Origin of the sequence: Bradyrhizobium ottawaense (assembly GCF_900099825.1) — a bacterium.
Taxonomy (GTDB): Bacteria; Pseudomonadota; Alphaproteobacteria; order Rhizobiales; family Xanthobacteraceae; genus Bradyrhizobium; species Bradyrhizobium ottawaense_A.
Genome location: NZ_LT629693.1, coordinates 844,215 through 901,885 on the forward strand (window position 1 = coordinate 844,215; position 57,671 = coordinate 901,885).

Below are 57,671 nucleotides of genomic sequence, written 5' to 3' on the forward strand. Positions count from 1 at the left end.
TCGCGGCCGCCGATCCGGATCGAACCGCGGTCCGGCATCTCCAGTCCGGCGATCAGGCGCAAGGTTGACGTCTTGCCGGCACCCGTCGGCCCGAGCAGTGCGACGAACTCGCCGTCTGCGACGGTCAGCGACAGATCGCTGACGGCCTGCGTCTTCTTGAACGCCTTGGAGACCGCCCTGATCTCGACCTCAGCCATGCGCGCCTCCCTCATGCAACGCGGTTCGGACCGCCCGGCCTGACGCCTTGTCGAAGATCGACAGCGTATCGGGGCGGAAATCGAGCCCGACATGCTCTCCGGTCCGGAACGACACGCTGGCCGGCGACCGAGCCTTGAGTGCCCCATAGCGCGTCGTCACCGTCACGATCTGCGTCGTGCCGAGATACTCCGACCCATAGACCTCACCCCGCACGACGCCGAGATCGGAGAAGCGCACGTGCTCGGGCCTGACCCCGAGGACGAGATCGCTTTCCGGCAGCGCCTGGCGTGCAGCCGGAATGGCGACGTCACGCTCGCCGAGCCGGATTGCCTGCGCGCCGGCCTGTAGGCCACCGCGGAATGGCAGGAAGTTCATCGGCGGCGAACCGATGAAGTCGGCAACGAACAGCGACGCCGGCCGGTCATAGATGTCGCGCGGGCTCGCAACCTGTTCGACGACGCCGTTGTTCATCACGGCGATCATGTCGGCCATCGCCATGGCCTCGAGCTGATCGTGGGTGACGTAGACCGTGGTCGCGCCGAGCCGGTCATGCAGCGCGCGCAACTCATGGATCATCGCTTCGCGCATTTCGGTATCGAGCGCGCCGAGCGGCTCGTCCATCAGAAAACATTTCGGCTTGCGCACGATCGCCCGCCCGAGCGCGACGCGCTGCCGGTCGCCGCCGGCAAGGCCCGAAACTGGCCGATCGAGAAGATGCGAAATGCGCAGGATGCGCGCGGCCTCCACCACCCGCCGGTCGGACTCAGCTGCGCCGACGCCCTCGCATTTCAGGGGGAACCCAATATTTCGCCGGACGTTCATGTGCGGATAGAGGGCGAACAGCTGGAACACGAAAGCGATGTCGCGTGCCGAGGCGCGGTTCATCGTGACGTCTTCGCCATCGAGCCGGATGGTGCCGGCGGTCGGCAATTCAAGTCCCGCAATCATGCGCAGCGTCGTCGTCTTGCCGCAGCCCGAGGGTCCCAGTAGGCAGAGGAATTCGCCGTCCTCCACCGTGAAGCTGGCAGCCTTGACGGCATGGAAATCCCCGAAGGATTTTTCAAGCGCTTCGACCCTGATCTGTGCCATCCGCCCTACTCTCTGACCTTCGAGACAATGGTGAACATCACCGTGCCGAACAGCGTGGTCGCGAATGACCAGGAATACAGCGTCAGGGAAAACGGCTGCATCAGCATGACGACGCCCGCGGCGATGATCGTCGTAGCGACGGCTTCCAATGGTCCGCGTCGCAGAATTCTATCCGCGAAGCTGCCAGCCGGCATGGAGGAGTTTGCATCGAGGCTCATTTGCGAACGGCTCCAAAGGTGATCCCGCGCAGCAAATGCTTGCGCAACAGCACCGTGAAAACAACGATCGGCACCAAGAACAGCGTCGTGCCGGCGGCGACTGCGGGCCAGTCCTGCCCGCCCTCACCGATGATGATCGGGATAAAAGGCGGCGCCGTCTGCGCGTTGCCGGAGGTTAGAAGCACCGCGAAGGCGTATTCGTTCCAGGCGAAGATCAGGCAGAAGATCGCGGTGGCCGCGATTCCGGTGGTTGCCTGCGGCAGTACCACCTTCACGAAGGCCTGGAAGCGCGTATAGCCGTCGATCATGGCTGCTTCCTCGTACTCGCGCGGGATCTCGTCGATGAAGCCCTTGAGAAGCCAGACGGCGAGCGAGACGTTGACCGAGGTGTAGAGCAGGATCATGCCGAGCCTTGTGTCCGACAGCCCGATGGTGCGGTACATCAGGTAGATCGGGATCGCGACCGCGATCGGCGGCATCATCCGCGTCGACAGGATAAAGAACAGCAAATCGTCCTTCAGCGGCACCCGGAACCGCGAGAAGCCGTAGGCCGCCAACGTGCCGAGGGTAACCGCGAGCACGGTCGAGCCGAAGGCGATGATCAGCGAATTGATGAAACGCGGCACATAGTTCGAAGGTCCGGCGATCACCATGTTGCGGCCGCGCGCGATTCCATCGCAAAGTCCCTGAGACGGTCCGAGCGTGCGGATGAATTCCGGCGTCTGGCGCGAGCGGGTGGTGAAGAGATTGCAGAAACCTTCCAGCGACGGCGTGAAGACGAGTTTGGGCGGATAGGAGATCGCATCGTCCGGCGACTTGAACGAAGTCAGAACGATCCAGACCAGCGGAATCATCGTAATCACGGCATAGAGAACCACTAGCGAACCCGCCAGTCGCTTGGTGCCGGGCGATGGTTCGACTACGGAATGGGCTGTGTTCGCGATGCTCATCGGCTTTTCACCCGGTTCAATGCCTTCACATAGATGTTGGCGAGGCCAAACACCGTTACGAACAGGATGATCGCGAAGGCTGAGGAATAGCCGGTCCGCCAGCTCTCGAATGCCGCGCGCTTGAGCGTGATCGAGGCGACCTCGGTGGTGGACCCCGGCCCGCCCCCGGTGAGCAGGTTGACCATGTCGAACATCTTGAAGTTCTCGATGCCCCGGAACAACACCGCAAGCATGATGAACGGCAACGCCATCGGCAGCGTGATCGACCAGAACTGCCGCCACTTCGAGGCGCGGTCGACCTCCGCCGCCTCATAGATGTAGTCCGGGATCGACCGCAGGCCGGCAAGGCAAATCAGCATCACATAGGGCGTCCACATCCAGGCGTCGACAATGACGATCGCCCAAGGGCTGAGCGTCACGTCGCCCAGCATCTGGAACGACGATGCGGAGCGGCCGGTGAGGAAGGCGAACACATAGTTGAAGAGGCCGATCTGCGGCTGGTAGAGGAACGTCCAGAAATTGCCGACGACGGCCGGCGAAAGCATCATCGGCAGCAGGATGATCGTGGTCCACATGCCGTGGCCGCGGAATTTCTTGTCGATCAGGAAGGCAAGGCCAAATCCAAGCACGGTCTCGATGGCGACGGTCCAGAACACGAAATGCGCCGTCACCTGCATCGCCGCCCAGATGTCCGGATCGGTCAGGATGGTCTGGTACCAATCGATGCCCAGCCACTTTACCGGTGCATTTGCCCGGTTGGCCCGGTAGTTGGTGAACGAAAGATAGATGGTCCAGACCAGCGGAAAGATGTTGATCGCCAGCAGCAGCAGCATCGTCGGGGTGATGAAGAGCCACGCCAGCGCCGTATCGGACAGGCCCCGGATTCGGCGCGCCACGGCGGGCTGTACGGGCACGGCGCCGTAGGTTATCCGCGATGAGGCACTCAAATCGTTCATGGTGTCAGCTGGTCCTGATGTACTGCGATTGCCGACTTCAAAAAAGATATGGGTATTGGCGGAGAGAATGGCCTGGAGCGCTGACGAACCCGCGCTCCAGGCCGCTATCCTAGAACTTCTTGCCCTCTTCCTTGAATATGGCTTTCCAATCTTTCACCAGCCCGTCGAGCGCCTCCTGCGCGGTGCCCTTGTCAGCGACCACATAGTCATGCACGCGCTTCTGCTCGGCTTGCAGGAGCTGGGCGTAGGAGGGCTCGGCCCAGAAGTCGACCACCATGCCCATCGATTTCAGGAACTCCTTGGCGAACGGGGCGCTATCCGGGAAGCTCGGGTCGTTCAGCACCGACTTGGCGCAAGAATAGCCGCCCAGCGCCCACCATTTCTTTTGCACATCGCCGCCGGAGAACCATTTGATGTACTGCAGCGCCTCGCCCTGGTTCTTGGAATAGGAAACCACGGAGATGCCCTGTCCGCCGAGCTGGGTGGCCTGGATGGTGGCGGCCGGATTGGAGAAGAATCCGATCTTGTCACCGCCGACATTCGGATCCTTGTAGAGGCCGGGGAAGAAGGCGAAGAAGTTCATCTGCAACGCCACCTGGCCGGACTTGAAGGCGTCAAGACCTTCCGACATGTAGGAGTTGGAAGCACCGGGAGGCGTGCAGCACTTGTAGAGCTCCTTGTAGGCTTCGAGCCCCTTGACGGCGCCGGGCGAGTTGACGAACCCGTCCATCGCATAGGGCTTGTTGGGATCCTGGTATTTGAAGCCGTAGTCGTAGAGATAGTTCGAGACGCCCATGGTGATGCCTTCCGAGCCGCGCTCGGTATAGATCGAAGCGCCATAGACCTTCTTGCCGTCAATTTCGCGGCCCTGGAAGAACTGTGCGATGTCGCGGAGCTCTTCGAGCGTCTTCGGCACGGCGATATCGCGGCCATATTTGGCCTTGAAGTCCTTCTGCACATCTGGCCGCGCAAACCAGTCCTTGCGATAGGTCCAGCCCACCGCGTCGCCCATGGCGGGCAGCGCCCAATAGTTCGGCGTATTCTTCGGCCACTGTGAATAACCGACGACGGTCGCCGGCATATAGTCGTCCATGCTGATTCCTTCCTTCTTGAAGAAATCGTTGAGCTTGACGTACTGACCGTTCTCCGCCGCGCCGCCGATCCACTGTGAATCGCCGATGATGAGATCGCACAGCGATCCGCGTGAATTGAGTTCATTCAGGAAACGGTCGGCGTAATTGGGCCATGGCACGAATTCGAACTTCATGCCGATGCCGGTCTTGGCGGTGAAGTCCTTCGAGAGTTCGACCAGTGCATTGGCCGGATCCCACGCCGCCCAGCACAGCGTGATCGTCTTGCCTTGCGCTTGCGCCGGCGTCGTTGCTCCGATGCCGAGCGCGGCGACACCGCCCGCAGCAAGGAGCACCTTCAATGTATTCTTCATGCGCATTTCCCTCCCTGTTTGGCCGGCCATCGACATGGCACGGCGTTCCTGCCCGCTCGAAGGCTTCGAGCAGAGCGACACAGTCCTTGACGAGTTGAATGACTTGAACCGACGTTCCCTCGCGCTCGCGGATTCTTGGGATCCGTAGAGCTCGATTTGTTTAGTAAATCACGATTTACTAAACATTGCAAGAGGACTGTCGGCAGGATCGGAAAACGTCGCGCTCCTGCCCCGAAAATTCAGAAACCGCACGCAGGATCATCAATGCCGTGTTCGACCATCGGCCTAGGTGAGCCGGTAGATTTGTCCTCGATCACGTACAGCATTGCTGTACCGGATGAGCGCGTTGATGTGCATGGCCATCGTCCCCTTGGGAACGCCGGTTGTGCCTGACGTGAAGGAGATCGCACATAGATCCCATCCATCGACCGCCTCGTGTTCGACCGGCTTTGTCCCCGGGGAGCTTAGTTCGGAAAACGCACGCGTCCCCTGCGGCGCCTCGCCACCGATGACGAACACCGCTTCTACGCTGCCGAGGCCACCGCGCACCGAATCGAGCTTGTCGCTCCAGACTTCCGACGAGACCACCAGCCCCTTGGCACCGACCTTGTTGATCTGCGCCGCCAATCCTTCCGCGGTCAGCCCGAGATTGACCGGCACAGCGACGCCACCGAGCTCGATGATGGCGGACTGCTTGTAACCGCCGAATGGAAGCGCCGGGTCGATCAAGTTGTGGCAGTTGACCCATCTGTCACGGCTGATCGGCCCAGCAGCGACTGAAGCGCCCCGAATTCTACCGCATCCTCTACGAGTCCGAGCTGTTCTCGCCGGAAGCATTTCAGCAGCACATCGACGTTATCGCGCGCGGCTACCAACGCGTACTGCAACGCGCCGCTAACGCCGGCGATGCGCGCGCGGTCGACCCTCGCGAATACGAAGTTCTCGCCTTTATGTTGATGGGAGCTCGAAAGTATCTCTCGAGCCGCTTCGCGCGATCGAACGGCTCCATCCGGGAACTGCCGGATTTCGTCACGAAGGCCTACATGCGCTTCGTTTGCAACGGCTTCCGGGACGAGCACGCGAGCATCGCGAGCCCTTCGCCCGCAAAGCAGACCAAGAAGGCGATGTTGGTCGCCGATCGCTCGCTGCGAAGCGAGAAAGCCTGATTGATCGCCTTCGAACCGCGAATCAGCGACGGCCGCTCGCGTGGGGGAATCTGCTCGAACGTCACCGTTGGCTGCCCCGTAAGCCCAGGCCGTTTAGGCGGCGGTTCCGGTTGCTACGCCGGCGGTCCCTCGTCACCCATGCATGGTCAACCCACCCGACACGCTGATCGTCTGTCCCGTGATATAAGCGGCATCGTCACTAAGCAGGAATGCGATCATGCCCGGATAGTCATCCGGCTGTCCAAGACGCCGTAACGGGATCGCCCGGGCAAGGCCTTCGGCGATCTTGCCGCCGGACGGCGAACTCTTCGTAAAGGCCTCGAACAGAGGCGTATCCGTTGGGCCCGGGCATACCACATTCAGAATGATGTTCTTTCGCGCCAGTTCGCGGGCTACTGTCTTGGTGAACGAAATCAGGCCGCCCTTGCACGCTGAATAGACCGCCTCTCCGGAGGAACCGACCCGGCCCGCATCCGATGCCACGTTCACCACGCGCCCAAAGCTGCGTTCGACCATACGCCTGACCACGACGTGATGCAGATTGAGCGGACCGTAAAGATTGATCCCGATAACCTTGTCCCAGAAGGCGCGATCGGTGTCCAGAAATGCAATCGGGATGTCCCATCCGGCCACATTGGCAAGCAGTTCAACCGGCCCGGCAGCAGCTTCAAACTTGTCCGCGGCGGCACCGACCGCATCGCGGTCGGTGATATCGACCTGAAAGGCCAGCACGCGGCCGGGCCTGCCGGCGCAAAGATGCACCGTCTCCTCCGCCCCTGCCAGATTCTTGTCGAACACGCCGACGACGCAGCCCTCTTCCGCCAGCCGAAGCGTCGTTGCCCGCCCGATCCCGCTGGCTCCGCCAGTCAAAATCGCCCGTCGGCCATTGAGTCCGCGCATGTCAACCTCCCTGTCTTCTTGTTCTATTGTTGTGCCTGAACCCGATCGTCGGTCGATTGTTTCGGTTCACCGAGACGACGTCAACATTGGCCTTGTCGCGATCGAGCCTGCCTCTATCGTTCGCGCAGCGGTTGACGAAGCCTCTTGGCTGCGCCAATAATCGCGCGCAGAAGGCGCTTTGAACATGCATCCGACACGGCGGTCTTTGTTGGTTTCCAAAGCTCAGAATCGTCTCTCCAGGCCAAAGCGCAGCGCCAACCCCCGTTCATCGACGATATCGAAGCGCAAGGCGACCGCACCGGAGAAAGTGGTGACCGGCATCGTCCAGACTTCGAAGTCGGAAAAGTCGCGCGATTCGATTCTGGAAGCCGCGGCCAAGCTGTTTCGCCGCCAGGGCTACTCCGCCACCACGCTACGTCAGATCGCGGCAATGGCCGAAATCAAGGCGGGCAGCATCTATTACTATTTCGATTCCAAGGAGCAAATCCTCGACGAGGTTCTGCATCTTGGGCTGCTGGGCGTATTCGAAGCGGTCAAGAAGGCCGTGAAGGATGCAGGCAACGTCTCGCACCGCCGCCGCATCGGACTCGCAATCGAGGCGCATCTGGCGGCGTTGCTCGAAGCCAGCGACTTCACGTCCGCCAATATTCGCATCTACGGCCAGTTGCCCGAAACGCTCAAGAAGCGGCATCGCCCTTTGCGCAGGGCTTACGCGAAATACTGGGATCAGCTCTTTCTCGATGCCCGCCGCGCCGGAGAAATTCGTGCCGATATCGAGATCGTTCCGTTGCGGATCTTCGTGCTGGGCGCGCTGAACTGGACCATCGAATGGTTCAGCCTCGACAGCAAGAACGCGGTCTTGAAACTGGCCCGGCGAACCGAGTTGCTGATTTTCGACGGGGTCAAGAAAGCATGATCCCCTGCCGGAAATCGTCTCAGCGCATCCGCTTGGCGACCTCCTCCAGCATGACCTCCGTGGTGCCGCCGCCGATCGATTGCACCCGGGCATCGCGTGCCATTCGTTCGATCGCGCTCTCGCGCATATAACCCATGCCTCCGTGAAACTGCAGGCAGTCATACATCACCTCGTTGACGAGTTCGCCGCAATAGGCCTTGACCATCGACACTTCCTTGGTCGCATCGATCCCCTGGGTGACCAGCCACGCCGAATGGTAGACCAGTTGCCGGCCTGCCTCGACCTTGGCCGCCAGCATCGCCAATCGGTGCCGAATCGCCTGTTTCGACCATAGCGGTGCACCGAAGGCCTGCCGCTGCGTCACCCAGTCCAGCGTGATTTCGATTGCGGCCTGGGCCTCGCCCATCGCCATCGCGCCGATCACGATCCGCTCGTTCTGGAAATTGCGCATGATCGCGTAAAAGCCCTGCCCTTCCTCGCCCAGCAAGTTCTCGGCCGGCACGCGGCAATCCTCGAACAGCAGTTCCGCCGTATCGGAAGAGCGCCAGCCATGCTTGTCGAGCGCTCGGCTGACGCGAAAGCCTGACGTCTCCTTCTCGACCAGCAGCATCGACAGCCGCTGCGACGGCCGCGCCTCCGGATTGGTGACGGCCGCGATGCAGTAAAGATTGGCGTGGACACCGTTGGTGATGAACATCTTGGCGCCGTTGAGCACATAGCTGTCGCCGTCCCGGCGCGCGGTGGTCCGGATGCCCTTCACGTCCGAGCCCGCGCCGGGCTCGGTGACGCCGACCGCGACGATCTTCTCGCCGGCGACGACATCAGGCATGAAACGATCCTTCAGCGCCTGCGAACCGCCGTTGAACAGATGCACCGACGCCATGTCGGTATGCACCAACGCCGTGATAGCCACGCCCGAGAAGGTGGATCGACCCAGTTCTTCGGCGAACACCACGGTCGCCAGCGTGTTCAGATCGGAACCGCCATATTCCGCCGGATAACGGATGCCGAAAAAGCCGAGTTCCCCCATCCGGCGCAGCACGTCGCGCGGCACCATGCCTTCCTGCTCCCAGGCCGCCGCGTGCGGCTTGATCTCCTCATCGACGAAACGCCGGATCTGGGCTCGCAGAAGTTCATGTTCCTCGCCAAGGTAGACCGAGGCCGCATGGCCATGGGAAGCAAGAGCATTCATTCCGACGCGCCTTCTCTGCCTGATTATCTATTTGCCCTGCCAGACCGGATTGCGCCGTTCGGCAAATGCTTTAGGGCCTTCGATAGCGTCGAGACTAGCATAGGTTTCGACATGCAGCCGGTTGGCCTCGACCAGTCCATCGGCACAACCCAGGTCCATCGCCGCCAGTACGCTGGCCTTCGCCGCTTTCACCGACAGCGGCGCACCTTCGACGATCTTGCGCGCCAGTTGCAGGGCCCGCGCACGGACCGCATCGGGCGTATCTTCCAGATAATTCAGGAAACCGTAGCCGGCGAGCTGTTCGATCGGCACCGTCTCCCCGGTGAGGACCAGTTCCATCAGCAACGGCTGCGGCAGCATCCACAGCATCGGCACCGCCCACGGCGAACCGCGCCCCATCTTAACCTCGGTGATCCCTGCACGTGTCCCGCGAAGGCCGACCCTCAGATCGGACTGGATCGCCAGCAACATGCCGCCCGCCATCAGCGATCCCGTCATCGCCGCAATGACCGGCTTTGAAACCCTGCGCATCGCGGTCTGCATCGGATCGCGCATCAGCGTCAGAATGTCGATGCCATCACGCGCCCGGATCTCGGCGGCCTGCTTGAGATCGAGCCCGGCGGAAAATACACCACAATCGGTCGAAGTGAGGATCACAGCCCTCGCCTGCGGCTCCCTCTCGACACGCTCCCACGCGTCGGTCAAGGCATTCATCGCCTCCACCGACAGGGCGTTCTTGCGTTCCGGCCGGTCGATCGTCACGGTCGCGACGCCATCGTCCAGCGAATAACGCACCGGTTCACGTTCTGACATCGTCTTTCTCTTCCGAAGATTTCTAACATCTGTTAGAATACTGCCGAACCGCGCTCGAATACAACCGGTATTCAACCATCGGGACCACCATGCAGCCACTACCTAACATGCGTTTCGCGCCGGACCTCTTGACCAGCCAGGTCGCGCTCGTGACCGGGGGCGGAACCGGAATGGGCCGCGCCACAGCGATCGAGATGGCGCGCTGCGGCGCCGACGTCGTAGTGCTGGGCCGCCGCGCCGAACCGATCGAGGACTGCGCCAAAATTATCCGCGAACTCGGCCGCAAAGCCGTCGCGATCTCCACCGACATTCGCCTGCCCGACCAGATCGACAGCGCCATGCTGCGCATCAAGGACGAATTCGGCCGGCTGGACATCCTCGTCAACAACGCCGGCGGCCAGTTCGTGACGCCGGCTCGCGAGCTCAACAACAAGGGTTTTGAGACCGTGATTCGCAACAATTTGATCGGCTCCTGGCAGATGACCAAGGCCGTGGCCGATCATTTTATGCTGGAACATGGCGGCTCGATCGTGTTTGTGACCGCCTGCGTCCGTTCCGGCTTAAGCGGCTTTGTGCATACGGCGGCGGCGCGCGGCGGCGTCCTGGCGATGATGAAAACGCTGGCGTTCGAGTGGGCCGAATTCGGCATCCGCCTCAATTGCGTCGCTCCCGGAACCATCAAAACCGAAGGCATGGATCATTACCCGATCGATCCCGAGCAATGGCTGAAGCTGAACCGCAATGTGATGGGCCACATGGGCGACGTCGGGGATATTTCGGCAGCCATCATTTTCCTCAGTTCTTCGCTTGGAAAATTCGTCACCGGCGAGGAATGGTACATCGACGGCGGCGAAACGCTGCATCTGGCTCACGACGCGCGCCAGATGATCGACGCGGTCAAGTTCTCCAGGCGCGAGCCTGCCGTCCTTAAAAAGTAGAGTATCGGCCAGCGCGGCTCGCCAGACCGGCCGACGCACCCAAGAAACGGAGAACCGTCATGGACTTCGCGCTCAGCGAGCAGCAGCAGGCGTTTCGCGAGACCGCACAACGATTTGCCCGGCAGAAGCTCGCCCCTCATTACCAGAAGCGCGCCAAACAGGACCGCATCGACCGCGACATGCTGAAGGAGATGGGCGAGCTCGGCCTGATCGGCGTCGATCTGCCGGAGAAATATGGCGGCCTTGGCGAGAGCAGCGCCACCGCCGGGATCGTCATCGAGCAAATCGCCTATGGCGATTTCAATGCCAGTTATGTTCAGTTGCTGGCGTCCTTGATGGGCGGCATGATCGCGCAGCACGCTTCGCCCGAGATCGCCGAGCAATGGCTGCCGCGCGTCACGGGCGGCAACGCCATCATCGGCCTCGGCCTGACCGAGCCACGCGGCGGTTCGGACGCCGCCAACCTGATCTTGCGGGCCGAAAAGTCCGGCAACGGTTACCGGCTGAACGGCGAAAAAACCTCGATGAGCTTTTCGGATCAGTGCGACGCCGCCGTTATTTTCGCGCGCACCGGCAACATCGAGGACGGCGCCCACGGCGTCAGCGCCTTCTTTGTCGATCTCAATCAGCCCGGCATCACCCGCACCCATTTCGACGACATCGGCACCAAGCCGGTCGGCCGCGGTTCGGTCTTCTTCGACGACGTCTTCATCCCCGCCGAATGCCTGATGGCCGAGGAGAACAAGGGCTTTTCCAAGATCATGTCCGGTTTCGACTATAGCCGCGCCCTGATCGGACTCGAATGCATCGGCCCGGCGCAGGCGTCGGTCGACGAAGCCTGGCAGTACAGCACCGAGCGCGTCGCCTTCGAGCGGCCGATCGCGCAGTATCAGGGCGTGAGCTTCCCGCTCGCGGAAGCCGAAACCCAGCTCACCATGATGCGGCAGCTCTGCTTCTACACGCTATCGCTGCGCGACCAGCGGCTGGCCCACACCGCAGAGGCCGCGATGTGCAAATGGTACGTGCCGAAGGTGACCTGCGAGATCATCCACCAGTGCCTGCTCACCCACGGCCACTACGGCTACACGACGGATCTGCCGTTCCATCAGCGCTACATCGACGTCATGGGTCTTCAGATTGGCGACGGCACCGCGCAGATCCAGAAGCTGGTCATTGCCCGCGAGAAGGTCGGACGGGTCGCGGTGCAGTATGCCAAGCAGCCCGAGGGGGCCAAGACGACCTCCAACAAGTCGAACTCGAAATAGACGCTCAGTCACCGCCCGCCGTCAAAGGCGTCGTCGTGGACCGCCACCCGATCGATACTGGTCTGCCACAGTTTCGGATAGGTGGCGCGAAACTCCTGCAGCAATTGCTCGATCGGAGGATCGGCGAACCAGCCCCGATCATTCACGTACTCCATATGCCGATGGCTGTTGGTGTCGAATTCATGAAACAGTGCGTCGCTTTTCCCGTCGAAGATCAGCTGCCGGACGCCAAACCGTTCACACATTTCGGTGTTGAACGCGGGCGTCACCTTGAACTGCCGGCCGTCGAGCCAAAGCGCGACATAGCCATGGTAAATAAAGAGGTCGGTTCCCATCAGCTCCGCCAGCTTTGGCGAATTCAGGTGGTTGCGGACATCGGCAAATCCGACGGCGGCGGGAATGCCGGCTGCGCGCAGAGCGGCAGTCAGCAGAATCGCCTTCGGCACGCAATAGTTGGACGCTTTTCCGGCGATCTGGCTGGCGCGGTAATCATTCGCGGCGGTGCCGATGTCGAACGGATTGTACCTGATCCCGTCGCGCACGGCATCGAACAGCCGGATCGCCCTGCCGGTCTCCGACAGGCCGCGCGCACCATCCAGACTGTGCGAAACAAATTCGCGAATCTCCGGCGAGTCACAATCGACAAATTCCGTCGGCGCGAGAAACCCGGCAGCGGTGAAATCCATGTCTTGCGGCCTTTCCCGTTTCGTCAATGTTTCTAACAAACGTTAGAATCAAAGGAAAGTGGCCATTGACGCAAAACGTGAGGAAGCGTTAGCTTCCGCGCCTCCGCCGGCAAACGCACAAGATCGTTCATGAACGACACAACACCATATATCTGGACGCCGCCATCGGAACTGGTGGCGGCGAGCAATCTGACGGCATTTCTGCGCGTCACCGGTCAAAAGGATTACGACGATCTGGCGTCAAAAGCCGAAGCCGATCCGGCCTGGCTGATGCAGGAAGTGTTCAAGTTCTGCGATATCAGGTTTTACCGCGACTACGACCAGATGCTGGATGTTTCGGGCGGTCAGGCGTGGGCACGCTGGTGCGTCGGCGGCACCACCAACATCGTGCTGAATTGCCTCGACAAGCATCGCGGCACGGCGGTGTGGGACCAGACCTTCCTGGTCTGGGAAGGCGAAGACAAGCATGAACGCCGCTCGCTGAGTTACCGCGAATTCGACCGCGACGTCGCGCGACTGGCGCAGGGACTGCACGACATCGGGATCGGGCGGGGCGACGTGGTCGCGATCTACATGCCGAACCTGCCGGAGACGTTCGTCGCGTTCTTTGCCATCCTGAAGCTCGGCGCGATCGTGATGCCGCTGTTCTCGGGTTTCGGCCACGCGCCGATTCAGACCCGTCTGAACCATGGTGGGGCAAAGGCCGTTATCACCGCTAACGGTACGTGGCGGCGCGGCGCGCCGGCGCCGCTCAAATCGGTGCTCGACATCGCCCTGGAGGCCTCGCCGACCGTGAAACATGTGATCGTCACCCGTCGCGACGGTCTTGCGATCGATACGCCGATGCAGAAGGGCCGCGACCTCTGGTGGGACGATGCCATCGCCGGCAAGGACGCCACGATCGCAACCGCCGAGATGCAGGCCGAAGATCCGGCGATCCTGCTCTACACATCAGGCACGACGGGCGAGCCGAAGGGATGCGTCTGGACCCATATCGGCTTCATCGGCTCGATGGTGACCCGCGATATGATCATCTGCGGCGACTTCAAACCGTCCGATCGCTTCTTCTTTTTCAGCGACATGGGCTGGATGGTCGGCGCGATGTGCGCCTGCATCCCGAGTTTCGCCGGCGGCAGCCTGCTGATCGCGGAAGGGACGCCCGATTATCCGGATACGGGGCGGTTCTGGCGCCTGATCGCCGAGCACCGGGTGACCTACCTCGGCGTATCGCCGACCATCGTGCGCAGCCTGATGCGGTATGGGCTCGAGGTCGAGTTGTACGATCTATCCAGCCTGCGGATGACCGCCTCCGGCGGCGAAGCCTGGACCGCGGCGCCATGGCTGTGGTTCTTCGAGCACGTCTGCAAGAGGAATATCCCGATCATCAACATTTCGGGCGGCACCGAAGTCGGTGGCTGCATCTTCACGGGCACCCCCAATCACCCGATGAACCCCGGCTCTTTCTCGCGGCCCGCGCTCGGCGTCGGCGCCGACATCGTCGATATGACAGGGCAACGCGTGCCCGACGGAACGGTCGGCGAGCTGGTGCTGCGGCATTCATCCATCGGGCTGACCAAAAGCCTGTGGAAGGCCGATGCGCGCTATATTGAAAGCTACTGGAGCACGCTGCCCGGCCTGTGGGTGCATGGCGATTTCGCAATGCGCGGCGAGGACGGACTGTATTACATCCTCGGACGCTCCGACGACACCATCAAGATTTCCGGCAAGCGCACCGGCCCGTCAGAACTCGAAGGCATTCTGATCGCGACCGGCAAGCTCGCGGAAGCCGCCGTGTTTGGCATTCCGCATCCGGTCAAGGGCTCGGCGATCGTGTGTGCCTGCGTGCCGATGCCGGGCGTCGAGGGCGATAACGGCCTGGCAAGCCAGCTATCCGCAGCCATCGTCGCGGGAATGGGCACGTCATACCGCCCCGAAACCATCTTGTTCGTCGATGATCTGCCACGCACCCGCAACCTGAAAATCATGCGCCGGGTGCTGCGCGCCGTGTTCGAGGACAAGGATCCCGGCGACCTCTCGGCGCTGGCCAATCCCGAAGCGGTCGACCGGTTGCGCGAGAAACTGGCCGCCATGTGAATGGTCGGGCAAGGCCGGACGAACCGGCCTTGCCAAACCATGTTCCTGCGTGTGCCGCGTCAGATCGGGCAATCCTCCGGAAAAACCGGCTTGCGCTTCTCGAGATGCGACGCCAGTCCTTCCCGCGCCTCGGCGCCGGTGAAGCCGAGGATTTCCAGCGCTGTCGACGTGTCGAATATCGGTCCGTTGACGCGCAGCCAGTTGTTCAGCGCATATTTGGTCCAGCGGATCGCGCTTTGCGCGCCGGTCGCCAGATCTTCGGCGGTTTCCAGCGCGACCTTCTGCAGATCGGCGTCCTCGACACACAGCGAGACCAGCCCGATCCGCTCGGCTTCGGTCCCCGACAACGGCTTGCAGGTCAACAGATAGTATTTTGCCTTGGCAAGTCCGCACAGCAGCGGCCAGATGATGCAGGCGACATCGCCCGCCGCGACGCCCAGCCGGGTGTGGCCATCGACGATGCGCGCGGATTTCCCGCAGATCGAGATGTCGGCGAGGATGCCGACGACGAGGCCGGCACCGACCGCGACGCCGTTAATGGCAGAGATAATCGGCTTGTTGCAGTTGATGACGTTATAGACGAGGTCCTTGGCCTCCTTCCACGTCGCCATGCGTGCTTTGGGATCGTCGAGAATGCTCTTGATCAGCTCGAAATCGCCACCGGCCGAAAACGCCTTGCCCGCACCGGTCACGATCACGGCGTTGATATCGGGATCGTCATTGATATCGCGCCAGATATGGGTGAGCTGGGTGTGGGTCTGCGCGTCGACCGAGTTGTACGTCTCGGGCCGGTCGAATGTAATCCGGAGGATCCGCTTGGAGGGATAATCGATCTTCAGTTTGGTGTAGGCGGCGTATCGGTCGGACATGGGCTCCCTTTCTTATTGGCGGGCCACTTTCCGGCCCCCGATCACTTGCATGCAACCGGTTATGGACTGTTTCGAACAGATGTTAGAATTTAGGTTTGATCGGATACTGCTGCAAGCGTATAGTTTCACACCATATCGACGGGCGCAAAACGACAAGAAAACGCCTTTGGGAGTGGACGAAAGATGACTGGCGAATTTGACGGCGCCGCCGTAGCCGGCTCCGGTGCCACGGTCGGCGAATTGTTCCACAGTCGCGCGCAAATTCAATCGGCCGACACCGCGATCGAATATCAGGATCGAACGATCAGCTATGGCCAGTTGTTGCGCCGCGTGGACCGCGCAACAGCCATGCTGGCGGCCAGCGGCCTGGGCCGTGGCGATCGGGTCGCCTTGCTGTCACGCAACCGGCCTGAATATATCGAAATCGAACTGGCAGCGGCCAATCTGGGCATCATCACGGCCTGCCTGAACTGGCGCCTTTCGCCGCGCGAACTGGCCTATTGTGTCGAACTGGTGTCGCCGAAACTTGTGATCGTCGAACCGGACCTGGCCGGCAATCTCGTCAGTCCCGCCGGTGAAGCCTGGCAAACCCTCGAAATCGGACCGCCCTATGAACGCCTGCTGCAACAGCAGGCCGAACATAGTGCGCCGATCGTCGCGGAGCCCGAAGACGGTCTCGTAATACTCTATACCAGCGGCACCACTGGCCTGCCGAAGGGGGCGGTCATTTCCCATCGCGCGATGATCGCACGCGCCCTGGTGTTCAGCTCCGAGTTGGGCATCTCGCCGCGCGACAGCTTCGTCGCCTGGGCGCCGATGTTTCATATGGCGTCGACCGATCACAGCCTTTCGACCCTGCTTCGCGGCGGCACGGTGGTGATGATCGACGGTTTTCAGATCGAGCCGCTGCTGGCGGCCGTCGAACGTCACCACATCGGCTGGCTGGTTCTGATCCCCGGCATGGTGGAGGCGTTTGCCGCCGCGTTGAAGACGCAGGCAACCAAAGTGAAAGGCGTCCGGGTGTGCGGCGCGATGGCCGACCTGGTGCCGCCGCATGCGATCGCCGAGGTGACCGAACTGCTGCAGGCGCCCTATCTGAACAGTTTCGGCTCCACCGAAACCGGCCTGCCTCCCGCTACCCGGGCGCTGATCGCGCCGGGCGAAATACCCGAGCGGCTGTCGAAGCAGCAAAGCGCATTCTGCCAGATCAAACTCGTCGATCCCTCCGATCAGGAAGTAGCGTCCGGCCAGCCCGGGGAACTCGCCATCCGCGGCGCCACCCTGTTTTCCGGCTACTGGCAAGCCGCCGAGACCAACGCGCATGATTTCCGCGGCGGCTGGTTTCACATGGGCGATGTGTTCCGGCGCAATGCTGATGGCTCACTGGATTTCGTCGATCGCGTCAAATACCTGATCAAGTCCGGCGGCGAGAACGTTTATCCGGCCGAGATCGAGCGGGTTCTGTTGAGTGACAGCCGCGTCACCGAAGCCGCTGTCGTCAGGGCCGCCGATCAGAAATGGGGCGAAGTCCCGGTCGCCTTCATCTCCTGCCGCGATGGCAGCGTGACCGAAGCGCAGTTGCTCGAACTTTGCCGGCGCGATCTGGCGTCGTACAAGCGGCCCCGGCAATTCAACTTCATCGATTTCTCGGAATTTCCCCGCTCAACCAGCGGCAAGGTCCAGCGCCATGAGCTGGAAGCGAGACTTGCCAAAACCTCTGCCGGAATCACGCCATGAGCGCCAGCACGCTGCGCGGCAAGGTCGCGGTGGTCGGAATCGGAATGTCGCCGGTCGGCAAGGTACCCGGGAGGAGCCCGCTCTGGCTTGCCGCCGATGCCGCCAAGAAGGCACTGGCCGACGCCGGGCTCGACAAGCGCGATGTCGACGGCGTGCTGTCATGCCACGCCTTTGCCTCACCATTCCACCGCTTCAGCGTCGCTTTCAGCGAATATTTCGGCATTCAGCCGACCTTTTCGAACACCCTGCAGGTGTCGGGCGCCACTGCAGCAACGATGTTCAATATCGGCGCCGCGGCCATTCACGGCGGCCTGGCGAAGGTCGTTCTGGTCGTCGCCAGCGACAGCCTGATGACCGGCCTGACGCCGGATCTGGCGCTGCGTTCCCTGACCGAAAGCCGCGATCAGCAATATGAAATGCCGTTCGGCATTCCCGTCGCGAACACGTTTGCCATGACCGCGCACCGCCACATGAAGGAGTTCGGCACCACGGCCGAACAACTGGCCGAGGTCGCCGTGGTCCACCGGCGTCACGCGGCGCGCACGCCAGGCGCCCAGCAGAACATGCCGATCACCGTCGACGACGTAGTCAATTCGGGCTGGGTGACGACACCCTACCACAAGCTCGATTGCTCACTGATCTCGGACGGCGGAGCGGCCTTCATCCTGACATCGGCCGAACATGCCAAGGAGCTCGGCATCGCCAAGCCGGTCTACATTCTGGGCGGCGGCGAGTGCTACACCCACGAACACATCTTCCTGATGCCGTCGCTGACTACCACCGGCGCGGTCGAGTCCAGCCGCAGGGCCTATGAGATGGCCGGATATGGTCCAAGGGATATGCACACCGCCGGTGTCTATGACTGCTTTACCGGCACCGTGATCATGATGCTGGAAGACCTCGGATTCTGTCCCAAGGGCGAAGGCGGCCGCTTTGTCGCCGACGGGCAGATGACCTATGGCGGCCAGATCCCGTCAAACACCCATGGCGGGCTACTGTCGTTCGCGCATTCCGGAATGCCCGGCTCGCTGTTTCATTTTCACGAGGTGATAGCCCAATTGCGCGGCCAGTGCGGCGACCGTCAAGTTCCCGGTGCAGAGCTAGGGCTGGTGCACAGCCTGGGCGCCGGCTTTGCGACCAACGCCACGACCATCCTGGGCACGGAGAACACGCTGTGATCTCGGCCGAAGACGCGATGAAGAAACCGGTGCCGGCGCCCGACGCCGATTCCGCGGCGCTGTGGCGCGGCCTGCGCGACGGCGTGCTGCTGCTGCAGCACTGCGGCGATTGCCACCACGTGCAATACTACCAGCAGGGCATGTGCCGGCAATGCAGCAGCGAAAACCTCTCCCATAAGGTCGCGTCGGGGCGCGGCAGGGTGCATTCGTTCAGCGTGGTCCATCGCGCGCCGGGGCCGGCCTTCAAGGCCGACGTTCCCTATGCTGTCCTGCTGGTCGACCTGGAAGAAGGGCCGCGGATGATCAGCACCTATGTTGGCGGCAAGCCCGAAGACGTCGCGTTCGACATGGACGTCATGCTGGTCTGCGAGCAGATCGACGACCGCACAACGCTACCGCGGTTCCGCCGCGCGTAGAAGCACCCCGCCCCTCTCGAATTCCGCCCCGGCAACGCACGCCCATGCCATGTTTATTTTCTAACAAATGTTCGATTTCTAACGATTGTTAGATTGAAATCCTGCTGGCTTCTGCCTAAACAAGGGCGATCCACCACCAACCGGAGCCGATCCATGGACTTTGATCTTACGCACGAGCAGCGGCAGATCCTTGGCTATGGCGACACCGTCGCCAAGAAATTCGATCGCAAGTACTGGATGGAATGCGCCGACAAACACGTGTTTCCCGACGCGCTTTATCAGCAGGTCGCAGAGGACGGTTTCGTCGGAACCATGGTGCCCGAGGAATATGGCGGCGCCGGCCAGGGCATGGTCGAGATGCATCTTTTCCTGGAGGGACTCTCGAACAACGGCATTCCCCTACTGAACCTCGTCGTCGGTGCGGCAATGAGCCTCGGCTTCATCGCCAAATACGGCTCCGAAGCGCAGAAGATGCGTTATTTGCCCGATGCCTGCAGCGGCAAGACGCGTTTCTGCTTCGCGATTACCGAGCCGGATGCGGGCAGCAACACGATCCGCACCACTACGATGGCGACGAAACGAGGCAACCGCTTCGCGCTGAATGGACAAAAGACGTTCATCACCGACGCCGATGGCGCCGACCACGCACTGGTGGTGGCGCGCACCACGCCCCACAGCGAAACCGGCAAAAAGACCGACGGCTTCACCCTGTTCATTGTCGATCTCAAAGCCAAGGGGCTGCAGAAATCATACATCCCGGTCAGCATCCCGGCACCGGAAACGCAATGGCAGTTGTTCTTCGACGATGTCGACCTCGGACCAGAGGACATCGTGGGAGAGATCGACAAGGGGTTCGGCATCCTGTTCAAGAGCCTCAATCCGGAACGGATCCTGGTGGGCTCGATCTGCTGCGGTCTCGGCCGCTATGCGCTGAACCGCGCCGTCGACTATGTCAAAGAGCGCAAGGTCTTCAACAACGTGCCGATCGGCGCCTATCAGGGCTTGCAGCATCCGCTGGCAAGCGCGCGGACCGATGTCGAAATGGCCTCCCTGATGACGTTGAAGGCGGCCTGGATTTTCGACCAGGGCCGCGAGGCCGGCGAATTCGCCAACATGGCCAAGCTCGCGGCCGCCGACGCCGGCATCAAGGCGGTCGATACCGCCGTGCAGTGCCACGGCGGCAACGGCTTTACCAAAGAGTACGGCATCTTCGACATCTATCCGCTGGTTCGCCTGTTGAAGACCGCCCCGCTCAATCGCGAAATGATCCTCAACTATATCGGCGAGCATGTCATGGGCTTGCCACGCAGCTATTAGGTGATTTGCGATGGCCACGATGAAGTCCGAGGTTTCGACGGCGAGCGAGGAGTACCGCCGCAACCGCGAGGCCTATGAGGCGCGGATCGCCGATCTGCATATCCGTCGCGCGGCGGCAGCCATCGGCGGTCCGGAACGAGCGCGACGGCTGCACAGGGACCGCAAGCAGCTATTGCCGCGCGAGCGGGTCGCCGCCCTGCTCGACCCCGGCTCGCCCTTCCTGGAATTTTGCCAGCTCGCCGGCGAAGGCATGTATGAAGGCGTGCCGCCCGGCGGCAGCATCATCACCGGCGTCGGTATGGTGTCGGGCCGCGCCTGCATGATCATCGCCAACGACGCCACGGTGAAGGGCGGCACCTACTACGGAATCACCTGCAAGAAGCACGTTCGTGCCCAGCGATTTGCGTGGCAGCACCGGCTGCCCTGCGTCACCCTGGTGCAATCCGGCGGCGCCAATCTACCGGACCAGCCAAATATCTTTCCCGACGAAGGCCAGTTCGGTTCGATCTTCTACAACCAGATTCGGATGTCCAGCGAAGGCATTCCGCAGATCGCCATCGTTCACGGACCATCGACGGCCGGCGGCGCCTATATGCCGGCGCTGTGCGACGAAACCGTCATCGTGCGCAATCAGGGCGCGATGTTTCTCGGCGGACCGCAGCTGGTCTACGCCGCCACAAAGGAAGAAGTCGGCATGGAGGCGCTCGGCGGCGGCGAGATGCACAGCCGCGTCAGCGGAGTGACCGACCATCTGGCAGAAAGCGACGGCCACGCCATCGCCATCACCCGCGACATCGTCGCCCATCTCGGCGAAATCCCGGCGCAGCGATGGACCGTGACCCCGCCCCGTCCGCCGCGTGCCGATCCCAACGATATCTACGGGCTGATCAGCGCCGACCCGCGGGTGCCGACCACCAATCGCGACATCGTGGCGCGCCTCGTCGATGACAGCGAATTCCACGAATTCAAGCCGCTGTATGGCGACACGCTGATCACCGGCTTCGCGCGCATCATGGGGTTTGAAATCGGGATCCTGTGCAACAATGGCGTGCTGTTCTCGGAGAGCGCGCTGAAGGCGACGCACTTCATCGATCTCTGCTGCAAGCGCAACATCCCCCTGCTGTTCATGGCCGACGTCACCGGATTCATGGTCGGCCGCGAGGCCGAGGAAGGCGGCATTTCCAAGCATGGCGCCAAGATGATCACGGCGATGGCCAGCGCCAACGTGCCGAAATACACCTTGATCATCGGCAACGCCTACGGCGCCGGGTATCTCTCGATGTGCGGCCGCGCCTTCAGGCCGAACGCGATGATGATGTGGCCGAACGGACGTTCCGCGATCATGGGACCCGACCAGGCCGCGACCACGCTCGCCATGGTCAAGGACGAAGGGCACAAGCGCGAAGGCACCAGCTGGACCGACGCGGAACGCGAGGCCTATCGCGCGCCGGTGCGCAAGACCTTTGAGGATTTTGCCAACGCCTACAATTTCGCCCGTAACACCTGGTGCGACATGGTGATCGATCCGCTCGAGACCCGCAACGTGATGGCGATGCTGCTCGATCTGGCCGGCCGGCTGCCGCAGCAGCACACCGACTTCGGCGTGTTGCGGATGTGACGACAGAGGATATCGCCCGGTGTTCAAGAAAATCCTGATTGCCAATCGCGGCGAGATCGCCTGCCGCATCGCGCGGACCTGCCGGCGGCTGGGCATCGAGGTCGCAGGCGTCCACTCCTCGGCCGACGCCGATGCCCTGCACGTCAAGGTGATCGGCGAGTCTTACCAGATCGGCGGTTCGGCAGCATCCGACAGTTATCTGCGGATCGACGCCGTGATCGGCGCTGCGAAAACCGCCGGCGCCGAGGCCATTCATCCCGGGTTCGGCTTTCTGGCAGAGAATGCGGCATTCGCGCGGGCCGTCGAGGCCGCGGGCCTCGTCTTCATCGGACCCACCGCTGATGTCATCGAACGTCTGGGCGACAAGGCGTCCGCCAAGCGCGAGGCCGAAGCGGCCGGCGTGCCGACCGTACCCGGCAGCCAGACGCCGAGCGAAGACGCGGCAGAAGTCGCAGCGATCGTGCGTGAACTCGGCCTGCCCGCGATGTTGAAGGCGGCGGCGGGCGGCGGCGGTAAAGGCATGCGTGCCGTCGTAGCACTCGATGGCCTGGCCGGTGAAATCGAAGCCGCGATGCGCGAGGCAAAGAACTCATTCGGTTATGCCGGGCTGATCGTCGAAAAGCTGATCGAGCATGGACGTCACATCGAGGTACAGATCGCCGGCGATGGCAACGGCAATGTCATTCATCTGTTCGAGCGTGAATGTTCGCTGCAGCGGCGGCACCAGAAGCTGATCGAGGAAGCCCCGGCCGCGAACCTTGCGGCAAATCTGCGTGCGCGCATGGTGACCGACGCGGTGCGGCTCGGCCAACGCCTGAATTATCGGGGCGTGGGCACCGTCGAATTCATCGTGAGCGGCGACAGCTATTATTTTCTCGAGGTCAATCCCCGCCTCCAGGTCGAGCATCCCGTCACCGAAATGGTAACCGGCGTCGATATTGTCGAGCTGATGCTGCGGATCGCCGCCGGGGACGGCTTGCCCGTGACGCAAGCCGACATCAGGTGCAGCGGCCATGCCGTCGAGGCGCGGATCTGTGCGGAGGACCCTGCCAACAATTTTCTACCCTGCACGGGAGAGCTCGCTTACGTCAGATTCCCTCACACCGGCGTTCGGGTCGAGACTGGCGTCGAAAGTGGATCAACCGTTACCCCCTATTACGACTCCATGTTGGCCAAGCTGATCGCACACGCAGAAACGCGCGACGAGGCACTCGACAAACTGAGCCGCGCGCTCGACCAGACCTCCATCTTCGGCATTACGACCAATCAGGGTTTTCTGACACGCCTGATCGAGCTGCCTGAGACACGCAGCGCCACGTTCCATACCAGGTTGATCGACGAGCAGATCGACCGGCTCGTGGACAGGACGAAGGGACCCGACACCGAGGCACTGGCCATCGGAGCCTATTTCTGGATGACCCGGCAGCGCCCGCCGGCAGCGGACAATCCCTCGCACAATCCCTGGCAGTCGCGCGAGACCACCGGCTGGCAGATGGCGGCCGGTGACGACGGACTGTCGCCGATCCCGATCCTGCATCTCGAAGCAGCTGGGGCAAGCGCGGAGATCAGGTTTGCGCCACGGCAGGCCGATGGCACCATGCTCGTCGGCATCAACGACAGCAAACTGCCGGTCAGGCTGGTTCCGGCTGACGGCGACGGCTTTACCGCCGTCGTCGGGAGCCGTCGCGAAACGGTACGTATCCACCAGCACGATCAAACATTGTTCGTCCACGACCTCCGTGGCGTGCACACGCTGACCGCCATACCCTATCTGACCTACATCAGCGCGGCAGCTGAGACGAGCGGCGAGCTGCGGGCGCCGATGACGGGCATGATCCTCAAGGTCAATGTGGCGGTCGGCGACCGGATCAGGGCCGGCGACGTCGCCGCCATTCTCGAATCGATGAAGATGGAACTGCGCATCAACAGCGAGACCGACGGCGTGGTTGCCGCCGTAAACTGCCGGGCCGGCGAAACGGTCGAACGCAATGCCGTCGTCGTGGTCGTGGAGCCGGACGGACAAGCTTAATTCACTGACAAGAGCGAATGACGGGAGTGCGGACATGCGGTTGGGCAGCGTCAACTACGAAACCAGGGGCAAAGTCGCCCTGCTCACGCTCGACGAGCCCCACAAGCTCAACGCTCTGAGCGCCGGCATTCGCCAAGGTATCCTCGAAGGCCTCGCCAAGGCCGACACGGATGACACCATCCGGGTCGCCGTCATTACCGGCAACGGCGACAAGGCGTTTTGCGCCGGTGCCGATATCGGCGAGTTCGATTTCGATCCGGAAAAGGCGCGCAGCTTCCTGATTGCCGCAATCGAGGTGCTAGCGGCGCCGGAAAACACCCGCAAGCCCGTGATATCCGCCGTCAACGGCATCGCCTATGGCGGCGGGTTCGAGCTCGCCATCGCTTCGGATTTCATCATTGCGTCCGACCGCGCGCGGTTCGCGGTGCCGGAAATCAAGCTCGGCCTGCTGCCGGGATTTGCAATCGTACGCCTGCAAGACATCGTCGGCCGCGCCAAGGCCAAGGAGATGAGCATGCTCGGCGACCCCATCTCCGCGCAGGAAGCCTGCCGGCTGGGCATTGCGCTCCGCGTGGTGCCTCATGCCGATGTGCTCGCGGACGCCCTCGCCTTCGCCGAACAGATCGCCTCAAAACCGCGGTTGGCGGTGCGGATGGCTAAATCGTTCCACAATCGTGGCCTCGGTGGCGATGATATCCGTCATGCGATCGACGGATTTCCATTCCTTTTCATGCATGAGGATGCGCGCGAAGGAATCGCCGCGTTCAGGGAGAAACGCCAACCCAAATTCAGCGACAAATAGCAGGTATCCGGCCGCTGGGGTCCAATCGGCGCGGCGTCGGTCAAATCGACAAGAGGCCGCACGGTATCGAGCTTGCAAGGAAATCCAACGTTCGTTAGCCTTGCACGGCGATCGATAACAAAATTGGCCGGCCTTCAGGCGCTAAGCCAAGACAACGACGCGTGGAGGAGGAAAATTGGCTTCTGCTGGTGAAAGCGCCGGTCCGATACTGCAATGCCAGTCCGTCGAGCGACGCTTTGGCGGGATCGTGGCGCTCAACGGCATCGACATGCAGATCGAACGCGGCGAAATCTTCGGCTTGGTCGGCCCCAACGGATGCGGCAAAACCACCCTCACCAATGCCATCACCGGCTTCTATCCGCCGCAGCGTGGTCGCATCCTGCTCAACGGACGCGACATCACGGGACTGGCACCACACTATATCGCGACTCTGGGCGTAGCGCGCACCTTCCAAAACCTTGCGCTCTTTAACGGCATGAGCGTGCTCGACAACATTCTTCTCGGCCGTCACATCCACATGAAGCCCAGCGTGGCACGCACGGCGCTGTATTGGTGGCTCGCCCGCCGGGACGAAACGGCGAACCGCGCCGCGGTCGAGGACGTCATTGACTTCCTTCAGCTCGAGGGCGTTCGTGACGAACTGGTCGACGGGATTCCGATCGGCCTCAAGAAACGGGTGGAATTGGCGCGCGCACTGGCCGCCGAGCCAAGCTTCCTGGTCCTCGATGAGCCGATGGCGGGGATGAACCAGGAAGAAAAGGAATACATGGCGCGGTTCATCCTGGATGCCCGCGACGAGCGCGGCGTCACCGTACTGCTGATCGAACATCATATGGATGTCATCACCGGCATTTGCGATCGCATGCTGGCGTTGAATTACGGCGCCATGATCGGCAGCGGCATCCCGGCCGACGTGGTAGCCGACCCGCGGGTGGTCGAAGCTTATATCGGGGGGGCGCATGCCGCGCGCTGACCAGGCCTCGGCCTGGAACTTCGAAACCGACACCACGCTGATCCGCGTGCTGGCTCGCGACGCCGAAGCATTCCCGGACCGCGTGGCGGTGCGCGAAAAGAGCAAAGGCATCTGGCAGGAAGCGACTTGGCGGGAGTTGCTGGAAATTGTGCTGCGCTGTGCCGCGGGTCTTGAGACGCTGGGATTCAAGGCCGGCGAAGTCATGCTGGTGCTTGGTGACAACCGGCCCCGGCTTTATGCGGGAATGCTGGCCGCCGGCGCACTCGGCGGCTACGCGATGCCGGCCTACCCGGATGCGACGCTCGATGAAATCCGTCATTTCGTCCATGAAGCGGGCGCGCGATTCATGCTCGCCGAAGACCAGGAGCAAGTCGACAAGATACTGGAGTTGCGCGACAAGGGCGCAGCGATCGAGCACATCATCTATGACGATCCGCGCGGCTTGACCGCCTACTCCCATCCGGGCCTGGTGTCGTGGGACGCGCTCCAGGCCAGGGGCGCTGAACGCCTCGCTGCCAGCGCCGATGTCCGAGCCGAACTCGTCGCCCGCGCCCGTCCCGATGATCCCGCCGTATTCGTGCATTCGTCCGGGAGCACCGGCAAGCCGAAGGGCGTGGTGCTTTCCCATCGCAATTTGTTGGCAGGCGTTCGAAACGCCTATCAAGGCAAGGCGTTCGACTTCGGCGAAAGCATTCTGGCCTATTTGCCGATGGCCTGGGTTGGCGACTTCGCGGTGACGATGGCTGCTGGCGTCGCGTTGCATTTTACGATCAACATTCCCGAGCGCCAGGAAACCGTGTTGCAGAACCTGCGCGAGATCGCGCCGACATTCTATCTCGCCGCACCGCGCAGCTGGGACAATCTGCTGACCGCCATCCAGGTGCGCGTCGAGGATTCCTCCTGGCTCAAGAAGCGAGTCTACGAATTCTTCATGGCGTCGGCCATTTCCGCCGAAAAACGCAAACTCGACGGCCACGAGCCCACCTTGAAACAACGGCTGCTCGGCCCGCTCGGCGAATGGCTGGTCTCCGGTCCGATCAAGGACCAGTTCGGCCTCACCCGGTTGCGCGGCGCCTTCACCGGCGGCGAGGCCATGGGCGAAGATACCTTCGTGTTTTACCGAGCGCTCGGAATCAAGCTGCGTCAGCTCTACGGCCAGACTGAAAGCTGCGCCTATAATGCCATTCAGAGTCTGGACGAGGTGCGGCTGCACACAGTCGGACGCCCGCTGCCGGGCGTCGAACTCAAGATCAGTGACACCGGCGAGATCCTGATCCGATCAGGCAGCGTGTTCAGCGGCTACTTCAAGCAGGAAGAGGCTACACGAGAAAGTCTCGAGGACGGCTGGCTGCACACCGGAGATGCCGGCTATGTCGAACCCGACGGCCATCTTGTCGTGCTGGGACGCGTATCCGATGTCGTGCACACCGCCAAGGGCGAGCGGTATATTCCCAATTATATCGAGAACCGCCTGAAGTTCAGCCCCTACATCAAGGACGCCGCGGTGGTCGGACGCGGTCGCGATACGCTGGCAGCCCTGATCTGCATCGACAAGGACGCTGTCGGCCTCTGGGCCGAACTGCGCGGCATCTCCTATATCTCCTATGCTGACTTATCGCAGAAGCCGCAGGTGATTGAGCTCGTGGCCTCAGCGGTCAAGCACGTCAACAGCACGCTGCTGGAGGGCCTGCAGTTGCGGCAATTCGTCTGCCTGCACAAGGAGTTCGACGCCGACGACGGGGAGATCACGCGAACCCGCAAGATCCGCCGCAACGTCGTCGAGGAACGCTACCAGCCGATCATCGATGCCATCTATGACCGCAAGCGCACAGTCCTGATGAAGGCGCAGATCAGCTACGAGTCTGGCGAGGTCGGCGTCATCGAGCGCACGCTCACGATACAGGAGGCCTGACGATGGATTGGGCACTGCTGGCCGAATCGGCGATCAACGGCGGTCTTGTCGGCCTGATGTATTCATTGGTCGCGATGGGTATCGTACTGATCTACAAATCGTCCTCGGTTCCCAATCTTGCGCAGGGCGCGATGACGATGCTGGGCGCCTATGTGGTGCTCGCCTTCACCAACAATGCCAAGGCACCGATCTGGCTTGCGATCATGCTGGCGATCGTGACGATGTTCGGCGTCGGCATGACTATCGAGCGGGTCGCGCTTCGCCGGCTCGCCGGCCGTCCGATCATCATGATCCTGATGATGACGCTTGGGCTGGAAATCTTGCTGCGGGCGGGATCGATGACGATCTGGGGCGGCACCGGCCGTCCGATGCCGCTCGGCATCAGCGACGATCCGCTTTTCCTGGGTCCGCTGTTGATCAACCGCACCTATGCCGTCGGCGCCGCCGTCGCCATCGTGATGTTCGGCCTGTTCATGCTGTTCTTCCGGACCAGGATGGGCGTGGTGCTACGCGCGATCTCGGATGACTACACCGCGGCATGGTCGGTCGGAATCTCCGTCGAGCGTGGCGTGGCGCTGTCCTGGGCGATGTCGGCGGTGGTGGCAACGATCGCGGGAGTCCTTTGGGCCTCCGTGCAAGGCGTCGACCAGTCGCTGGCGCAGTTGCTGCTCAAGGGGGTGACGGTTGCCGTCCTCGGAGGGATGGACAGTCTCGGCGGCGCGTTGCTCGCGGGCGTACTGCTCGGCATCGTGGAAGGCGTCGCCGCCAGTTTTCTCGATCCCCTGCTCGGCGGCGCCAGCCGCGACCTCGTCGATGCGGCGATGCTGATCCTGACCATCATGCTCAGACCGCACGGCCTCTATGGCCGCCACGACATCGAGAGGATCTGAGCCCATGCTGTTCCGGCAAGCCGGTATTTTTCATACGAACTATGCCAGCGATCGGGCGCTGTTCCCGATTGCTGCCGATCGCTGGATGATCGGCGTTTTGCTGGCGTTCGGCCTAACCGCGCCGCTACTGGTGAATTCGCTTTATCTCAGCAGCTATTTACTGCCGTGGCTGGTATGGACCGCCGGCGCGCTCGGCCTCAATCTCATTCTCGGATGGGCCGGACAATTTCACCTCGGCTATGCCGCCGTGATGGGGATCGGCGCCTATGCGACGGTTCATGCCACCAGGGCCGGCGTCCCCTGGGAAATCGCCATCGTGCTCGGTGGATCGACCGCCGCGATCATCGGAATCGGCTTTGCATTCGCCGCGTTGCGCGTCAAGGGCCTGTATCTGGCGCTGAGCACGCTGGCCCTGCAGTTCGTCATGGACTGGGTGATCTCGCATGTTCCGGCCATCAGCGGCGGCACGCAAGCCACGCTGCAGGCGCCGGACATTCGGTTGTTTGGCCTGCCCATTACATCGGATGCCGGGCTATATTACGTGGCGCTGGTATGGTGCATCCTGGTGACGTCCTTCATGCTCAATTTGCGGCGGACCGCGCTCGGCCGCGCCCTGATCGCGGTTCGGGAAAAGGACTTTGCTGCGGCGGTCATCGGCGTCAACAGCTTCTATTTCAAGCTGGTGGCCTTTTCGACCTCGTCGTTCATCGGCGGCGTGACCGGGGCGATCCTGATCGGGACGTTCTACCACGCGGTCACGCCCGAGCAGTTTTCCGTCGATGTTTCGATCCAGGCGTTGGCGATGGTCATCGTCGGCGGACTGGGCAGCATCATCGGCAGCTATTTCGGCGCCGCGTTCATTCTGTTGATGCCGGGCGCCATGAACAGCTTGATCTCATGGGCGGCGATCCGCTTTGGATTTTCGCTCAGCATCGAGACGCTGGCCCATCTTCCGCAGGCGCTCTACGGCGCGCTGATCATCGGCTTTCTCCTGATCGAGCCGCTGGGGCTCGGAAAGATCTACAACAACGTCCGCGACTATCTGCTGGTTTGGCCGTTCGGCTACGTGAAGAAATAGCCCATGCAAACCGCGAACACGCCCGCCGCCGCAAAGGTGCTCTCGCTGAACAACATCGAGGTCGTTTACGACCACGTTTCTCTCGCCATCAAGGGCGTGTCGATCGATGTGCCCGAAGGCGGCATGGTGGCGTTGCTGGGCGCCAACGGCGCCGGCAAGAGTACCACCCTGAAGTCGATCAGCGGATTGCTGGTCGCCGAGCGAGGTGAAGTCCGCCGCGGAGAACTGCAGTTTCTGGGCCGCAACATCAGCGCGCTGTCGCCGCAGGAACGGGTCAAGCTCGGCATAGCCCATGTGCTCGAGGGCCGGCGAGTGTTTGAGCATCTGACCCCCGACGAAAACCTGATCGCGGCATCAGCCGTGCGCAGCCGCCACGACATGCACCGCAACAAGGAGCGGGTTTACAGCTATTTTCCGCGCCTGCACGAGCGCCGTGCCGTCGCATCAGGGTATCTCTCCGGCGGCGAACAGCAGATGCTCGCGATCGGGCGCGCCCTGATGACGCAACCGAAACTGCTGATGCTCGACGAACCCAGTCTGGGACTGGCTCCGTTCCTGGTGGCGGAAATCTTCCAGATCATCAGTCGCATCAACCGGGAGGACGGATTGTCGGTGCTACTGGTCGAGCAGAACGCGGTGGCGGCGCTCGAGATCGTGTCGCACGGCTATCTCATTGAGAGCGGCCGCATCGTGATGCACGATACGGCCGAGGCCCTGAAGAGAAACCCGGATATCCAGGAGTTCTATCTTGGAGGCACGAAAGGCAAGAGCTTCCATGACATCAAGCACTACAGCCGACGGAAGCGCTGGCTGACATAACTGCGCACGACAAGCATGAGAAAACTGACCGGACCAACACGGCAGCGAACCAGTTCAATCAAGGGAGGATTCGAATGAAGTATTTACCGATCGTGGCCGGCCTCGCGTGGACCGCCCTCACCGTCATGCCGGCGACCGCAGCCGATCCGATGCGTTTCGGGCTCTGCTACGATCTCTCCAAGGCTTATACATTCGTCACACCTCAGGTGGCCCAGGCTGCCAAGGACTATGCCGAGCTCCTCAACATGAAGGGCGGCATTGAAGGTCATCCGGTCGAGATGATCGTGCAGGATCACGGCAACGAACCGCAGCGCGGCATCGAATGCTACGAGAAGCTGAAACGCGACGGCGTCATGGTATTCGACATGCTGTCGACCCCGGTATCGCGCGCGGTTCTTCCCCGCGTCATGAAGGACGGCAATATCCTGATCCAGTCGCTGGCCGGGCGCGGCGACGCCGTCGATGGCGACGTCTTCAAATGGGTATTCCCCGTCGGCCCGACCTATTGGGGGCAGGCCTCGAACGACATCGAATACATCAAGCAGAAGTCGGGCGGCCAACTGAAGGGCGTCAAGATCGCATTTCTCTACGTCGATTACCCGTTCGGCCAGGAACCGATCGGTATCCTGAAGACGCTGGCCGCCAAGGAAGGTTTTGATCTGCAGCTGTTTCCGTATCCGCTTCCGGGCAACGACCAGGCCTCGGCCTGGTCCCAGATCCGCCGCTTTGCGCCGGACTGGATCGTCAGCTGGAGCCTGTCGAACATGCACGTGATCGCGTCGCGCGAGATGAAGCGCAACGGCATCGCGCTCGACAAATACATCGCCGTCAACTGGATGAACGAGATCGATATCGGCAATATCGGCGCCGAGGCCGCCAAGGGCATCAAGCGCGGCACCAACGTCGCCGGCGGCTCGAACCATCCAATCATCCAGGAGATCATCAAGGAACTCTACGACAAGGGAAAAGGAAACGGCGACCGCAAGAACCTCGAGGACGTCTACTACAACACCGGTCTTGCGATCTGGTCGATCGCGGTCGAAGGCGCCCGCCTCGCCATCAAGAAAGACGGCTGGCCGTTGACACCCGAGAAGATCAAGAACGGCCTCGAAAGTATCAAGGACTACAACGCCAACGACATGATGGCGCCGGTCACCGTGACCGCACAGGATCATGGCGGCGGCGGCAAGACTCGAATCGAGATGTGGGACGGAGCCAAGTGGATACCGCAGACCGACTGGATCGCCGCCTACAAGGATGACGTGTGGAACGTGGTGAAGGCCCAATCGGCCGACTACGCCAAGTCCGACGCCCAGAAATAGGCCTCGGTACGCAGAGGGCGTGGCACTGAGCCTGTCTCAGTGCCACACCTGACGCTTAGGCCGAGCAGCTATGTGCCGGCCTGCGGTTCGACCAGAACCAGGCGCTTGCCCGCCATCACCGTTTCACCGGGCTTGCACGCGACGTCGGCGACCACGCCGGCGATTTCTGCCTTGAGCGAACTGAACAACTTCATCGATTCCAGAACAACCATGACCTGGCCGGCATCGACCGTTTCGCCTGCCGATACCCTCACCTCTGCCACGACGCCTGGCATCGTCGCGAGAACGGCACCGGACCCGCCTGATCCTGACGCGGCCCCCGCCAACAGCGCGACTTCCGCCTCAAGGCCGATGTCGCAGGTCTCGCCGGCCAGCGTCAGGCGGACCCGTCCATTGGTTCTTTCGAAGACACCGCGCAGGATCCGTTCGTCAGCTTCGACTTCGACACTATTGCCGTTTGATCGGACCTTGAGCGCGATCTCGCCTTCCTCGTCGAGAACACGCCGCTCGCCGTCCGGCCGCGCCTTGACGGCCAACACGAACGTTTTTCCTTCCTCGATCGCGAGTAGTCTGGTCTCGGACAGTCCGCCCGCAGGTCCGAGGACGCGGAAACCGGAAAGCCTGGTCCAGGCGGACGGCGTTTGAACGTTGACCGGCAAGGCATCGAGCATCAGCAGCGCCGCCGCCGCGCGCGCAAGGCGTGCCTGCGGCCGAACCGGCTTCCAGCCATCCGGAAACGCGTCCGCAATAAAGCTCGTCGTGGCCCGTCCGCTCGAAAAGATCGGGTGCTCAACGGCATCGATGAGAAAGGGTATCGTGGTCGCCGGACCCAACACCGAATAGTCCCGCAAGCCTGCTGCCAGCCTGGTACGGGCGATTTCTCGGGTTTCTCCCGACGCAATGGCCTTTGCCAACAGCGAATCGTAAAATAGCGTGACCTCGGACCCGGCCTGTACGCCGCTATCGATCCGCAGATTTGGCGGCGCGCTATAACCGACAATCCGGCCTGCGTCCGGCCGGAAATCCTGATCGGCCCGTTCCGCCGTGATCCGCGCTTCGATCGCATGGCCGCTTTCATGGATATCGCTTTGCAACGCAGGGACGCGCTCTCCCGATGCGATCCGGATCTGCCATTCCACCAGATCGAAACCGGTGATCACCTCGGTGACGGGATGTTCGACCTGAAGCCGGGTATTCATCTCCAGGAACCAGGGATCACTGCTTCCGTCCTCGAGGATGAACTCAACGGTGCCGAGATTGTCGTAGTTGATGGCACGCGCCAGCGCGACTCCGCGTTCGAGCAACTTTGCCCTGATCGCCGGATCGAGGTTCGGCGCCGGCGCTTCCTCCAGCACTTTCTGATTGTTGCGTTGAACCGAGCAGTCGCGTTCAAAGAGATGGACGACATTGCCGTGTTTATCGCCGGCAACCTGCACCTCCAGGTGTCTCGGCCGCATCACCAGTTTTTCAATCAGGAGCGACGGATCGCCAAAGGCAGCCTCGGCCTCCTGTCGCGCCAGATCGATGGCAGCCGCCAGGTCGGCACGCCCGAACACCCGCCGCATGCCCTTTCCGCCGCCGCCAGCCGAAGCCTTGACCATCAGGGGAAAGCCGATGCGTTCGGCCCCGTCGGCAAGACGCTGCGTCGACTGATCCTCACCGAGATAGCCCGGCACGCTCGGCACACCGGCTCGATCGGCGATCACTTTCGAGCCAATCTTCGGCCCCATGGCGGCAATACGGTCCGCCGAGGGCCCGACGAACACGCGTCCTTGTTCTACACAAAGACGAGCGAGATCCGGTTTCTCCGAGAGAAAACCGTATCCGGGATGGATGCCATCGGCACCGACGCAGGCAGCCGCCTGCATGATTGCATCGGGCCGAAGGTAGCTGTCACGGGCGGCAGAAGGCCCGATCCTTATCGCCTCGTCGGCGACGGCGACATGAAGCGCATCGCGGTCAGCGTCCGAGTACACCGCAATGGTATGGATGCCGAGGCGTCGGCAAGTCCGCATGATGCGAACGGCGATCTCGCCCCGGTTGGCGATCAGAAGGGAGCCGATCATCGCATCACATCCGGTACACGGGTCGGTGTTCGGGCAAATCGATTTCGCGAGCGGCCAGCGCCAGGCACAGCCCAAGCACGTCGCGGGTCTGCCAGGGCTCGATGATACCGTCGTCCCATAGCCTCGCGGTGGCGTAATAAGGCGTACTCTGCGCCTCGAACTGCGCCCGCGTCTGCTTGTCGATCCGTTCGATCTCGGATTCCTGCACGGCTCCGCGGGTCACGCTGGAGCGCCGCAAATCCGTGACCACGGTGGCGGCAACATCGGCGCTCATGGTGGCGATGCGGGCGTTGGGCCACGCAAACAGAAAGCGGGGCTGGAAGCCACGCCCGCACATGCCGTAATTGCCGGCGCCATAGGAGCCGCCGATGATCACGGTGAACCGAGGCACCCGCGCGTTCGACACCGCATAGACCAGTTTTGCCGAATGCTTGGCGATGCCGCCGCGCTCGGCATCCGTACCGACCATGAAGCCGGTGATGTTCTGCAGGAACAGCAGCGGCGTGCGACGCTGATCGCAGAGCTCGATGAAATGCGCGCCCTTCACCGCGGCTTCGGAAAACAGCACGCCGTTATTGGCCAGGATCCCGACCGGTTCGCCATGGATCCAGGCAAACCCGCATACCAGCGTCGAACCGTAAGCCGGCTTGAACTCCTGGAACTCGCTGCCGTCGACCATGCGGGCGATCACCTCGCGCACGTCGAACGGTTGCTTCAGATCGACGCCGACGATGCCGTCGAGCTCCGCCGGGTCGTGGATCGGATCGCGCGTTTCCCGTTTGGTCGTACGTTGGGTCTCGCGCCAGTTCAGCGCCGCTACGATATCGCGCACCTTGCCGATTGCCTCCAGTTCGGTGCCGGCGAGATAGTCCGAGACACCTGAAACGGTCGAGTGCATCTCGGCGCCGCCCAGCGTCTCGCCGTCGACGATTTCGTTGATGGCGGCCTTGACGATCGGAGGTCCCCCGAGGTGAATCCGCCCGGTCCCGCGCACCATGACGACCTCATCAGATAGCGCGGGGATATAGGCGCCGCCTGCCGTACAACCGCCGAACACCGCCGATATCTGCGGCAATCCCGACGCCGACATGCGGCACTGCTGAAAGAAAGTGCCGCCGAAATGATCGCGGTCCGGGAACACGCGGTCCTGTTCCGGCAAATAAGCACCGCCGCAATCCACGAGATAGATGCAGGGCAACCGGTTCTCGAAGGCAATCTCCTGCATGCGCAAGTGCTTCTTCACCGTCTCCTGGAAGAAGGAGCCGCCCTTCACGGTCGCATCGTTGGCGATGATCGCACAGGGTATGCCGGCAACCATGCCGATCCCCGTCACCACGCCGGCGCAAGGCACCTCGTTGCCATACAGCTCCCACGCCGCCAGCGGAGACAATTCGAGAAACGGCGACAGCGGATCGATCAGGTAATCGATGCGTTCGCGTACCGGGATCTTGCCCCTTTCGCGGTGACGCTGCTGAAGCTTCTCGCCACCACCCGCGAGCACATGACGATGCCGCTCGCGCAAGACATCGACCAGCTTGCCGTAGGCTATGCGGCTGCTGTCGAAATCCGGTCCGCTCCGCACCCTGCTCTCCAGCACAGCCATATCGATTGATCTCCTGCCTCGACTGGACCGAGGACGCCCAGCATTTCGATGGCGCTCCGCAACTGCCAACCGCACTTGCGGCGACCTCGTCTATCTCGTAACCTAACAAGCGCTAGGGAGTGCGACAAGGAAATTCGGAATGACTTTGTCCGGTACGAATTACGAGGAGATTTGCGCTGATTTCAGCTGGCAGATTCCGCGCCGCTTCAACGTTGCCGAGGCGACCTGCGACCGTCATGTCGGTTCGAACAAAACAGCGCTTATCGTCGAAGGTAGCGCCGGCTCCGTTGAATTGACGTTCGAACATCTACAGGAGCAATCGAGCCGTCTTGCCAATGCCCTGTCAGCCCATGGCATCGCACGAGGCGACCGGATCGGCATCCTGCTGCCGCAATGCGCGGAAACCATCATCGCGCATCTCGCAGCCTACCGGCTCGGCGCGATCGCGCTGCCGCTGTTCACGCTGTTCGGCCCGGAAGCGATCGAGTACCGGCTGAATGACAGCGGCGCCAGGGTGGTGATTTCGAACGCCGCGGGGATCGAAAAACTGCTGGCGATTTCCGATCGACTTGGCTCAGCGCCGATCCTGATTTCCACCGAAGCTCGCGCTGCCGGTAACGTGCTGGACTGGGCCGCGTTGATAGCCCGATCGTCCACCGATCACCAACGTGTCGACACCGAAGCCGAAGATCCCGCAATCATCGTCTACACCTCCGGGACGACGGGCAATCCCAAGGGCGTGCTCTATGCCCACAAGGTTCTGCTCGGGCATATGCCGGGCGTGGAATTTCCGCATGAGTTTTTTCCGCAGCCGGGCGACCGGATGTGGACGCCAGCCGATTGGGCCTGGGCCGGCGGCCTGATGGATGTGTTGCTGCCTTCGCTGTTTCACGGCATCCCCGTCGTCGCCAAGCGCCTGCAGAAATTTGATCCTGAGGAAGCCTTCTCGCTTCTCGCCCGCCACGGAATCCGCAATGCCTTCATGCCGCCGACAGCCTTGAAGATGATGCGCCAGGTCTCCCGGCCGCAGCAGCGCTTCGGCTATTCGATGCGTAGCGTGGCGAGCGGCGGAGAGCGGCTCGGCGACGAGATGCTGGATTGGGGCCGGGAGACTTTTGGCCTGAGCATGAACGAGTTTTACGGCCAGACCGAAGCCAACCTGACAATCGGTAACTGCGCCTCCGTGATGGACCTGAAACGAGGCTCGATGGGACGAGCGATGCCCGGCCATGTCGTCGAAATCGTCGACGACGAGGGTATCCCCTTGCCGCCCGGCTCGACCGGCACCATCGCGGTGAAAGCACCGGATCCGGTTTTCTTCCTGCGCTACTGGAACAAGCCGGAAGCCACCGAACAGAAATTCAGGAACGGCTGGCTCCTCACCGGCGATACCGGCAATCGCGACGAGCAAGGCTATTTCTGGTTCCACGGCCGAAATGACGACGTCATCATCTCCGGCGGCTACCGCATCGGCCCGACCGAAATCGAGCAGTGCCTGATGGCCCACCCGGTGGTCGCCATGGTCGCAGTGGTCGGCGTACCCGATCCGCTGCGCGGCGAGGTGGTCAAGGCTTTCATCGTGCCGCGCGAAGGCGCTACGATCAACGACACGGTTCGTGCGGATGTGCAGGCCTTCGTCAAGACGCGTCTGTCCGCGCATGAATATCCGCGCCAGATCGAATTCCGCGACAGCCTTCCCATGACCATCACCGGGAAAATTCGTAGAAAAGACCTCCGCGAGGAAACAACCTAGATGGGCCGCGTGTTCGATGAATTCGAGATCGGCCAGCGTTTCGTTACGCCGGGCCGCACCATCACGGAAGCCGACATCGGCGCGTTCGCCGGGCTGACCGGCGACTACAATCCGGTTCATACCGACGAGACCTTCGCCGCAACGACCGATTTCGGCAGCCGGATCGCACATGGACCGATGGGAATCGGCATCGCGTTCGGACTGGCATCTCGACTGGATCTGATTGACGGCACCGTCGTGGCGTTGCTCGGCGTGAACTGGGATTTCAAGGCTCCAATGCGGCCGGGTGACACGGTACGCGCCTTGATCAGCGTTACCGGCAAACGTCCGGTCAAAAATCCATCACTCGGCTTGATCGAATTGGCGATCGAACTCGTGAGCCAGCGTGAGGAAATCTTGCAGAGCGGCTCGGCTCGCCTTCTCCTGCGCAAGACACGACCGCCCTCAGCAATATGGGGTCAGGTCGAATCCGGCAAGATGGGTGATCCGTGAAGCGCAGAACCGCCAGCGCACCGACTTCCACCTCTCCGGCAGCGACTATCGTGCCGCCGAATTCGGGCGCCCGGCGGCAGATCCTCGATGCCGCGGCATATCTCCTCAGACATCGCGGCTACGAAGCGGCGACCACCCGCGCGATCGCCGCTGCCGTCGGCATCAAGGGCGGCAGTATCTACCACCACTTCCCGTCAAAGGACGCGATTGTCGGCGAAGTCGTCAACGAGGGCGTACGTGTGGTCTACGATGCGGTCGAGAAAGCGCTCAACGCGCTGCCGACCAGGGCAACGCCGCGCCGGCGGCTCGAAGCGGCCATCAAGGCTCATCTGCTCTCGTCGCTAGAGCACAACAATTATACGTCCGCCAGCATCCGTGCCTTCGCGTTTCTGCCCGATTCCGTCCGGCAAGGCTGTCGGATCGAGCGGCGGCGGTATGAAGCGCTCTGGGCGAAATTGGTGAATGAACTCTATCAGGCCGGCCTGATCGATCCGGACATCTCGCAGGATTCGGTCCGATTGCTGTTGCTCGGTGCCCTGAACTGGGCGGGAGAATGGTATCGGCCAGATCGGATGGGGATCGACGACATCTCGCGCGATTTCGCGGCCAGCATCCTCCGCGCGAAGTGAGCCATCTAATCTGGCGGGCGGCCATCGCCAGCCTACCAGCGATCTGAGATCTCAGACCGCTGAGCCGCCGAGTAATAAATGCGACGTCACTAGCTCATGCCCACACCCCATCTTTGCTAAAAGATTATTGGATTGCGCTGACCAATTGAGCACACCGCCAAAAGCGGTCGGTTCCATAACGGCCCATTGTGCGACAAAGCCCTCGGCACATGATCGGCGCAAATTCGCAGCTTGCCGAACGAGATCGTTCCCCTCCCGAAACATCTGCCCCGCCGCTGACCGCAGCGTGTTCAGTTCAGCCTGCTCACGTTGGTCGCCTCTAGATTTTCTTTGATCTCCCGGTGCACACATCGTGCACATGCCGCCTTCTAACTATTTGCAATACTTGAACTCTCATTCCAGTCCATCATTGGCGCGACGGAGTGCCGTACTCGCGGAGCGTATGCAGCACACGCTGGCGGAAAGTTGCACCCCGCGCGGCGCGCGATCGTACGGAACGAACATGTTGTCGAAGGTCCCGACACCGACGACTGACCGTGCTTGGCAGAGAACCTGGCGGTTAGCCTCGGTGCTCGCGCGGGGCGCGTTCGGATCGCAGAGAGCTTCAGCCGTCAGGCGACGGCGTCGCGGGTGATCCGATACACGCCCCAGCCGACACGCCAGATACGAGGCAGCAGCAGCAGCAGCAGCGCGCGCCCCGTTCAAAGAATATCCGGTGCCGCCCGGCGCCCATGTTGCTAAACAATCAAGCGACTGATAGATTAGCGATGATCTTTTGAAGCTGGCATGGCCGTTTGGCCTTGGTTCTTGCCCGAAAGTCGATCACGATGCCGACTGCGTGCCCGAGGGCGCTCAAAGGATCCGGGGCCGTGCACACGGCGCGACCGGCCACGATCCCGAACGGCCCTCGTCCAACATTTCAGATTTTTAGTATGCGGAGCGTCAGCCGCCGTGGTTGCTGCGGCGCAACCGCCGTCAAGGAGTAAGACAGAAAATACGTTCCAACCCGGAGCAAAAGACTCCGGGGGAATGCAAATGAGGGGAGTAAACAAATGGCTATGCACGCAACCGGCGTCGGCACTATTCCTTCCGCTGAAAGGGAGCCAATCGCCGTCACAAAGCTGTTCTCCAAGATCGGTTGGCGGATACTACCCTTCCTGATTCTTTGTTACATGATTGCGTTTCTGGATCGCATCAATATCGGATATGCCCAGCTTCAAATGAAGCAGACGCTGACTTTCAGCGATGCGACATACGGCTTCGGCGCGGGCATATTCTTCGTCGGCTACTTCCTGTTCGAAGTACCCAGCAACCTGCTGCTTGAGCGCATCGGTGTTCGCAAGACCCTGCTACGCATCATGTTCACGTGGGGCATTGTCGCTTGTGCCATGGCGTTCGTGCAGACGCCGGTGCAATTCTATATCGCCCGGTTCCTGCTTGGCGTGCTCGAAGCGGGCTTCTTCCCGGGCATCATACTCTATTTGACATACTGGTACCCTTCGGCGCGCCGCGGCCAGATTATCGCGATGTTCATGACCGCGACCGCCATCGCGTCCGTGATCGCGGGTCCGCTTTCCGGTGCAACGATGAAATATTTCAACGACATCGAGGGCTGGCACGGCTGGCAATGGCTCTTCATTTCCCAAGGCGTGCCGGCGTCGATCCTGGGTCTCGTCGCCTATTTCTATCTTCAGGATAAGCCCGAGGATGCCAAGTGGCTGAGCGCCGAGGAGAAAACAGCGCTGCGCTTCCAGCTCGACCACGATCACAAGGATGTCGAGTCCGCTCACCACGCCGGGTTCTTCCAGATGCTGAAAGATCCGAAAGTCTACGGCCTCGCTTTCACCTATTTTCTGCTGCTGGGCGCGACCTACACCATGGTGTTCTGGATTCCCTCGCTGATCAAAAGCTGGGGCGTGGCCGATCTGTTGCATGTAGGTCTGCTTGCCACCTTGCCGCAGATCGCAGGCATCATCGGCACGATTCTGATGGGGCGTCACTCGGACAAGACCAGAGAGCGGCGATGGCACTACGTCACCTGCGTGACCGTCGCGGCAATCGGCCTGTTGGCCATCACATTTTCCCAAGGCAACTTGCTGGCCTCGATCATAGGCCTGACGCTCGCCGGCCTCGGGTTCATTTCGGCGACGCCTTTGTTCTTCACCACCATCACCGAGTACCTGTCCAAGGCGAGCGCCGCCGGCGGCATCGCGCTCATCAGCAGCCTCGGCAATCTCGGCCCGGCCGTCGCACCTTCCCTCACTGGCTATATTTCCGCGACAACGGGCAACTCGCTCTACAGCACCTATCTTATTGTGGGAGCCTATCTGCTGTCCGGCTTGCTGTTGCTGATAATCGTAAAGGCTGCGGACCCAAACGAGGTCTTGAACGAACCAGCTGTCGCGACCGGATTGACGTCTTAGGGCAGCCGTCCGGCGGTCCTGATGGTTGACAGCTCGGAAAACGGCGCCGCATCATGCGGCGCCAGTTTTTCCTGCCAGCAGCATGGCCCTCAGGCCGTCGTGGCCAATCCACCGTCGACCGGGATGACCGCACCGCAGACGAAACCGCTGGCCCTCGAGGCGAGGTAGATGGCGATGCCCGCGAGATCGTCCGCATGTCCCATGCGCTTCATGGGCGCGTCATCGACGACCTCCTTCGTGCCATGCTCATCGATCGCATCAGTCATTTTCGACGGGAAGTAGCCGGGCGCGATCGCATTGACCGCAATGTGCTTTGGGGCAAGAAACTTTGCCATGATGCGCGTCAGATGGTTCACGCCCGCTTTCGAAGCGGCATACGAATAGGCTTCGAGGTGCGATGTCCTGATGCCCTCGATCGAGCCGATGTTGATCACCCGCGAATACGAATTGGTCGATCCCGCCGCTTCCAGCAGGTCGAGCAGACTCTGGGTCAGGAAGAACACCGACTTGACGTTGAGGTCCATCACCTTGTCCCAGCCATTCTCGGGGAACTCGGCGAAGGTCGCGCCCCAGCTTGCGCCGGCATTGTTGACCAGAATGTCGAGCTTCTTCTCCCGTTTGTGAAGCTCGCTGGACAGCCGCGCGATCTCTTCCATCCGGGACAGGTCCGCCGGGATCGCGATACATTCACCGATCTGCGACAGCTCTTTTGTAAGCGCGTCGCAGGCGTCGGCACGCCTCGCGGTGATATAGACCTTGGCACCGTTTTCGACGTAGGCGCGGGCAATCATTTCGCCGAGGCCTCGACTTCCACCGGTGACCAGGGCGACTTTCCCTCGCACCGAGAACAGCTCTTCGATTTTCATGCGGCGCTCCTGATGAACTGGAAATGCGTTTGGATGGTGGTAGCTCAGCCGATGGCGCCGGCGGCGCGCATCTGGGCGATCGTCGCCGTATCGAAGCCCGCTTCCTTCAGCACCTCATCGCTGTGCTGGCCCACCGAAGGCGGCATCCTCGGTTGCACCTTGTCCGCGCCACGCAACGCAATCGGGCTGTTGATCGTCCTGGTTTCGCTGCCGGCGAAGGGCACGAGAATATCGTTATCGAGGAGCTGCTGGTCCGACGGAATATCCTCCGGCGTCGCTACCACGTCGAACACGATCCCCCTTTCGGTCAGGCGCTTGCGCAATTCCGCGCGATCCTGCTTGGCGAACTCCTTGTCGAGCAATGCGATCAGCTCGCGCGAGCGCGCCAATCGATCCACCTTCTTGGCAAAACGCGGGTCATCGATCAGATCCTCTCGATCGAGACACTTCATGAACTCCGGCCACTGCTTTTCTTCATTGAGAATGGTCAGGATCAGCCAGCGACCGTCGCGGCACTTGTAGTAGTTCGTCAGCGCATTGAACGCGACCTCGCGTGCCGGGCGGTCGGTGAAGGTCGCGCCGCACAATGCTGCCTGCGCGTTGTAGCCGTTGGCCCAGAGCCCGTTCGCCACCAGCGACGACGTGACCTCCGTGCCCTTGCCGGTGGTCTGCCGCTGATAGAGCCCCATCACGATCCCGGAAAAAAGCGTGAACCCCGCCGAGTGATCGCCCATGCCGTTCGCAGGACGCACCGGCACCGATTCAGACGACGCGCGAACGGTATCCATCAAACCCGACCGCGCCCACCATGCCGTGACATCGAAGCCCGGCTTGGTCGCCTCGGCGCCGTTCTCGCCATACCCGGAAAACGAGGCATAGATCAGCCGGTCGTTCAGCGCCGACAATGCTTCATAGCCGATGCCAAGCTTCTTGCGGACGGCGGCGGGATAGTTGGTGATGAACACATCGGCCTGCGAGGCGAGACGCTGGACCGCGGTCCTGCCCTCGGGCTTCCCCATATCGACCGCGAGGCTGCGCTTGTTGCGCGAGCCGAGCATCCAGGCATAGTTCTGGTCGCTCTTCGGGTGGCCGGGAAGTTTCGTGAGATGCCGGTAAGGATCCCCTGCCCCCGGCGGCTCGATCTTGACGACATCGGCGCCGAAGTCGGAAAGAATCGTGGCCGCCGCGGGTGCAGCGATAAAGCTGCCGCAATCGATCACCTTCAAGCCTTCGAACAAAAGTCCCATCTCGTTCCTCCCGTTGATCGCGTCGGTTCCGGCCTGGATGATTCGATTGCGACGTCTATTATTTGCTTGCCTTCACCGCCTTGAGCGCGCGGATGATCGCCAGTTGCTTGGCGTCGCGTTCATTTTCGAGTTGCTCGGGTGGCTGCGCGGCGAAGGATGCCTCAGCCTGCGCGATGATCTTGTCCTGCGCGGCCTCATCCAGATTGACCGGCGCCATGCTCTTCCAGGCCTCGTTGAGACCCGGACCGAACTGCTTGAAGAAGGATTTGAAACCACCCGCGCCGCCGCCGAGATGGAACGAGCGGAACGGACCGTCCGCCGCCCAGCGCAAGCCGATCGAACTCGTCACGATATCGTCGAGCTCATCGACTTTGACGACGCCCTGAATGACGAGGTGGCAGCACTCCCGGAAAATCGCCCTTTGCAGGCGGTTCGCAACGAAGCCGGGCATTTCCTTGTGCACCACGCGCGGCACCTTGCCGAGCGCCGCGTAGAACGCGACCGCGTCATCCACCGCCTCCGGGCTCGTCTTCTCGCCGGGAACGACCTCGACCAACGGAATCAAATGGGGCGGATTGAAGGGATGCCCCACCAGCAACCGCTCGGGCCGGGACATCTTGAGCGCCTGCTCCGTCGCGGTCTTGGCGGAACTCGACGAAAGCATCAGCGCGTGCTCGCCCACGACCTTGCCGATGCGTGCCCATAAGTCCTGCTTGAACTCGATCCGCTCCGGTCCGTTTTCCTGAACGAGATCGGCGCCTGCGACCGAGCGTTCGAGATCGGACTCGAAGCTCAGCTTCTTTTCCAGATTGTTTGTCGGCAGCCCAAGCTCCCTAAGCGTCGACAGATTGTTGCGGATATAGTCGCGGACGATGGTCTCGACGTCCGGGCGCGGATCGTTGACAACCACCGCCAGGCCGTGCGCCAGAAAGAGCGCCGTCCACGACGCGCCGATCACACCGGCGCCGATCACGGTGACCTTCGAGTATCGGTTCAGAATATCCTGCTGAGCTGTGGCCATGATATCAGCCTATTTCCTTGAACTCGTCGAAGGCGCGCTGTCAGTGAGATAGTCGTAGATGACAACGGCCGGCGAAAGCGTGAGGTCTGTCAGGATGTGTGTGGCCGAAATGATCTCACGGACCGGAAGATCCGCGAGCGGCGCCAGCACATGTTCGAACAGTTGCAGCCGCGCCGGCCCCCGCCACGCGCCCTTCACCGAGATATTGGTGATCTCGGTACGGACCAGTTCGCAAATGCGCGGGCGCTTTTCGTAGCTCGGAAGAATCTTCAGCATGAACGTGGGCACGCAGATTTCCTGCCGCGCCTTTTCCAGATCCATCGGCTTGTGCTTGTAGCCCATCGTTGCGCGGGCGACGCTGAGCGTGCCGTAATCCAGCGTGCCCACCAGTGTATCGGAATCGACGAACAGCTTCGCCGAGCCGAGCTTCTTCGGAAACGCACTGAGCTCGCGGCCCGCGGCAATTGCCGGCAGGTTATCGAGATACATCCCGATAATGTATTCGCCGACTTCCTCCTTGTGCCGGACGACCGCGGCCTGCCCGCACTCGACATATGAACCATAGCCGGTGGTATCCGGCATGTTCATCACTTCGAAGCGCACCAGCGGCTCGTCGACTTCAAGCGGCTCGGGCACTTGTTTGACGAGAGCTTCCCGGTCCGTCCGGTAGGTGATGTTCAGATATTCGCGCGATGTGAAGCGATGCGGGCCTGGAACAAAAGCCGGAGCTCCGGTCGGCGTTGTGTACTGCTTGAGCACGTCCTCTTTTTTCATCTTGACGCTCACCCTTGAGTTAGACGTTTCAGCGTTCGGTATCGGCGACAGCCTCGCAACATATTCGCGGCGTTCCGCACCGGCCGCCAGTACGGACCTTCGGGCCCGTCCCTGCAAGCCGGATCATTGCGAAATCACGAGCCTTGTCCCGGAGACGTGCCGCGCCAATATTCTCCCGCGTTGCAGCAGAGCCGGTTCGTGCCCGCCTCCCATACGAGCCGGGTGTCGCCTATCAGGCCTTCTTGGATTCGATCGCCGCCCGCGCTTCGGCAAAGCTTTCGCGCATCCGATCGAGGATGATCTTGGGCGCTTCGGTACTCGATTTCTGGACCAGTTCAGCGACGTCCCTGGTATTCTTGACGGTCGCCTCGAACATGCGCTTGGCCAATTCAGCCTGCTTGGTCATGACTTCCTGAGGAGAACCGCCCGGCTTGAAGTCTGCGATCATTTGCCGGGCCTCGCGCCCCACCTCAGCCAGGATTTCCTGCTGTTTTGCGAAAACCGCACGGCCTCCCTCCGACAACGTGGCCGCCGACTTCTGCATCGCCTCGATATTCTTGCGGTGGATGTCGAGAAACGGCTGGTAATCGACCTTCGGCAAATTGATCTGCTTTGCCATATCGGCGAACATATCCATCACGGTCTTGTCGGCCATTTCTTCCTCCCTGTTGATTTGTGCGTGGAGCTGTTTTGTGTTGCCCACGTCGTTGTTTGTCTCGCATCATAGTCGGGTCGGCTTCGATTAATCAATCAAACGATCCAATCAGCCACGAAACGCAATTTATTGCTTCGGCTAACCGTCGCCGTATTTCGTGCGCAACACCTTCTTGTCGATCTTGCCGACGCTTGTCTTGTCGAGCGCTTCGACAAACATGATCCTGTCCGGAATGGCAAAACGCGAGATCACGCCCTTGTCGGCATAGGTTTTGACATGCTTCTGCACGCTGGCATCGTCGATACTGCCTGCTCGCCGTGCGACCAGGATGGCGAGCGGTCGCTCGCCCCATTTGGCATCCGCCACGCCGATGATCGCGGCCTCGCTCAGGCCTGGCATCTGGAGCAGGATGTCCTCCAACTCGATCGACGAAATCCATTCACCTCCGGTCTTGATCACGTCCTTGATCCGGTCTGTAATCTGGACGACGCCGTGCGCGGTCATGGTGCCGATGTCGCCGGTGTGAAGATAGCCGCCCTCCCAGAGCTTTTCCGAAGACGCCGGATTGTTGAGGTATCCCATCGTCAGCCACGGCGCGCGGACGACGATTTCTCCAGGCGTGCGGCCGTCGTGAGCGACGTCCTTCATCTCGGCATCCACGATGCGGAAGTCGACCAGCGGCACCGGTGTTCCGGTCTTGGTGCGAAGCTCAACCTCCTCGTCGAGGTTTCCGGTCAGCTCATGCTCCCTGAGCTGAGCGATCGTCAGGATGGGACCGGACTCCGACATGCCATAGCCCGCGAAGATGTCGATGCCGCGCTGCATCGCGGCCTTGGCCAGCGCCTTGGTCAACGCGGCACCGCCGATCACCATTTTCAGCCCGGAAAGATCGACATCCCCGCCGTTCGGCGCCGACAGCAGCATTTGCAGGATCGTCGGAACGCAATGGCTAAACGTCACGCCCTCGGTCTTGATCAGGTTCAAGAGGAGTTCGGGTTGATACCGGCCGGGATAGACCTGTTTTACGCCCGCTGCGGTCGCGGCATAGGGCAATCCCCAGCCGTGGACGTGAAACATCGGCGTGATCGGCATGTACACGTCTTCGCGGTGAAACCGCCCTTGCTGCGCCGGCGAGCCGAACCCGACCAGATCGATCAGCGTGTGAAGCACAAGCTGGCGATGGCTGAAGTAGACTCCCTTGGGCGCGCCGGTGGTTCCCGTGGTGTAAAACATCGTCGCGCGGGTGTTCTCGTCGAAATCCTCGAACGTGAAATCGGGTGAACTGTTTGCCAGCATCTCCTCATATTGACCGACGGTCTTGACCGGGCGGTTCGGAAACACGCCGTCATCCGACATCAGAATAATGCCTTCGACGGATTCAAGCTGCCCCTGCAACTGCTCGATCAACGGAAGAAATTCGACGTTCACCAGCAGCAGCTTGGGACGCGCGTGATTGAGCGTGAACAGAACCTGCTCGGGCGACAGCCGGATATTGACGGTTTGAAGCGTGGCGCCGAGCATCGGGATTGCGAAATAGCATTCCAGATAGCGGTGGCTATCCCAATCCAGCACGCCGACCACATCGCCGCGACGGACGCCTTTCGAAGTGAGGCCACTTGCAAGACGCCCGATCCGTTCGCGCAGATCGCGGTAGGTGTAGCGGCTGAGATCGCGGTAGACGATCTCCTGATCGGCCGACTGTGTCATCGGCGCGTGAAGAAGGTGCTTGATCAGCAGCGGGTATTTGTAGGCCGACGGCGTATGCTCGATCAGGAAATCAGGCATCGATTTCTCCCTCGGGTCTAGAAGACGTCGCCCCATGTCGTCCGAATTTTTTCGCCCGTTCCTGCCGCTCGGCTTCTTTCATCCGCGCCCTGTGGGCAGCAGCTAGGCCGAGCCGATTTCTTATTCTATCGTTCGCTTGGTTGAATATAAAGTCAAGCCGAATCCAGCACCAGGAGGTTGCGGGCTGGTCCGGTCCTGCGCGTATTGATGCACCGCATGATCAATGAAAGACCTTGCTCCTTGGGCGCTCCACGGTCCGCCTCACGCCAGCGCAGATGCCTGAGAGCCAGCGCTGACGCGAAGCGGATTGCTTCGCCTATCGGTCGCTTGATCGATTCTCTCCAGAAGTGTAGAAATCGGCGATCCATTGAAACGGTTTCTGCGGACTCTGCCGAGGCGAATGGAAGCCAGAAGTTTGCCGGATCTCATGTTTGCGGCCGGATTCTCATCATTGACGGACTGAGCAGAACATGACGAAGCCCTTGGCGCGCGCGAAGGCTCGTACGAAAAAGCCGAAATCGTTACGGAAAGGCCCCGACCGGCGCCGGCAGATCCTTGCCGCCGCATCCGAACTGTTTGCCAAGAATGGATTTGAAGGCACGTCGATCCGCGACATCGCAGCCGCGTCGGGCGTATTATCCGGTTCGCTGTACTATCACTTTCCGTCCAAGGAAGACCTGCTGTTCACGGTGCACCAGGAAAGCCTCACGGCGATGCGCCAGGAGGTCGAAACCGCCATTGCCGGGATCAACGAGCCTTGGAAGAGGCTGGACGAGGCCATCGTTGCGCACTGCCGGATATTGCTCGGCGGCAGCGTAACTCGCGCGATCCTCACGCCGCCGCGCTACTACCATCTCAAGGGGGTCCGAAAGCTGGTGCGTCAGCGCGACGCCTACGAGCAGATCTTCGCCAGCCTCATCGACGATTTGCCGCTGCGCGCCGATTGCGACCGGCACGCTTTCCGGCTGTCGATCCTTGGCGCCATGAACTGGACCGTATTCTGGTACACCGCAGGCGGCCGCTTGAGTGTCGACGATGTCGGCCGGCAGATCGCCCTCATGGTTCGGGGCGCAGCCAGCAACGTCACGACCAAATAGCGCTCGTGTTCGTTCGCAAATCGGTATCCGGGAATGCCTTACCACTCCAAAGGGAATGAACCACCAACCTGTGGATCGCAGAGCAGACGAATTGCGAACGTTTGTACCCGGTTTGACATCCCGGTGCACGCATCGTCCGCCGGAAAGGCCGAGCGTCCGCGCGTGGCGGCCTTCACTCAATCGACATCCCGAAACCGGCGCGTCCGGCTCCGTCCGACTAGCCCAGCGAGTTGATGATTTCCCGATAGGCTGCTTCAGGAAACGCTTTCAGCGTGTGCGTCCGGACGTTTCCCAGCATACCCACCTGCATGCTGAAACGTGCCGCTACAGCGTCGTCAGGAGCCTCGTAGATCGCGACGATGTCATAGTCACCCATGGTGAGGAAAAAGTGTTTGAACTCGCCGCTCATGTCTTTGAGAGCTTTCTTCGCCGCGTCCAGGCGACGTGGCGAGTCCTTCACTTTCAGCGCTCCCTGGTCGGTCCAGTTTGCAAGCATGACGTATGTGGTCATAGCCCTTCTCCTTCTGGTACGAGGCATTGGTATCTGCTGCGGCGCAGGCGCTTTCTGCCGCGGCCGATTTTTCCGCTTCCGCATCAGGTTCTAGCTGTGGGCTCCCTGTTCGTGATGCGCTTCAACAGACGATGAAGCGACCTCCTCCAGTACTTCAGCAAACCTGTCCACGGCCCAGTCGACTTGCGATTCGCTGATGATCAGCGGTGGCGCAAAACGTATGGTGTTGCGATGCGTGTCCTTGGTCAGCACGCCGGATTGAAACAGGCGCCTGACCAACGCACCGGCATCCGCCATGTCCCGGTGCAGTTCGACGCCGGCGAACAAGCCCCGCCCGCGCACCTCGCGAATGACGGGATTGTCGATCGAGGCGAGCCTGCGCAACAGATGCGCGCCGACGGCCGCAGCATGTTCCACCAGCCGTTCATCGATTAACGTGTCGAGCGCGGCGAGCCCAACGGCCGCGGCGATCGGATTGCCTCCGAACGTGCTGCCGTGATCGCCGGGCGTAAAGACATCCATGACGTCCCGGCGGGCCAGGAACAACGACACCGGCAGCAGCCCGCCACCAAGCGCCTTGCCGAGCATCAGTCCGTCAGGTTGCACGCCGTCGTGCTGACATGCCAGCAACCGGCCGGTGCGTCCGAGCCCGCTCTGCACCTCGTCGCACAGCAGCAGCACATTGTTGGCCCGGCAGATGCGCGCGACTTCGGACAGATAACCCGGAGGCGGCACGTTGATGCCCCCCTCTCCCTGAATGGGTTCGATCAGAAATGCCGCCGTTTCGGCCGTCATCGCCGCGGCCAGCGCGCCCGCGTCGCCAAACGGCACGAGCTTGAAACCGGGCGGAAATGGTCCGAAACCATCGCGATATTGGGCGACGGAGGAAAAACCAACGATCGAAATGGTACGGCCGTGGAAATTGCCTTCCGCGGCGATGATTTCCGCCCGACCGGCAGGCACACCCTTGACCTTGTAGGCCCATTTACGCGCCGCCTTGAGCGCAGTCTCCACGGCCTCCGCACCGCTATTCATCGGCAAAGCCGCATCCATGCCGGTGAGAGTGCAGGCCCGGGCCAGGAAAGGTCCCAACCGGTCGCTGAAATAGGCCCGCGAAATCGTGTCAAGGCGCTGGGCTTGCTCGGTCAGCGCCTTGACGAGACGCGGATGACAATGGCCGAAACTGACCGCGGAATAGGCGCCCATCATATCGATGTAACGACGACCGCTATCGTCCCAGACGTAAACCCCCTCCCCGCGGACGATTGTGACCGGTAAGGGCGCATAGTTTCCGGCGCCGAAGCGAGCTTCAAGGCTGGCATTGATCGCGCGATCGCCGCTCATGACACGCTCTCCCTATCAGGGCACCCCCAATGCCTATGTCGCTGCCGTTCCCTTACATGTAGGACGACGGGTACAAAAAACGAGGCAGGATCGCAAAACCACTCGAGAATCATGAGTTTCCGGTGGTCCGGGAATTCGAAACTCGCTCGGGAAGCTGCCGACCGATGCGGCGATCTGCAGCGCACGCGCTCGGTAGCGTCGACAGCGAGAGCTTTCCGGCTGCCTCGCGATAGAGCGACGAATTGCACCCGGCCGATGGAAGTTCTATGCTGGGTCCCCAACCACGCAGCCGGCCATCGTACGGCGAGAGTCTGCAGGGGAGACCTCACGGTGGATGGTTTGCATTTCGCACCGGAGGTAATGTCATGTCCATTGCTCCCACACTCCAAAAATACCTGGCCGCCGAGAACATCCAATACGAGGTGATCCCGCACGAACTCAGCATGACGTCCACGCGTACCGCTGAGGCATGCCATATCTCGGGGGATCGCCTCGCCAAGGGCATCGTTTTGCGGCGCGACCACGAATATATGCTGGCCGTGCTGCCCGCGTCGCACCACGTCCGCCTGTCGGATCTGAGGGAACAGCTCGGCGACAACGTCCACATGGCCGATGAAACCGAGGTCAATCAACTGTTCCGCGACTGCGTACACGGTGCGGTTCCTGCCGTCGGCAAATGCTACGGGCTGGATATCATCGTCGACAACAGCATCGAGGCACAGCCGGACATCTATATGGAAGCCGGCGATCACGAGACGCTGCTTCATATGGGTCACGCGCAGTTTTCGCGGCTGACGGCCAATGCACCGCACGGGTGCTTTAGCACGCACGACTGAGCCTTTGTCGACCGTATCCGGGGCTGGGCATATTGTTGAGCGACCATCCGGGAACCCGGTTGGGCTCAACTGCATTGCAAGTGTACCTGAAACCCAAAAACGGAGGTCCACCATGAGAGTCAAAGACGTCATGCACAAGGGTGTCGACTGGGTCAGCCCCAACACCCCCGTTAGCGAACTCGCGAAACTGATGCGAGAGCAGGACATCGGCTGCATTCCGATCGGGGAGGACGACCGGCTGATCGGGATGGTGACCGACCGCGATATTGTCTGCAAAGGGCTTGCGAGCAAGGATTTCGATCCACGCCGCACGATGGCGCGCGATGTGATGACCGAAGGCATCCACTGCTGCCGGGAGGACGACGACCTCGCAAAGGCGGTGCATCACATGGAGAAGCTACAGCTCCGCAGGCTGCCGGTGATCAACAAGAGCAAGCGGATGGTGGGCATCGTCAGCCTGGGTGACATCAGCCATCAAGCATCCGGTGATTTGCTGTCCGAATGTGTCAAGAGCGTTTCGGCTCATCACTGAACCGCGACCGGTGCCCCGCCCGCGATAACCGCCAAGCCGCGCGACTTGGCGGGCGTCGAGCTTCGGCGCGCCAGTCTTCGCCGCCCCCTCGCCTCGCCGGTCTTCACCTTTCATGCGGCGGCGCGACGCTTCCTTAGGTCTCATGCCCTCGATCGAAATCATCTTCGAAGCGCAAATGCTTGACGCTGCGGCCACGGCGACGCACGAGCTTCAGGGCCTCTATCCCGATTCTGATATGCATTTCGACATAGTTCTCGGTCACCATCCGATCCGACATTTCGGTCTTCACACCCTCCGGGATCATTGGCTGATCGGACACAAGAAGCAGCGCGCCAGTCGAAATGTGGTTGGCGAACCCTGCCGCGAAGATCGTCGCGGTCTCCATGTCGATCGCCATGCTTCGCGTATGACGCAACATATCCCTAAAGCGATCATCGTGTTCCCAGACGCGACGATTGGTCGTGTACACAGTACCTGTCCAGTAATCATGACCGAGATCCCGGATCATCGTCGACACCGCGCGTTGCAACTGGAATGCGGGCAGCGCGGGGACTTCCGGCGGCAGGTAGTCATTCGATGTACCCTCGCCCCGAATGGCCGCAATCGGCAGGATCAGGTCGCCAATCTGATTTTTGCGTTTCAATCCGCCACATTTGCCAAGAAACAATACCGCTTTCGGCGCGATGGCGCTTAGCAGATCCATCACCGTCGCAGCATTCGGGCTTCCCATGCCGAAGTTGATCAAGGTGATGCCTTCGGCCGTCGCATTGGGCATCGGTCGATCGATACCCTTTACGGCACTGCCGTGCGCCGTGGCGAACCACTCGACATAATTGTCGAAGTTGGTCAGGAGAACATATTCCCCGAATTCGGAAAGCGGCGTGCCGGTGTATCGCGGCAGCCAATTTTCCACGATGTCCTTCTTGTCTTTCATTGCCTTTGGACTCACTTGGAGACGCACTACGAGCGTATTCGGGGCGCCATTCAGAATAAAGTCGTAAACGCCGCATTATTGAAATCTCGCCATGATTTAGAGCGAACTCAATCGTGGCGCCGCACCCGCGGTCGCGATTTCCACCTTTATGGGTCGGAGGCGGCGCCGGACCGCCCATTCGGGCCATTAGTGACCGGTCGATTGCCGGTTCATTTTCTCCAAAACGTCGCGCATGGCGTCGAACTCGGCGCCGAAGCCTTTCCAATCCCCGGACTTCAGCCGCTCCACGGCTTGATTGTAGCGATCGAGCGCCTCCCGCGCCTGACTTGCCGCCGGGCCCGTGACGGGCCCCTTCTCTCGCGTGCCTGAGACTGCCGGCGCCGTACCAGGCTCCGTGAACAGCGCCGACAAGGCCTCGGCGAGCGTCTCTTTCATCACCACGTGTTCACCATAGGCCGCGATCACACGTTTTAGCTCCGGCAGATGTCCCTGCTCCGCTCGCAAATAGAGCGGCGAAACGTAGAGGATCGAGTTCTCGATCGGGATCACCAGCAGGTTCGCACCGCGGATCACCCGCGAACCCATCTGGTTCCACAGCGTGATCTGTTGGGAGATCTCGGTATTCTGATTGATCCGCGCTTCGATCTGAAACGGCCCATAGACAAGCTTCTCTTTGGAAAACTCGTACACGATCATCTTGCCGTAGTCGGGCCCGTCGCAGCGTGCCGCGAGCCACGCGATCATGTTGTCGCGGCGGCTGGGCACCATCGGAAGCATGAGGAAGAACTCGGCATGCGGCTCCCCTGGCAGCCGCATGATGATGTAATACGGCGCCATTACTGCGGCGCCGCCGCCGCCCGGTTGGCGCGGGAACTGCCAGAGATCCTCGCGATTGTAGAAAACGTCGGCCGCGTCCATGTGGTAGGTTTGATACAGCCGCGCCTGAATCAGGAACAGGTCCTCCGGATAGCGAATGTGCTTCTGCAGGTCTGGCGGCATGGCCGCGAACGGTTTGAACAGGCCGGGAAAGATGCGCTGGTAGGTCGCGGCAACCGGATCGGCGCCGTCGATCAGGTAGAAGTCGACGGTCCCGTTATATGCATCGATGATAATCTTCACCGAATTGCGAATGTAGTTGAGGTCGAGGCCTGCCGCAGGCTGCGCAGAGGGGAAATAGGAACTCGTCGTGTAGGCGTCCTGCATCCAGAACATCCGCCCGTCGCTGATAACGAGGTATGGATCGTGATCGAGCCTGAGGAACGGTGCGATCGTCTGCACCTGCTCATGGATATCTCGCCGGATCATGATCCGGCTTTCGGTCGTGATGTAGCTTGAGAGAACCAGATTCGGGTCGTTGAAGTAGTATGCGAACAGCATCTTCCGCGCCATCGTCCCGATCGGAACGCCGCCGGCACCGTCGTAGCTCGCATAGACGTTGTCTTTCCCCTTCGGATAATCGAACTCCGGTACGCTTCCCTTGACGATGACGTAGCTGTCGCTTTCCTCGCCGTAGTAAATGCGCGGTTCCTGGATCTTGGGACCCCCATCTGCAACAGGAGGAATATCCCGCAAATAGAAGAACGGCAGTCCTTCAGTGCTCTTGCGGGTGACCGGGCTCATCACCGCGCCGTTGCCGTGAGTGAACAGCACGTGGCGGTTAACCCATGTCTGGGCGTTCGGCGGCAGCAAGGAAGGCCGCAATTCGCGGGCCGAGAGCATCACGCTTTGGTAGGCTCCATCGAGCCAGTAGCGGTCAACGTCAAGATCATGGAATTTGTAGTAGGTGCGGATCTCTTGCAGCTGCGCGTACGTATCCGACAAGGGCAGCCAATCCCACAGCCTGATATTTTCAATTGTCGCCTTGTTGGCCTCCAGTGTGTCGAGAGAAAGCTTCTGTTCGGCCGCAAACGGCCTGGCTGATATCTGATCGAGATTGTATGCCTTCCGGGTGAGCGCGATGTTGCGTTCGATGTAGGGCTTCTCGAGCTGCAATTCGCTTGGTTTGACGAGAAACTGCCGGAACAGCACCGGGGCTGCACCGGACAGCACGAACGAACCGATGGCGACGAGCATGAACGAGGCAGCGGGAAGCCAGTAGGTGCGTACCCAGAGGTTCGCCCACGCGGCGAACGCCGCGATAATCGATAGCCCGATCAGCACCCACAGGCCTGGTATCCCCACATGTATATCGGTGTAGCTCGCGCCGACGACTACGCCGTTGTCGGCATAGAGCAGCAGATAACGGTCGAGAACACAGGACCAGGCCTTCACCGCGAAGAAAAGGCCGAGCAATGCCGAGCCGTGGGCGATCACGGTCGGCGACATTGATCGATGATGAGCGTCGTATTCGATGTCGCCGTGTGCCCAGTAGACCGCTCCGGCGAACAGCGCCCCCAAAACGAGCGTTAGCTGCATCCAGTTCTTGATGAGGATATAGACGGGTAGCGAGAAGAGATAGAAGCCGATGTCCTTGTCGTAGAGCGGATCGTCGGCGCCGAAGGGCACCTGATAGAGAAATTGCAGGAAGAGGCCCCAGTTGCCGACCTCTGACGCGGCGACAAACAGCGCGAGGAGGCCGGCCCCGCTTGCGATAACCCAGGGCCAAGGCAGATCGCGCATGAGCGCAAGCAGAGCGGGCGGCGGCGTGCCAGCAGCTTTCCACCCGGCGGCGGATGCAACTTGTGTCGACTGCCGCCCGGCAAAGCGCACCGCGAACCATCCGTTCAGCCAAAGGAGGCCTGCGGTTGCCGCAAGAACGATGAAAAAGACAACGACCTTCGCGCCGATGCTCGTCAGAAATACCTGAAAATAGCCGATCGAGGAAAACCACAGCCAATCGACCAGGAGGTCGCTCGCGAGGCCGAGCAAGCTCAGGAAAATCCCGATGGCGACGGCCACAATGATGAGCCTGACCACGGCGTTTTGCCCTGGCGCCTTCCGTCCGGGTCCGGCGATCCCGATCGTCATGGCTTGATGATAGCAGAAATGAGGGACGTTGACCGCTCGATTCGCGGTCGAGATTGGTGCGTCAAGGCGGTGGATGCGGTGGCTCGAAGCTCCGTCGCCGGAACTTTTGGGGTCGGGGCCGGGCCGGTCGATGGCTTCCTCAGGGAGGGCTGCGCAAAGTCAACCTGATCCGAGCGAAGGAGGAAGCAATCGAGCAAGCGCCGCGGTTCACGCGCGCGCCAAAACGCCGGCCGGTTGCCCGCAGGCGCGGCTGCAGCGACCATGCATCACCGCTACCCTCACTCTTTTACAATGATTTGCTGATCACCTGGGCGAACCCGAAGAACAGGATTTCCGGGAAGGACTGCCACGCTGCCCTCGCTCGATAAGACGAGCGCCGCGAGCAGCGTCCGGTTGCTGATTTCAAGCTTCTGATAGATGTGATGCAGGTGCACTTTGATGGTGCCGTCGGCGATATTCAAGCGACGCCCAATTTCCTTGTTTGACAATCCTTCAGACACCAGAGACACGATTTGGCGCTCGCGGTCTGTCATCGCCGTCAGCACGTTCTCCGCGATCGTCGCACGCTCCAGAGGTGCCACCTTATGGCAGGATGGCAGTGGCAACAGCTTCTGACCGATCGCGATCTGCCGTAAGGACTGCACCAGCATTTCGAGCGCCACGTCCTTCGGGATGACACCGTAGACACCAGCCGCGGCTGACATGACCCGTTCGCGGTCATCAATAGATGCAGTGAAAAAGACCAGCCTCGTGGAGAGACCCTCGGAGTTGGCGATGGCGAGGATTTCCAACCCGGTCAGCCCAGGCATTGAGATGTCGAGAATGGCGATGTCCGGCATCAAACTCCGGATCGCCTCAATGCAGTTCGGACCGTCATTGCAAGACGCAACAACCTTGAATCCGCTTCGCGCATCGAGAACGCTCGCCAACCCGCGGAGAAGCACAGGATGCTTGTCCGCAATCACCACGGTGATGCAACGCATGGGCCGCCCTCAGCCTATCCCCCTGGGTTAATCCTTTCGCGCCCAATCGAGTCCGACTTTACCATAGCCCCTTTCACGACTGCACGCATCATCAGTTATCGTCCCCGTTCATGCGACAGGTTTGGGGTCTGGACCGGATTTCGTTCATCTCCGGTTCCTATAACCAAAGGTATATAGGGATATCAGGGATTTGGCTCTAATATTCACAATTGTTTCGCAACTTATTCATCAAATCTCCACAAGGGGAATTTTCGACGATTTATTAACAAAACATCATAACTGGAGGCTGAGGGGTCCTTCGGGCTGAAGAAACCCAAGTAATTTCGACAACCAAGACTTCCATCAGATCAGACGCTTCTGAAACCCGTTTTGAAAACAAACGGGGGCGTTGGAGTTTTGGCTGGGTACGTATGCGTAATGCGGGAGGTCATCATGCGTTGGCGACAGTCATTTGCAACCATTCTTATTGGAAAGAGCATCTTACTTAGAGAAGGGATTGCCAGAGTTCTGCAGGCGGAACATTTTCGCATCCTTGGCTCGGTATCGCGCGTCGAGGATCTGCTCTCACGCAAAATCCCACAAGACCGACAGCTGTTTCTCGTTGTTCATACCGGCGATGACTTTGACACCGCGGTCAAACAAATCGAGCTGTTCAGGGATCAGTACCCCGGCGGGCGCATCGCCATCGTGGCCGACCACTATCGACCAGTCGAAATGGTTTCAGCATTTCGGGCAGGCGCCAACGGTTACTTTGCCGACGTCATCACCTGCGACGTCTTCATCAAATCCCTGGAACTGATGATGATGGGTGAAACGATCTTCCCACCCGCATTTCTGTCATCCGTTCTCGTTGCCGGAAGCAACCACCTCAGCGAGGCGGCGTCGCCCAACGAAGACAGCAGGGCGATCCTCGCCACAACCGCACACACGATCGTGCCGCAGCTTTCACCGCGGGAACAGTTAATCCTGCATTGCCTAATCGAGGGCGGCTCCAACAAATGCATCGCGCGAAAGATCGACATCGCGGAAGCGACGGTGAAGGTCCATGTCAAGGCCATCCTGCGCAAGATCCGGGTTCAGAACCGGACGCAGGCGGCGATTTGGGGAATGAACAACGGGTTACTGAAACGACCGGCAAACGACAGTTCCCCGCCCGCGACTTCCGATGTGACCAAGCTGCTTCCAAAACCCGTCGAGGTGCTGTCCGGAAACAAGCAAATCGAGGCATCGGCACCGCTGGACGCTATCGAGCACCATGCGAACAACATTAACGTGCCTCGCATCGATCGCCTGATCCGCAACGGCATCATCCATAGGACTAATGGCGCGGCACGGCATGGCAAATAGCCGGCGGTGGCGCCGTTCCGG

The 57,671-nt window shown here is 61.2% G+C and carries 51 protein-coding genes (1 of these 51 only partly in view); 25 read left to right on the top strand and 26 right to left on the bottom strand.

Features of this window, described 5'->3' with window-relative positions; all coding sequences use genetic code 11:
• The 9 genes from BLR13_RS04230 to BLR13_RS04270 all read right to left on the bottom strand — a co-directional run.
• Positions 1-197, bottom strand: partial view of an ABC transporter ATP-binding protein gene (locus tag BLR13_RS04230; protein ID WP_074831911.1) — the start only. Its footprint begins 811 nt before the window's first position; only the first 197 of its 1,008 coding nucleotides appear in the window; its start codon is at positions 195-197; its stop codon lies off the left edge, out of view.
• Positions 190-1,287 carry an ABC transporter ATP-binding protein gene (locus BLR13_RS04235; RefSeq protein WP_074827355.1) on the bottom strand — a complete coding sequence of 366 codons (1,098 nt, stop codon included), beginning with the start codon at positions 1,285-1,287 and terminating at the stop codon, positions 190-192. Before BLR13_RS04235 ends, BLR13_RS04230 begins: the two co-directional genes overlap by 8 nt.
• A 5-nt stretch (positions 1,288-1,292) precedes the next feature.
• Positions 1,293-1,505, bottom strand: a complete 213-nt coding sequence (locus tag BLR13_RS04240; RefSeq protein WP_074827352.1) for a hypothetical protein — start codon at positions 1,503-1,505, stop codon at positions 1,293-1,295.
• Positions 1,502-2,455 (bottom strand): carbohydrate ABC transporter permease, encoded by a 954-nt coding sequence (locus BLR13_RS04245; RefSeq protein ID WP_074827350.1) that lies wholly within the window; start codon positions 2,453-2,455, stop codon positions 1,502-1,504. Before BLR13_RS04245 ends, BLR13_RS04240 begins: the two co-directional genes overlap by 4 nt.
• A complete protein-coding gene (locus BLR13_RS04250; protein WP_074827348.1) occupies positions 2,452-3,411 on the bottom strand; it encodes a carbohydrate ABC transporter permease in 960 nt (319 codons plus the stop codon). The genes BLR13_RS04245 and BLR13_RS04250 overlap by 4 nt, the downstream gene beginning before the upstream one ends.
• Positions 3,412-3,520: 109 nt before the next feature.
• Positions 3,521-4,855 carry an ABC transporter substrate-binding protein gene (locus BLR13_RS04255; protein ID WP_074827345.1) on the bottom strand — a complete coding sequence of 445 codons (1,335 nt, stop codon included), beginning with the start codon at positions 4,853-4,855 and terminating at the stop codon, positions 3,521-3,523.
• A gap of 285 nt (positions 4,856-5,140) precedes the next feature.
• Positions 5,141-5,584 (bottom strand): AMP-binding protein, encoded by a 444-nt coding sequence (locus BLR13_RS04260; RefSeq protein WP_074827343.1) that lies wholly within the window; start codon positions 5,582-5,584, stop codon positions 5,141-5,143.
• A gap of 310 nt (positions 5,585-5,894) precedes the next feature.
• Positions 5,895-6,086: a hypothetical protein gene (locus tag BLR13_RS39920; protein ID WP_143039794.1), complete on the bottom strand. Its 192-nt coding sequence runs from the start codon at positions 6,084-6,086 to the stop codon at positions 5,895-5,897.
• A gap of 67 nt (positions 6,087-6,153) precedes the next feature.
• Positions 6,154-6,921 (bottom strand): SDR family oxidoreductase, encoded by a 768-nt coding sequence (locus BLR13_RS04270; RefSeq protein WP_074827339.1) that lies wholly within the window; start codon positions 6,919-6,921, stop codon positions 6,154-6,156.
• A 310-nt stretch (positions 6,922-7,231) separates the two neighbouring features.
• Here BLR13_RS04270 and BLR13_RS04275 point away from each other — a divergent pair, with 310 nt between their 5' ends.
• A complete protein-coding gene (locus tag BLR13_RS04275) occupies positions 7,232-7,837 on the top strand; it encodes a TetR/AcrR family transcriptional regulator (RefSeq protein ID WP_197679520.1) in 606 nt (201 codons plus the stop codon).
• Between the two features lie 19 nt (positions 7,838-7,856).
• On the opposite strand, the gene BLR13_RS04280 is transcribed toward BLR13_RS04275, so the two are convergent.
• Both BLR13_RS04280 and BLR13_RS04285 read right to left on the bottom strand, forming a co-directional pair.
• Entirely contained in the window at positions 7,857-9,029 is a 1,173-nt protein-coding gene (locus BLR13_RS04280; RefSeq protein ID WP_074827336.1) for an acyl-CoA dehydrogenase family protein, read from the bottom strand.
• 27 nt (positions 9,030-9,056) lie between these two features.
• On the bottom strand, positions 9,057-9,842 hold the full coding sequence (locus BLR13_RS04285) for an enoyl-CoA hydratase/isomerase family protein (protein WP_074827335.1): 786 nt from the start codon (positions 9,840-9,842) through the stop codon (positions 9,057-9,059).
• A gap of 89 nt (positions 9,843-9,931) precedes the next feature.
• Between BLR13_RS04285 and BLR13_RS04290 the strand changes: the two genes are divergently transcribed.
• The gene (locus BLR13_RS04290; protein ID WP_074827334.1) at positions 9,932-10,780 is read left to right on the top strand and encodes an SDR family oxidoreductase; all 849 of its coding nucleotides are present in this window, start codon (positions 9,932-9,934) and stop codon (positions 10,778-10,780) included.
• Between the two features lie 59 nt (positions 10,781-10,839).
• A complete protein-coding gene (locus BLR13_RS04295) occupies positions 10,840-12,045 on the top strand; it encodes an acyl-CoA dehydrogenase family protein (RefSeq protein ID WP_074827332.1) in 1,206 nt (401 codons plus the stop codon).
• Between the two features lie 8 nt (positions 12,046-12,053).
• Here BLR13_RS04295 and BLR13_RS04300 read toward each other — a convergent pair whose 3' ends face one another.
• Positions 12,054-12,731 (bottom strand): transglutaminase-like domain-containing protein, encoded by a 678-nt coding sequence (locus tag BLR13_RS04300; RefSeq protein WP_074827330.1) that lies wholly within the window; start codon positions 12,729-12,731, stop codon positions 12,054-12,056.
• Between the two features lie 129 nt (positions 12,732-12,860).
• On the opposite strand from BLR13_RS04300, the gene BLR13_RS04305 reads away from it, so the two are divergent.
• Positions 12,861-14,825 carry an AMP-binding protein gene (locus BLR13_RS04305; protein WP_074827328.1) on the top strand — a complete coding sequence of 655 codons (1,965 nt, stop codon included), beginning with the start codon at positions 12,861-12,863 and terminating at the stop codon, positions 14,823-14,825.
• A 59-nt stretch (positions 14,826-14,884) separates the two neighbouring features.
• Here BLR13_RS04305 and BLR13_RS04310 read toward each other — a convergent pair whose 3' ends face one another.
• Entirely contained in the window at positions 14,885-15,694 is an 810-nt protein-coding gene (locus BLR13_RS04310) for an enoyl-CoA hydratase/isomerase family protein (RefSeq protein WP_074827326.1), read from the bottom strand.
• A 183-nt stretch (positions 15,695-15,877) separates the two neighbouring features.
• On the opposite strand from BLR13_RS04310, the gene BLR13_RS04315 reads away from it, so the two are divergent.
• The 13 genes from BLR13_RS04315 to BLR13_RS04375 all read left to right on the top strand — a co-directional run bounded on the left by BLR13_RS04315 (position 15,878) and on the right by BLR13_RS04375 (position 31,785).
• Positions 15,878-17,431 carry a class I adenylate-forming enzyme family protein gene (locus BLR13_RS04315; RefSeq protein ID WP_074827324.1) on the top strand — a complete coding sequence of 518 codons (1,554 nt, stop codon included), beginning with the start codon at positions 15,878-15,880 and terminating at the stop codon, positions 17,429-17,431.
• Positions 17,428-18,609, top strand: coding sequence for a thiolase C-terminal domain-containing protein (locus BLR13_RS04320; protein ID WP_074827322.1), 1,182 nt, complete (start codon positions 17,428-17,430; stop codon positions 18,607-18,609). The genes BLR13_RS04315 and BLR13_RS04320 overlap by 4 nt, the downstream gene beginning before the upstream one ends.
• A complete protein-coding gene (locus BLR13_RS04325) occupies positions 18,606-19,025 on the top strand; it encodes a Zn-ribbon domain-containing OB-fold protein (RefSeq protein ID WP_171944996.1) in 420 nt (139 codons plus the stop codon). Before BLR13_RS04320 ends, BLR13_RS04325 begins: the two co-directional genes overlap by 4 nt.
• Positions 19,026-19,178: 153 nt before the next feature.
• Positions 19,179-20,342, top strand: coding sequence for an acyl-CoA dehydrogenase family protein (locus tag BLR13_RS04330; protein WP_074827320.1), 1,164 nt, complete (start codon positions 19,179-19,181; stop codon positions 20,340-20,342).
• Between the two features lie 10 nt (positions 20,343-20,352).
• Positions 20,353-21,960: an acyl-CoA carboxylase subunit beta gene (locus tag BLR13_RS04335; RefSeq protein WP_074827318.1), complete on the top strand. Its 1,608-nt coding sequence runs from the start codon at positions 20,353-20,355 to the stop codon at positions 21,958-21,960.
• A gap of 19 nt (positions 21,961-21,979) precedes the next feature.
• Positions 21,980-23,989 carry an acetyl/propionyl/methylcrotonyl-CoA carboxylase subunit alpha gene (locus tag BLR13_RS04340; protein ID WP_074827316.1) on the top strand — a complete coding sequence of 670 codons (2,010 nt, stop codon included), beginning with the start codon at positions 21,980-21,982 and terminating at the stop codon, positions 23,987-23,989.
• A gap of 34 nt (positions 23,990-24,023) precedes the next feature.
• Entirely contained in the window at positions 24,024-24,791 is a 768-nt protein-coding gene (locus BLR13_RS04345; protein ID WP_074827314.1) for an enoyl-CoA hydratase/isomerase family protein, read from the top strand.
• A 247-nt stretch (positions 24,792-25,038) separates the two neighbouring features.
• The gene (locus BLR13_RS04350) at positions 25,039-25,764 is read left to right on the top strand and encodes an ABC transporter ATP-binding protein (RefSeq protein WP_244525090.1); all 726 of its coding nucleotides are present in this window, start codon (positions 25,039-25,041) and stop codon (positions 25,762-25,764) included.
• Positions 25,751-27,676 (top strand): AMP-dependent synthetase/ligase, encoded by a 1,926-nt coding sequence (locus BLR13_RS04355; RefSeq protein ID WP_074827311.1) that lies wholly within the window; start codon positions 25,751-25,753, stop codon positions 27,674-27,676. Before BLR13_RS04350 ends, BLR13_RS04355 begins: the two co-directional genes overlap by 14 nt.
• A gap of 2 nt (positions 27,677-27,678) precedes the next feature.
• Complete coding sequence (locus BLR13_RS04360) at positions 27,679-28,566, top strand: branched-chain amino acid ABC transporter permease (protein WP_074827309.1); 888 nt, start codon at positions 27,679-27,681, stop codon at positions 28,564-28,566.
• Between the two features lie 4 nt (positions 28,567-28,570).
• On the top strand, positions 28,571-29,644 hold the full coding sequence (locus BLR13_RS04365; protein ID WP_074827307.1) for a branched-chain amino acid ABC transporter permease: 1,074 nt from the start codon (positions 28,571-28,573) through the stop codon (positions 29,642-29,644).
• 3 nt (positions 29,645-29,647) lie between these two features.
• The gene (locus tag BLR13_RS04370) at positions 29,648-30,463 is read left to right on the top strand and encodes an ABC transporter ATP-binding protein (protein WP_074827305.1); all 816 of its coding nucleotides are present in this window, start codon (positions 29,648-29,650) and stop codon (positions 30,461-30,463) included.
• A gap of 74 nt (positions 30,464-30,537) precedes the next feature.
• Positions 30,538-31,785: an ABC transporter substrate-binding protein gene (locus BLR13_RS04375; RefSeq protein WP_091976339.1), complete on the top strand. Its 1,248-nt coding sequence runs from the start codon at positions 30,538-30,540 to the stop codon at positions 31,783-31,785.
• 68 nt (positions 31,786-31,853) lie between these two features.
• On the opposite strand, the gene BLR13_RS04380 is transcribed toward BLR13_RS04375, so the two are convergent.
• Both BLR13_RS04380 and BLR13_RS04385 read right to left on the bottom strand, forming a co-directional pair.
• Entirely contained in the window at positions 31,854-33,851 is a 1,998-nt protein-coding gene (locus BLR13_RS04380; RefSeq protein ID WP_074827301.1) for a biotin carboxylase N-terminal domain-containing protein, read from the bottom strand.
• 4 nt (positions 33,852-33,855) lie between these two features.
• Positions 33,856-35,454: a carboxyl transferase domain-containing protein gene (locus BLR13_RS04385; RefSeq protein WP_074827300.1), complete on the bottom strand. Its 1,599-nt coding sequence runs from the start codon at positions 35,452-35,454 to the stop codon at positions 33,856-33,858.
• 139 nt (positions 35,455-35,593) lie between these two features.
• On the opposite strand from BLR13_RS04385, the gene BLR13_RS04390 reads away from it, so the two are divergent.
• The 4 genes from BLR13_RS04390 to BLR13_RS04405 all read left to right on the top strand — a co-directional run bounded on the left by BLR13_RS04390 (position 35,594) and on the right by BLR13_RS04405 (position 40,751).
• Entirely contained in the window at positions 35,594-37,207 is a 1,614-nt protein-coding gene (locus tag BLR13_RS04390; RefSeq protein WP_074827298.1) for an acyl-CoA synthetase, read from the top strand.
• The gene (locus BLR13_RS04395) at positions 37,208-37,699 is read left to right on the top strand and encodes a MaoC/PaaZ C-terminal domain-containing protein (RefSeq protein ID WP_074827296.1); all 492 of its coding nucleotides are present in this window, start codon (positions 37,208-37,210) and stop codon (positions 37,697-37,699) included.
• Entirely contained in the window at positions 37,696-38,328 is a 633-nt protein-coding gene (locus BLR13_RS04400; RefSeq protein ID WP_079586786.1) for a TetR/AcrR family transcriptional regulator, read from the top strand. Before BLR13_RS04395 ends, BLR13_RS04400 begins: the two co-directional genes overlap by 4 nt.
• 1,058 nt (positions 38,329-39,386) lie before the next feature.
• Entirely contained in the window at positions 39,387-40,751 is a 1,365-nt protein-coding gene (locus tag BLR13_RS04405) for an MFS transporter (protein ID WP_091976342.1), read from the top strand.
• A gap of 89 nt (positions 40,752-40,840) precedes the next feature.
• On the opposite strand, the gene BLR13_RS04410 is transcribed toward BLR13_RS04405, so the two are convergent.
• The 6 genes from BLR13_RS04410 to BLR13_RS04435 all read right to left on the bottom strand — a co-directional run bounded on the left by BLR13_RS04410 (position 40,841) and on the right by BLR13_RS04435 (position 47,099).
• Positions 40,841-41,617: an SDR family oxidoreductase gene (locus BLR13_RS04410; RefSeq protein WP_074827295.1), complete on the bottom strand. Its 777-nt coding sequence runs from the start codon at positions 41,615-41,617 to the stop codon at positions 40,841-40,843.
• Positions 41,618-41,661: 44 nt separating this feature from the next.
• Positions 41,662-42,864, bottom strand: a complete 1,203-nt coding sequence (locus BLR13_RS04415) for a CaiB/BaiF CoA transferase family protein (protein ID WP_074827294.1) — start codon at positions 42,862-42,864, stop codon at positions 41,662-41,664.
• Positions 42,865-42,922: 58 nt separating this feature from the next.
• Complete coding sequence (locus BLR13_RS04420) at positions 42,923-43,885, bottom strand: 3-hydroxyacyl-CoA dehydrogenase NAD-binding domain-containing protein (RefSeq protein WP_074827293.1); 963 nt, start codon at positions 43,883-43,885, stop codon at positions 42,923-42,925.
• A gap of 9 nt (positions 43,886-43,894) precedes the next feature.
• The gene (locus BLR13_RS04425; protein ID WP_074831907.1) at positions 43,895-44,659 is read right to left on the bottom strand and encodes an acetoacetate decarboxylase; all 765 of its coding nucleotides are present in this window, start codon (positions 44,657-44,659) and stop codon (positions 43,895-43,897) included.
• Positions 44,660-44,891: 232 nt separating this feature from the next.
• Positions 44,892-45,314, bottom strand: a complete 423-nt coding sequence (locus BLR13_RS04430; protein ID WP_074827292.1) for a phasin family protein — start codon at positions 45,312-45,314, stop codon at positions 44,892-44,894.
• A gap of 138 nt (positions 45,315-45,452) precedes the next feature.
• Positions 45,453-47,099, bottom strand: coding sequence for a fatty acid--CoA ligase (locus BLR13_RS04435; protein WP_074827290.1), 1,647 nt, complete (start codon positions 47,097-47,099; stop codon positions 45,453-45,455).
• 470 nt (positions 47,100-47,569) lie between these two features.
• Between BLR13_RS04435 and BLR13_RS04440 the strand changes: the two genes are divergently transcribed.
• Complete coding sequence (locus tag BLR13_RS04440) at positions 47,570-48,196, top strand: TetR/AcrR family transcriptional regulator (protein WP_074827288.1); 627 nt, start codon at positions 47,570-47,572, stop codon at positions 48,194-48,196.
• Between the two features lie 217 nt (positions 48,197-48,413).
• Here BLR13_RS04440 and BLR13_RS04445 read toward each other — a convergent pair whose 3' ends face one another.
• Positions 48,414-48,707 carry a GYD domain-containing protein gene (locus tag BLR13_RS04445; RefSeq protein WP_074827286.1) on the bottom strand — a complete coding sequence of 98 codons (294 nt, stop codon included), beginning with the start codon at positions 48,705-48,707 and terminating at the stop codon, positions 48,414-48,416.
• 90 nt (positions 48,708-48,797) lie between these two features.
• Entirely contained in the window at positions 48,798-50,051 is a 1,254-nt protein-coding gene (gene rocD / locus BLR13_RS04450) for an ornithine--oxo-acid transaminase (RefSeq protein ID WP_074827285.1), read from the bottom strand.
• Positions 50,052-50,416: 365 nt separating this feature from the next.
• On the opposite strand from rocD, the gene BLR13_RS04455 reads away from it, so the two are divergent.
• Positions 50,417-50,887, top strand: coding sequence for an aminoacyl-tRNA deacylase (locus BLR13_RS04455; protein ID WP_074827284.1), 471 nt, complete (start codon positions 50,417-50,419; stop codon positions 50,885-50,887).
• A 112-nt stretch (positions 50,888-50,999) separates the two neighbouring features.
• Positions 51,000-51,419, top strand: a complete 420-nt coding sequence (locus BLR13_RS04460; RefSeq protein WP_074827283.1) for a CBS domain-containing protein — start codon at positions 51,000-51,002, stop codon at positions 51,417-51,419.
• A 133-nt stretch (positions 51,420-51,552) separates the two neighbouring features.
• Here BLR13_RS04460 and BLR13_RS04465 read toward each other — a convergent pair whose 3' ends face one another.
• The 3 genes from BLR13_RS04465 to BLR13_RS04475 all read right to left on the bottom strand — a co-directional run bounded on the left by BLR13_RS04465 (position 51,553) and on the right by BLR13_RS04475 (position 56,303).
• The gene (locus tag BLR13_RS04465; RefSeq protein ID WP_074827281.1) at positions 51,553-52,353 is read right to left on the bottom strand and encodes an AMP nucleosidase; all 801 of its coding nucleotides are present in this window, start codon (positions 52,351-52,353) and stop codon (positions 51,553-51,555) included.
• A gap of 186 nt (positions 52,354-52,539) precedes the next feature.
• Positions 52,540-55,320: a UPF0182 family membrane protein gene (locus BLR13_RS04470; protein ID WP_074827279.1), complete on the bottom strand. Its 2,781-nt coding sequence runs from the start codon at positions 55,318-55,320 to the stop codon at positions 52,540-52,542.
• Positions 55,321-55,598: 278 nt separating this feature from the next.
• Entirely contained in the window at positions 55,599-56,303 is a 705-nt protein-coding gene (locus BLR13_RS04475; RefSeq protein WP_074827277.1) for a response regulator, read from the bottom strand.
• A 432-nt stretch (positions 56,304-56,735) separates the two neighbouring features.
• Between BLR13_RS04475 and BLR13_RS04480 the strand changes: the two genes are divergently transcribed.
• Positions 56,736-57,650 carry a LuxR C-terminal-related transcriptional regulator gene (locus tag BLR13_RS04480; protein WP_079587979.1) on the top strand — a complete coding sequence of 305 codons (915 nt, stop codon included), beginning with the start codon at positions 56,736-56,738 and terminating at the stop codon, positions 57,648-57,650.
• The last annotated feature ends 21 nt before the right edge of the window (positions 57,651-57,671 follow it).

What these genes read in the sequence shown, in the direction of transcription:
- BLR13_RS04445 (WP_074827286.1), bottom strand. Translation starts at nt 48,707, where the DNA reads ATGACCACATACGTCATGCTTGCAAACTGGACCGACCAGGGAGCGCTG.
- BLR13_RS04465 (WP_074827281.1), bottom strand. Translation starts at nt 52,353, where the DNA reads ATGAAAGACAAGAAGGACATCGTGGAAAATTGGCTGCCGCGATACACC.
- BLR13_RS04290 (WP_074827334.1), top strand. Translation starts at nt 9,932, where the DNA reads ATGCAGCCACTACCTAACATGCGTTTCGCGCCGGACCTCTTGACCAGC.
- BLR13_RS04245 (WP_074827350.1), bottom strand. Translation starts at nt 2,455, where the DNA reads ATGAGCATCGCGAACACAGCCCATTCCGTAGTCGAACCATCGCCCGGC.
- BLR13_RS04420 (WP_074827293.1), bottom strand. Translation starts at nt 43,885, where the DNA reads ATGGCCACAGCTCAGCAGGATATTCTGAACCGATACTCGAAGGTCACC.
- BLR13_RS04470 (WP_074827279.1), bottom strand. Translation starts at nt 55,320, where the DNA reads ATGACGATCGGGATCGCCGGACCCGGACGGAAGGCGCCAGGGCAAAAC.
- BLR13_RS04305 (WP_074827328.1), top strand. Translation starts at nt 12,861, where the DNA reads ATGAACGACACAACACCATATATCTGGACGCCGCCATCGGAACTGGTG.
- BLR13_RS04370 (WP_074827305.1), top strand. Translation starts at nt 29,648, where the DNA reads ATGCAAACCGCGAACACGCCCGCCGCCGCAAAGGTGCTCTCGCTGAAC.
- BLR13_RS04315 (WP_074827324.1), top strand. Translation starts at nt 15,878, where the DNA reads ATGACTGGCGAATTTGACGGCGCCGCCGTAGCCGGCTCCGGTGCCACG.
- BLR13_RS04320 (WP_074827322.1), top strand. Translation starts at nt 17,428, where the DNA reads ATGAGCGCCAGCACGCTGCGCGGCAAGGTCGCGGTGGTCGGAATCGGA.
- BLR13_RS04270 (WP_074827339.1), bottom strand. Translation starts at nt 6,921, where the DNA reads ATGCGCGGACTCAATGGCCGACGGGCGATTTTGACTGGCGGAGCCAGC.
- BLR13_RS04345 (WP_074827314.1), top strand. Translation starts at nt 24,024, where the DNA reads ATGCGGTTGGGCAGCGTCAACTACGAAACCAGGGGCAAAGTCGCCCTG.
- BLR13_RS04250 (WP_074827348.1), bottom strand. Translation starts at nt 3,411, where the DNA reads ATGAACGATTTGAGTGCCTCATCGCGGATAACCTACGGCGCCGTGCCC.
- BLR13_RS04360 (WP_074827309.1), top strand. Translation starts at nt 27,679, where the DNA reads ATGGATTGGGCACTGCTGGCCGAATCGGCGATCAACGGCGGTCTTGTC.
- rocD (WP_074827285.1), bottom strand. Translation starts at nt 50,051, where the DNA reads ATGAGCGGCGATCGCGCGATCAATGCCAGCCTTGAAGCTCGCTTCGGC.
- BLR13_RS04410 (WP_074827295.1), bottom strand. Translation starts at nt 41,617, where the DNA reads ATGAAAATCGAAGAGCTGTTCTCGGTGCGAGGGAAAGTCGCCCTGGTC.
- BLR13_RS04335 (WP_074827318.1), top strand. Translation starts at nt 20,353, where the DNA reads ATGGCCACGATGAAGTCCGAGGTTTCGACGGCGAGCGAGGAGTACCGC.
- BLR13_RS04355 (WP_074827311.1), top strand. Translation starts at nt 25,751, where the DNA reads ATGCCGCGCGCTGACCAGGCCTCGGCCTGGAACTTCGAAACCGACACC.
- BLR13_RS04365 (WP_074827307.1), top strand. Translation starts at nt 28,571, where the DNA reads ATGCTGTTCCGGCAAGCCGGTATTTTTCATACGAACTATGCCAGCGAT.
- BLR13_RS04425 (WP_074831907.1), bottom strand. Translation starts at nt 44,659, where the DNA reads ATGAAAAAAGAGGACGTGCTCAAGCAGTACACAACGCCGACCGGAGCT.
- BLR13_RS04460 (WP_074827283.1), top strand. Translation starts at nt 51,000, where the DNA reads ATGAGAGTCAAAGACGTCATGCACAAGGGTGTCGACTGGGTCAGCCCC.
- BLR13_RS04385 (WP_074827300.1), bottom strand. Translation starts at nt 35,454, where the DNA reads ATGGCTGTGCTGGAGAGCAGGGTGCGGAGCGGACCGGATTTCGACAGC.
- BLR13_RS04390 (WP_074827298.1), top strand. Translation starts at nt 35,594, where the DNA reads ATGACTTTGTCCGGTACGAATTACGAGGAGATTTGCGCTGATTTCAGC.
- BLR13_RS04280 (WP_074827336.1), bottom strand. Translation starts at nt 9,029, where the DNA reads ATGAATGCTCTTGCTTCCCATGGCCATGCGGCCTCGGTCTACCTTGGC.
- BLR13_RS04405 (WP_091976342.1), top strand. Translation starts at nt 39,387, where the DNA reads ATGCACGCAACCGGCGTCGGCACTATTCCTTCCGCTGAAAGGGAGCCA.
- BLR13_RS04480 (WP_079587979.1), top strand. Translation starts at nt 56,736, where the DNA reads ATGCGTTGGCGACAGTCATTTGCAACCATTCTTATTGGAAAGAGCATC.
- BLR13_RS04295 (WP_074827332.1), top strand. Translation starts at nt 10,840, where the DNA reads ATGGACTTCGCGCTCAGCGAGCAGCAGCAGGCGTTTCGCGAGACCGCA.
- BLR13_RS04430 (WP_074827292.1), bottom strand. Translation starts at nt 45,314, where the DNA reads ATGGCCGACAAGACCGTGATGGATATGTTCGCCGATATGGCAAAGCAG.
- BLR13_RS04475 (WP_074827277.1), bottom strand. Translation starts at nt 56,303, where the DNA reads ATGCGTTGCATCACCGTGGTGATTGCGGACAAGCATCCTGTGCTTCTC.
- BLR13_RS04330 (WP_074827320.1), top strand. Translation starts at nt 19,179, where the DNA reads ATGGACTTTGATCTTACGCACGAGCAGCGGCAGATCCTTGGCTATGGC.
- BLR13_RS04240 (WP_074827352.1), bottom strand. Translation starts at nt 1,505, where the DNA reads ATGAGCCTCGATGCAAACTCCTCCATGCCGGCTGGCAGCTTCGCGGAT.
- BLR13_RS04440 (WP_074827288.1), top strand. Translation starts at nt 47,570, where the DNA reads ATGACGAAGCCCTTGGCGCGCGCGAAGGCTCGTACGAAAAAGCCGAAA.
- BLR13_RS04375 (WP_091976339.1), top strand. Translation starts at nt 30,538, where the DNA reads ATGAAGTATTTACCGATCGTGGCCGGCCTCGCGTGGACCGCCCTCACC.
- BLR13_RS04455 (WP_074827284.1), top strand. Translation starts at nt 50,417, where the DNA reads ATGTCCATTGCTCCCACACTCCAAAAATACCTGGCCGCCGAGAACATC.
- BLR13_RS04310 (WP_074827326.1), bottom strand. Translation starts at nt 15,694, where the DNA reads ATGTCCGACCGATACGCCGCCTACACCAAACTGAAGATCGATTATCCC.
- BLR13_RS04395 (WP_074827296.1), top strand. Translation starts at nt 37,208, where the DNA reads ATGGGCCGCGTGTTCGATGAATTCGAGATCGGCCAGCGTTTCGTTACG.
- BLR13_RS04380 (WP_074827301.1), bottom strand. Translation starts at nt 33,851, where the DNA reads ATGATCGGCTCCCTTCTGATCGCCAACCGGGGCGAGATCGCCGTTCGC.
- BLR13_RS04285 (WP_074827335.1), bottom strand. Translation starts at nt 9,842, where the DNA reads ATGTCAGAACGTGAACCGGTGCGTTATTCGCTGGACGATGGCGTCGCG.
- BLR13_RS04435 (WP_074827290.1), bottom strand. Translation starts at nt 47,099, where the DNA reads ATGCCTGATTTCCTGATCGAGCATACGCCGTCGGCCTACAAATACCCG.
- BLR13_RS04235 (WP_074827355.1), bottom strand. Translation starts at nt 1,287, where the DNA reads ATGGCACAGATCAGGGTCGAAGCGCTTGAAAAATCCTTCGGGGATTTC.
- BLR13_RS04300 (WP_074827330.1), bottom strand. Translation starts at nt 12,731, where the DNA reads ATGGATTTCACCGCTGCCGGGTTTCTCGCGCCGACGGAATTTGTCGAT.
- BLR13_RS04415 (WP_074827294.1), bottom strand. Translation starts at nt 42,864, where the DNA reads ATGGGACTTTTGTTCGAAGGCTTGAAGGTGATCGATTGCGGCAGCTTT.
- BLR13_RS04255 (WP_074827345.1), bottom strand. Translation starts at nt 4,855, where the DNA reads ATGAAGAATACATTGAAGGTGCTCCTTGCTGCGGGCGGTGTCGCCGCG.